This is a genomic window from Sphingobium sp. TA15 (assembly GCF_037101235.1).
Lineage (GTDB): Bacteria > Pseudomonadota > Alphaproteobacteria > Sphingomonadales > Sphingomonadaceae > Sphingobium > Sphingobium indicum.
Map to the genome: position 1 here is coordinate 1 of NZ_AP025357.1, position 56,394 is coordinate 56,394.

Annotated in this window: 54 protein-coding genes (1 of these 54 only partly in view); 39 read left to right on the plus strand and 15 right to left on the minus strand. The window is 65.5% G+C overall.

Annotated elements, in window-relative coordinates:
• The 3 genes from Sj15T_RS20255 to Sj15T_RS20265 all read left to right on the plus strand — a co-directional run bounded on the left by Sj15T_RS20255 (position 1) and on the right by Sj15T_RS20265 (position 2,679).
• Entirely contained in the window at positions 1 to 1,203 is a 1,203-nt protein-coding gene (locus Sj15T_RS20255; RefSeq protein ID WP_007688084.1) for an AAA family ATPase, read from the plus strand.
• A gap of 47 nt (positions 1,204 to 1,250) precedes the next feature.
• Positions 1,251 to 2,264, plus strand: coding sequence for a ParB/RepB/Spo0J family partition protein (locus Sj15T_RS20260; RefSeq protein ID WP_013849890.1), 1,014 nt, complete (start codon positions 1,251 to 1,253; stop codon positions 2,262 to 2,264).
• A 64-nt stretch (positions 2,265 to 2,328) separates the two neighbouring features.
• Positions 2,329 to 2,679: a hypothetical protein gene (locus Sj15T_RS20265; RefSeq protein WP_007688086.1), complete on the plus strand. Its 351-nt coding sequence runs from the start codon at positions 2,329 to 2,331 to the stop codon at positions 2,677 to 2,679.
• A gap of 44 nt (positions 2,680 to 2,723) precedes the next feature.
• On the opposite strand, the gene Sj15T_RS20270 is transcribed toward Sj15T_RS20265, so the two are convergent.
• From Sj15T_RS20270 to Sj15T_RS20280, 3 genes are all read right to left on the minus strand, one after another.
• A complete protein-coding gene (locus Sj15T_RS20270) occupies positions 2,724 to 3,407 on the minus strand; it encodes an RES family NAD+ phosphorylase (protein WP_013041559.1) in 684 nt (227 codons plus the stop codon).
• Complete coding sequence (locus Sj15T_RS20275; protein WP_007686501.1) at positions 3,407 to 3,805, minus strand: antitoxin Xre-like helix-turn-helix domain-containing protein; 399 nt, start codon at positions 3,803 to 3,805, stop codon at positions 3,407 to 3,409. Before Sj15T_RS20275 ends, Sj15T_RS20270 begins: the two co-directional genes overlap by 1 nt.
• 96 nt (positions 3,806 to 3,901) lie before the next feature.
• A complete protein-coding gene (locus Sj15T_RS20280) occupies positions 3,902 to 5,068 on the minus strand; it encodes a hypothetical protein (protein WP_013041560.1) in 1,167 nt (388 codons plus the stop codon).
• Between the two features lie 128 nt (positions 5,069 to 5,196).
• On the opposite strand from Sj15T_RS20280, the gene Sj15T_RS20285 reads away from it, so the two are divergent.
• Entirely contained in the window at positions 5,197 to 5,385 is a 189-nt protein-coding gene (locus Sj15T_RS20285) for a hypothetical protein (RefSeq protein WP_148225625.1), read from the plus strand.
• On the opposite strand, the gene Sj15T_RS20290 is transcribed toward Sj15T_RS20285, so the two are convergent.
• Positions 5,363 to 8,320 (minus strand): Tn3 family transposase, encoded by a 2,958-nt coding sequence (locus tag Sj15T_RS20290; RefSeq protein ID WP_011627729.1) that lies wholly within the window; start codon positions 8,318 to 8,320, stop codon positions 5,363 to 5,365. The two genes, Sj15T_RS20285 and Sj15T_RS20290, sit on opposite strands and share 23 nt — an antisense overlap.
• A gap of 139 nt (positions 8,321 to 8,459) precedes the next feature.
• Here Sj15T_RS20290 and Sj15T_RS20295 point away from each other — a divergent pair, with 139 nt between their 5' ends.
• Complete coding sequence (locus tag Sj15T_RS20295; protein ID WP_013039114.1) at positions 8,460 to 9,053, plus strand: recombinase family protein; 594 nt, start codon at positions 8,460 to 8,462, stop codon at positions 9,051 to 9,053.
• Positions 9,054 to 9,129: 76 nt separating this feature from the next.
• Positions 9,130 to 10,368, plus strand: coding sequence for a site-specific integrase (locus tag Sj15T_RS20300; protein ID WP_013039113.1), 1,239 nt, complete (start codon positions 9,130 to 9,132; stop codon positions 10,366 to 10,368).
• Positions 10,369 to 10,682: 314 nt separating this feature from the next.
• Here the strand turns inward: Sj15T_RS20300 and Sj15T_RS20305 are convergent, their stop codons facing one another.
• Both Sj15T_RS20305 and Sj15T_RS20310 read right to left on the minus strand, forming a co-directional pair.
• Positions 10,683 to 11,561 (minus strand): AAA family ATPase, encoded by an 879-nt coding sequence (locus Sj15T_RS20305; protein ID WP_009824028.1) that lies wholly within the window; start codon positions 11,559 to 11,561, stop codon positions 10,683 to 10,685.
• A complete protein-coding gene (locus Sj15T_RS20310; RefSeq protein ID WP_004212864.1) occupies positions 11,488 to 12,888 on the minus strand; it encodes a Mu transposase C-terminal domain-containing protein in 1,401 nt (466 codons plus the stop codon). The genes Sj15T_RS20305 and Sj15T_RS20310 overlap by 74 nt, the downstream gene beginning before the upstream one ends.
• Positions 12,889 to 13,079: 191 nt before the next feature.
• On the opposite strand from Sj15T_RS20310, the gene Sj15T_RS20315 reads away from it, so the two are divergent.
• Together Sj15T_RS20315 and Sj15T_RS20320 are read left to right on the plus strand one after the other, a co-directional pair.
• On the plus strand, positions 13,080 to 13,652 hold the full coding sequence (locus Sj15T_RS20315; RefSeq protein ID WP_009824027.1) for a recombinase family protein: 573 nt from the start codon (positions 13,080 to 13,082) through the stop codon (positions 13,650 to 13,652).
• Between the two features lie 289 nt (positions 13,653 to 13,941).
• A complete protein-coding gene (locus tag Sj15T_RS20320; RefSeq protein WP_013039112.1) occupies positions 13,942 to 15,144 on the plus strand; it encodes an aspartyl protease family protein in 1,203 nt (400 codons plus the stop codon).
• Here Sj15T_RS20320 and Sj15T_RS20325 read toward each other — a convergent pair.
• Entirely contained in the window at positions 15,138 to 15,557 is a 420-nt protein-coding gene (locus Sj15T_RS20325; RefSeq protein WP_007406847.1) for a helix-turn-helix domain-containing protein, read from the minus strand. The two genes, Sj15T_RS20320 and Sj15T_RS20325, sit on opposite strands and share 7 nt — an antisense overlap.
• A 75-nt stretch (positions 15,558 to 15,632) precedes the next feature.
• Here Sj15T_RS20325 and Sj15T_RS20330 point away from each other — a divergent pair, with 75 nt between their 5' ends.
• From Sj15T_RS20330 to Sj15T_RS20390, 13 genes are all read left to right on the plus strand, one after another.
• The gene (locus tag Sj15T_RS20330) at positions 15,633 to 16,259 is read left to right on the plus strand and encodes a cation transporter (protein WP_004212870.1); all 627 of its coding nucleotides are present in this window, start codon (positions 15,633 to 15,635) and stop codon (positions 16,257 to 16,259) included.
• A complete protein-coding gene (locus Sj15T_RS20335; RefSeq protein WP_004212871.1) occupies positions 16,259 to 18,226 on the plus strand; it encodes a cytochrome c/FTR1 family iron permease in 1,968 nt (655 codons plus the stop codon). The genes Sj15T_RS20330 and Sj15T_RS20335 overlap by 1 nt, the downstream gene beginning before the upstream one ends.
• Before the next feature lie 73 nt (positions 18,227 to 18,299).
• Positions 18,300 to 18,596, plus strand: a complete 297-nt coding sequence (locus Sj15T_RS20340; protein WP_007406840.1) for a hypothetical protein — start codon at positions 18,300 to 18,302, stop codon at positions 18,594 to 18,596.
• Positions 18,597 to 18,656: 60 nt separating this feature from the next.
• Positions 18,657 to 19,934, plus strand: a complete 1,278-nt coding sequence (locus tag Sj15T_RS20345; protein ID WP_013039111.1) for a TolC family protein — start codon at positions 18,657 to 18,659, stop codon at positions 19,932 to 19,934.
• On the plus strand, positions 19,934 to 21,112 hold the full coding sequence (locus Sj15T_RS20350) for an efflux RND transporter periplasmic adaptor subunit (RefSeq protein WP_004212877.1): 1,179 nt from the start codon (positions 19,934 to 19,936) through the stop codon (positions 21,110 to 21,112). Before Sj15T_RS20345 ends, Sj15T_RS20350 begins: the two co-directional genes overlap by 1 nt.
• A gap of 3 nt (positions 21,113 to 21,115) precedes the next feature.
• A complete protein-coding gene (locus Sj15T_RS20355; protein WP_004212878.1) occupies positions 21,116 to 24,361 on the plus strand; it encodes a CusA/CzcA family heavy metal efflux RND transporter in 3,246 nt (1,081 codons plus the stop codon).
• A gap of 53 nt (positions 24,362 to 24,414) precedes the next feature.
• Positions 24,415 to 24,903 carry an SRPBCC domain-containing protein gene (locus Sj15T_RS20360; RefSeq protein ID WP_013849881.1) on the plus strand — a complete coding sequence of 163 codons (489 nt, stop codon included), beginning with the start codon at positions 24,415 to 24,417 and terminating at the stop codon, positions 24,901 to 24,903.
• On the plus strand, positions 24,900 to 25,277 hold the full coding sequence (locus Sj15T_RS20365) for a hypothetical protein (RefSeq protein ID WP_009824022.1): 378 nt from the start codon (positions 24,900 to 24,902) through the stop codon (positions 25,275 to 25,277). Before Sj15T_RS20360 ends, Sj15T_RS20365 begins: the two co-directional genes overlap by 4 nt.
• A gap of 47 nt (positions 25,278 to 25,324) precedes the next feature.
• Complete coding sequence (locus Sj15T_RS20370; RefSeq protein ID WP_004212881.1) at positions 25,325 to 25,738, plus strand: hypothetical protein; 414 nt, start codon at positions 25,325 to 25,327, stop codon at positions 25,736 to 25,738.
• 3 nt (positions 25,739 to 25,741) lie between these two features.
• A complete protein-coding gene (locus Sj15T_RS20375) occupies positions 25,742 to 26,428 on the plus strand; it encodes a hypothetical protein (protein ID WP_004212882.1) in 687 nt (228 codons plus the stop codon).
• Positions 26,425 to 27,033 (plus strand): cation transporter, encoded by a 609-nt coding sequence (locus tag Sj15T_RS20380; RefSeq protein ID WP_004212885.1) that lies wholly within the window; start codon positions 26,425 to 26,427, stop codon positions 27,031 to 27,033. Before Sj15T_RS20375 ends, Sj15T_RS20380 begins: the two co-directional genes overlap by 4 nt.
• Entirely contained in the window at positions 27,030 to 29,531 is a 2,502-nt protein-coding gene (locus Sj15T_RS20385; protein WP_004212886.1) for a heavy metal translocating P-type ATPase, read from the plus strand. Before Sj15T_RS20380 ends, Sj15T_RS20385 begins: the two co-directional genes overlap by 4 nt.
• A complete protein-coding gene (locus tag Sj15T_RS20390) occupies positions 29,528 to 30,277 on the plus strand; it encodes an HAD-IIB family hydrolase (protein ID WP_004212890.1) in 750 nt (249 codons plus the stop codon). The genes Sj15T_RS20385 and Sj15T_RS20390 overlap by 4 nt, the downstream gene beginning before the upstream one ends.
• A 196-nt stretch (positions 30,278 to 30,473) precedes the next feature.
• Here the strand turns inward: Sj15T_RS20390 and Sj15T_RS20395 are convergent, their stop codons facing one another.
• Entirely contained in the window at positions 30,474 to 33,365 is a 2,892-nt protein-coding gene (locus Sj15T_RS20395; protein WP_013039109.1) for a Tn3 family transposase, read from the minus strand.
• A 125-nt stretch (positions 33,366 to 33,490) separates the two neighbouring features.
• On the opposite strand from Sj15T_RS20395, the gene Sj15T_RS20400 reads away from it, so the two are divergent.
• Both Sj15T_RS20400 and Sj15T_RS20405 read left to right on the plus strand, forming a co-directional pair.
• Complete coding sequence (locus Sj15T_RS20400; protein ID WP_008832583.1) at positions 33,491 to 34,111, plus strand: recombinase family protein; 621 nt, start codon at positions 33,491 to 33,493, stop codon at positions 34,109 to 34,111.
• Complete coding sequence (locus tag Sj15T_RS20405; RefSeq protein ID WP_007686150.1) at positions 34,108 to 34,638, plus strand: GNAT family N-acetyltransferase; 531 nt, start codon at positions 34,108 to 34,110, stop codon at positions 34,636 to 34,638. The genes Sj15T_RS20400 and Sj15T_RS20405 overlap by 4 nt, the downstream gene beginning before the upstream one ends.
• Positions 34,639 to 34,704: 66 nt before the next feature.
• On the opposite strand, the gene Sj15T_RS20410 is transcribed toward Sj15T_RS20405, so the two are convergent.
• From Sj15T_RS20410 to Sj15T_RS20440, 7 genes are all read right to left on the minus strand, one after another.
• Positions 34,705 to 36,000: a hypothetical protein gene (locus Sj15T_RS20410; RefSeq protein WP_013039108.1), complete on the minus strand. Its 1,296-nt coding sequence runs from the start codon at positions 35,998 to 36,000 to the stop codon at positions 34,705 to 34,707.
• 248 nt (positions 36,001 to 36,248) lie between these two features.
• Positions 36,249 to 36,653, minus strand: a complete 405-nt coding sequence (locus Sj15T_RS20415) for a copper-binding protein (RefSeq protein WP_007406376.1) — start codon at positions 36,651 to 36,653, stop codon at positions 36,249 to 36,251.
• Positions 36,650 to 39,793, minus strand: coding sequence for an efflux RND transporter permease subunit (locus Sj15T_RS20420; RefSeq protein WP_007406408.1), 3,144 nt, complete (start codon positions 39,791 to 39,793; stop codon positions 36,650 to 36,652). Before Sj15T_RS20420 ends, Sj15T_RS20415 begins: the two co-directional genes overlap by 4 nt.
• Positions 39,790 to 41,280 (minus strand): efflux RND transporter periplasmic adaptor subunit, encoded by a 1,491-nt coding sequence (locus tag Sj15T_RS20425; RefSeq protein WP_007406384.1) that lies wholly within the window; start codon positions 41,278 to 41,280, stop codon positions 39,790 to 39,792. The genes Sj15T_RS20420 and Sj15T_RS20425 overlap by 4 nt, the downstream gene beginning before the upstream one ends.
• Entirely contained in the window at positions 41,277 to 42,539 is a 1,263-nt protein-coding gene (locus tag Sj15T_RS20430; RefSeq protein ID WP_013039107.1) for a TolC family protein, read from the minus strand. The genes Sj15T_RS20425 and Sj15T_RS20430 overlap by 4 nt, the downstream gene beginning before the upstream one ends.
• Positions 42,540 to 42,602: 63 nt before the next feature.
• Complete coding sequence (locus tag Sj15T_RS20435; protein ID WP_007683334.1) at positions 42,603 to 42,860, minus strand: hypothetical protein; 258 nt, start codon at positions 42,858 to 42,860, stop codon at positions 42,603 to 42,605.
• A gap of 77 nt (positions 42,861 to 42,937) precedes the next feature.
• Positions 42,938 to 43,300 (minus strand): hypothetical protein, encoded by a 363-nt coding sequence (locus tag Sj15T_RS20440; RefSeq protein ID WP_007406428.1) that lies wholly within the window; start codon positions 43,298 to 43,300, stop codon positions 42,938 to 42,940.
• 243 nt (positions 43,301 to 43,543) lie between these two features.
• Here Sj15T_RS20440 and Sj15T_RS20445 point away from each other — a divergent pair, with 243 nt between their 5' ends.
• The 16 genes from Sj15T_RS20445 to Sj15T_RS20520 form a co-directional block, all read left to right on the plus strand.
• Positions 43,544 to 43,900, plus strand: a complete 357-nt coding sequence (locus tag Sj15T_RS20445) for a hypothetical protein (RefSeq protein WP_004212653.1) — start codon at positions 43,544 to 43,546, stop codon at positions 43,898 to 43,900.
• Positions 43,901 to 44,040: 140 nt separating this feature from the next.
• On the plus strand, positions 44,041 to 44,520 hold the full coding sequence (locus tag Sj15T_RS20450) for a heavy metal-responsive transcriptional regulator (RefSeq protein ID WP_007406417.1): 480 nt from the start codon (positions 44,041 to 44,043) through the stop codon (positions 44,518 to 44,520).
• Complete coding sequence (locus Sj15T_RS20455; RefSeq protein WP_007406426.1) at positions 44,517 to 44,738, plus strand: hypothetical protein; 222 nt, start codon at positions 44,517 to 44,519, stop codon at positions 44,736 to 44,738. The genes Sj15T_RS20450 and Sj15T_RS20455 overlap by 4 nt, the downstream gene beginning before the upstream one ends.
• Positions 44,739 to 44,797: 59 nt before the next feature.
• Positions 44,798 to 45,118 (plus strand): hypothetical protein, encoded by a 321-nt coding sequence (locus Sj15T_RS20460; RefSeq protein WP_007406382.1) that lies wholly within the window; start codon positions 44,798 to 44,800, stop codon positions 45,116 to 45,118.
• A gap of 23 nt (positions 45,119 to 45,141) precedes the next feature.
• Positions 45,142 to 47,052: a 2Fe-2S iron-sulfur cluster-binding protein gene (locus tag Sj15T_RS20465; protein ID WP_013039106.1), complete on the plus strand. Its 1,911-nt coding sequence runs from the start codon at positions 45,142 to 45,144 to the stop codon at positions 47,050 to 47,052.
• A complete protein-coding gene (locus Sj15T_RS20470; RefSeq protein WP_007406424.1) occupies positions 47,052 to 47,780 on the plus strand; it encodes a hypothetical protein in 729 nt (242 codons plus the stop codon). Before Sj15T_RS20465 ends, Sj15T_RS20470 begins: the two co-directional genes overlap by 1 nt.
• A complete protein-coding gene (locus tag Sj15T_RS20475; RefSeq protein WP_007406380.1) occupies positions 47,777 to 48,499 on the plus strand; it encodes a hypothetical protein in 723 nt (240 codons plus the stop codon). Before Sj15T_RS20470 ends, Sj15T_RS20475 begins: the two co-directional genes overlap by 4 nt.
• Complete coding sequence (locus tag Sj15T_RS20480) at positions 48,486 to 48,929, plus strand: DUF1622 domain-containing protein (RefSeq protein WP_007683337.1); 444 nt, start codon at positions 48,486 to 48,488, stop codon at positions 48,927 to 48,929. Before Sj15T_RS20475 ends, Sj15T_RS20480 begins: the two co-directional genes overlap by 14 nt.
• Positions 48,930 to 48,943: 14 nt before the next feature.
• Positions 48,944 to 49,384 (plus strand): four-helix bundle copper-binding protein, encoded by a 441-nt coding sequence (locus Sj15T_RS20485; protein ID WP_007683338.1) that lies wholly within the window; start codon positions 48,944 to 48,946, stop codon positions 49,382 to 49,384.
• Positions 49,385 to 49,515: 131 nt separating this feature from the next.
• Entirely contained in the window at positions 49,516 to 49,806 is a 291-nt protein-coding gene (locus Sj15T_RS20490) for a hypothetical protein (protein WP_013039105.1), read from the plus strand.
• A gap of 333 nt (positions 49,807 to 50,139) precedes the next feature.
• Positions 50,140 to 50,541: a hypothetical protein gene (locus Sj15T_RS20495; protein ID WP_013849877.1), complete on the plus strand. Its 402-nt coding sequence runs from the start codon at positions 50,140 to 50,142 to the stop codon at positions 50,539 to 50,541.
• A gap of 442 nt (positions 50,542 to 50,983) precedes the next feature.
• Positions 50,984 to 52,504, plus strand: coding sequence for an aldehyde dehydrogenase family protein (locus tag Sj15T_RS20500; protein WP_013039102.1), 1,521 nt, complete (start codon positions 50,984 to 50,986; stop codon positions 52,502 to 52,504).
• A 25-nt stretch (positions 52,505 to 52,529) separates the two neighbouring features.
• Positions 52,530 to 53,555: an alcohol dehydrogenase AdhP gene (gene adhP / locus Sj15T_RS20505; protein WP_004212676.1), complete on the plus strand. Its 1,026-nt coding sequence runs from the start codon at positions 52,530 to 52,532 to the stop codon at positions 53,553 to 53,555.
• 25 nt (positions 53,556 to 53,580) lie between these two features.
• Complete coding sequence (locus Sj15T_RS20510; RefSeq protein ID WP_013039101.1) at positions 53,581 to 55,287, plus strand: copper resistance system multicopper oxidase; 1,707 nt, start codon at positions 53,581 to 53,583, stop codon at positions 55,285 to 55,287.
• Positions 55,284 to 56,270: a copper resistance protein B gene (locus Sj15T_RS20515; RefSeq protein ID WP_013039100.1), complete on the plus strand. Its 987-nt coding sequence runs from the start codon at positions 55,284 to 55,286 to the stop codon at positions 56,268 to 56,270. The genes Sj15T_RS20510 and Sj15T_RS20515 overlap by 4 nt, the downstream gene beginning before the upstream one ends.
• Positions 56,264 to 56,394 carry the beginning of an MFS transporter gene (locus Sj15T_RS20520; protein ID WP_007683345.1) on the plus strand. Its footprint extends 1,111 nt past the window's final position, so the window shows 131 of its 1,242 coding nt (coding positions 1-131); its start codon is at positions 56,264 to 56,266; its stop codon lies off the right edge, out of view. The genes Sj15T_RS20515 and Sj15T_RS20520 overlap by 7 nt, the downstream gene beginning before the upstream one ends.

The following is a 56,394-nucleotide window of genomic DNA, read 5'->3' on the forward strand; positions in this document are numbered from 1 at the left end:
TTGGCTGCATCACTCGACATTGAGGGCACGCAGGACCTGCTGTCCGTCTCGACGCTCGCACAACGGACCAGCTCTGTCCTCGAGCGGCTCCGCGACTCCGCGCGGAGTGCCCGGGCGGACGAGCGGCGCGAGCCGACGTTCCCGATTGGCAAGGCCGCGGAACTGGTCGGCCGAACCGCGGCGGCCATTCGCGAGGCCGAGAAGGACGGCCGCTTGCCGCCGCCTCCGCGAACCGAGAATAATCGGCGTGTCGGCTATACCCTGGCGCAGCTCAACGACATGCGCGGACTGTTCGGCACCCGGCCCTGGCGGGCCGCAACCGATCCCTGCTGCGTTATCGCGGTGCAGAACTTCAAGGGCGGGGTGGGGAAATCGACTCTTTCGGTGCACCTGGCCCAATATCTCGCGATCAAGGGCTACCGGGTGGCTCTCATCGATTGCGACAGCCAAGCGTCGGCAACCACGCTATTCGGCTATGTGCCCGACCTCGACCTGACCGAGGAGGACACGCTCTATCCATTCCTGCGGCACGACGACATGGAGTCGCTCGACTATGCCCTGCGCAAGACCCACTTCGACGGCCTCGAGCTTGTTCCGGCCAATCTGCGGCTGTTCCAGTCGGAATATGAAATCGCAGCGCGCATGGCGCGGGGGCAGGGGAACCTGATCGACCGCATGGCGCAAGGCATCGCGAGCATTGCCGATCGGTTCGATGTGGTGGTTCTCGATCCGCCTCCGGCGCTCGGCGCGATCTCGCTTTCGGTGCTGCGCGCGGCCAATGCGCTGGTGGTGCCGGTTCCGCCGACGGTGATGGACTTCTCGTCGACGGCGGCCTTCCTCGCCATGCTCGATGAGACCATAGAGACGCTGGCCGATCGCGGCTTGGCGCCGTCGCTGCAGTTCCTGCGCTTTGTGGCGTCCAAGGTCGATGAGAATAAGTCGATGCAGAAGGAACTGCTGAACCTGATGCGGACCCTTTTCGGTCACGCGATCGTCCGTACGCCGCTCAAGGATTCGGCCGAAATCGACAATGCAACGGCGCGGCTGATGACCGTCTACGAGCTGGACGGCCCGGTCACCAGTTCGACGGTGCGCAACCGCTGCCTTGCCTATCTTGATGGCGTGAACAGTGAAATTGAGGTCGACATTCGGTCGATGTGGCCGAGCCATTTGACGCGGCTTCGCAAGGAGGGACTCGCCTGATGCGAGCAAAATTGCACCGGTGCAATTCCGGGTAGAAGGGGTGGATGATGAGCAAGAAGAACGCCAACTTCGCGGCTGATCTGGTCGCCGGAATCGACCCGGGGGCGCAAGCCCCAGCGGCGCGGCGCCCTGGCATCGGTGCGAGCGTGCTGGCGGGCCGGGAAAGCCGGCTTGCCGAATTGGCGACGGGCAGCGTCGTCTCGCGCACCCATGAGCTTGTCGATCCCGCGCGCTGCCGAATGTGGGCGGGGCATAACCGCGAATATGCGCTCCTCAATGAGGAGCGGTGCGCCGACCTCATCGAGAGCATCAAGGCGCAGGGCAAGCAAGAAATGCCCGCCATCGTTCGCCGCGTGAAGGACGATCCTGCCTTCGATTTCGAGGTGATTTGCGGCGCGCGCCGGCATTGGACGATCAGTTGGCTGCGCGCCCACAACTATCCGGATTTCCGCTTTCTCGTCGATATCCGTAGCCTTACCGACGAGGAGGCCTTCCGTCTCGCTGACCTCGAGAATCGGGCGCGCGACGATCTCACCGATCTGGAGCGCGCGCGCGACTATCTGCGCGCGCTCGACGCCTATTATGAGGGGCGCCAGAAGGTGATGGCCGAGCGGATCAATGTCACGGAAAGCTGGCTCAGCCGCTATCTCGACCTTGCCCGGCTGCCGGCGGAACTGATGGCGGCCTTCGCCCTTCCGCAGGATCTCAGGATCAAGCATGTCACCGCGATCAAGCCTCTCTTGAAACCGGAGGATCGGCGGCAGCGTGTGTTCGCCGAGGCGGGACGTCTCGCTCAGGTGCAGTCCGATCGCGCAGCACCGATGCCGGTCCCCGATATCATACGCGCGCTCGCTCTGGCCGCCGATCCCCCCAAGAGGTCAGGATCCCCCAAGAAGTCAGGAAAGCCGGAAACGATCGTGTCCGAAGGGGGGAAACCATTGCTGAAAGTGGAGGCGGTGGATCGTAAGGGTCTCAAACTTACCTTGCTCCCGCATGCCGGTGGTACGCGGGCTGAAGCGGAGGCCGCGTTGAAAGCGCTGCTCGATCAGCATTGGAGCTAGGACAATCTTCAGCGGTTCTGAGACGTGAGAGTTTTGTCTTCACATGTTGAATATGGACTGCCCTATGACTGCAGCCTTCCAGGATGACATTCGCGAGAATGAGATCATCTCGCCCCGTCGTCTGGCGGAGCGCCTGCGCTTCTCCATGGCGCATTTGGCTCGCGTTGCTCGCCTGGATCCTAAGGCCATGACTCTGTATCCCTCCGCCCCGACCGTGCAGATTAAACTGGAGGAAATAGCCCGAGTTATAACGCGAGCGGCAGAACTTGCAGGCGAAGAAGGCAAGGCGGTTATCTGGTTCAAGCATCAACCCATTTCTGGAGTTGGGAAAACGGCCGCGGAATTGGTTGCGAATGGCGATATCGATATCGTCATGGAAGATCTCGATCGTATGGCTGCCGGGGTCTATTCCTGACAGGCGTCACTCAAGGCCGAAAGGTTAGCTTGTCCGCAGGACCTTTAGGCGAATGTCTTCTTCTCGTAGACGGTGACAATCGCCCGGCCATCCCAAACGTAGCACAGGTGCCGCTCCTGTCGGCTGTTGGCGAGTAGGCGAGGGCGGAACACCGCGGCGCACTCGCCGTCGGCGTCGCGCACGCTTTGGTACACGATGCCATCCGAACCTTGCTCACGCAGGTGCCGGCCAAGCGCCTGGCCGGCGGCATAGCTGTCCGGGGCGTAGAGGGCAGGGCGTTCATCGCGCAGGCCGCGAATATCGTGGAGCATGGCGTCCAGGTCGACCGCGTAGACGCGCATGTCGAGTTCCTGCGCCGGTTCGTGGGTGTACGCCATGAAGCGGGTTCGGTGATGGCGCGTCTCGGCAACCGCAGTCTCGATGGTGCTGGCAGCGTAGAACAGCCCGAAACTGCCGTCACAGAACCGGCTGCCATCGGGATTTAGGTGGGTGAACGCTGCCATGATCGCCGATGTTCCGGGTCCCGATACGCGGTCCTCCGGTGGGACGAGGGCGAGGTCCCCGACCTCGTCGCGAAGCCGGTCGTTGGTCATCGCCTCGATCGCATAGACCGCTTCCAGGTCGGCCGGATCCGCGACATCCTCAAACAGCGATATGGGCGGGAACCGGCTTGCGACGATCCGGTAGCACGGTTGCCACCGCACTTGCGTCGTCGCAATGGCATCCATCAGCCGCGCTGCGCGTCGATATATTGACGCACCACGTAGAGATCGGCGACATTGCCCGAGGCCATCCGCTCGATCGCCGGGCGTCCGGCGAACAGCGGCGCCTCATTGGGTTTGCGTACCCATTCGTTGGCGGTACGGGGCAGGAGCATCTTCAGCCCCTTGTAGATCCCCATGACATAGGAGATGCGCTCCAGCGCATCCTTGGGAATCGCCGCGACCGCGCCGCGCTTCCAGGTCTGGAAGGTCGAGCGGCTGTCGAGCCCGAGAAGCTTCATCTGCTCGGCTTCCTTGAGGTCCCAGGCGTCGGCAATGCGGAAAAAGGTGCGCAGCGCCGGACCGCTCAGATCCTTGCGGCTGGGCGCTTTGGCGGGGACGCCGGAATGGGCAGTTGTGGCCATTGGCCATCTCCTTCTTTCTCTGTCTATGTATGATATCTGTACATAACGTCAAGAAGAGATCGGTTTTCATACACGCCGAATGCGCGCGATGCCGCGTCAGGGATGGCCAGAACTGCCGGCGAGCAGCCGGTCGATCTCACCCATCGCCGCGTCGAACTCGGCAAGAGCCGCATGGGGGAGGGCGGTAGCCTGGTCCAAAGACGCCGGCTGCCCATCCCTTCCCGGTTCTTCGACGACCAGCAGGGCCTTCCCCTTGACCGTCTCCCGCCGTGCCATGCGCGCCGCCACAAGGGCGTCGCCGATCGCATAGGTGCCGCGCCGACTGATCCCGAACGCCCAGGTGATCTGATCGAGTCCTAGCGGCGCAAAACCAGCGAGCAGGATCCACACCTGCGGTGCCCGCGCGCTCGAGCGCAGGTGCCCCAGCTGCTCGCGCATCAGCGCCGTGCGCCGTCGCGCTTTCGCGACCAGCTCTGCAAGCCGGGTAGCGCTGGCGTGGAGAGTTCGCGCTGAGACAATGGCGCGTTCGCCCGGCCAGAGCTGCGGCTGAAGCGTTTCGGCGGTCACCGCGCCGGGGCAGGGGAGGGCAAGCTGCCACGCGCCGCACGCGGTCAGCAGCCGCCCCAGCGAGGCCTCGACCGCCCAGAGCGGTGTGCGCGGGGCGGCCTGCTCGATCGCCACCGCGCGGTTCCCAAGCGAACGGATGTGCACGGTGCGCTCCAGCGGCGCGAACAGCGGATCGGCGCGCAGCAGCGCGTGGAGGCGCGCTAGACCCGCGAAGGGCAGGGGGGTCTCGTCATCCGCGCCGGCCTGTTTCACCAGCGTGAGCGCTCTGCCGATCGCCTCCTCCGCCAGCGCATCTTCGGCTTGCATCGGGCGGTCGGCCCCGAAGCGAGCGGCCAGAGCGATGGTCTGCGCGGCGTCGGCGAGCGGTTCCCACGGATGATGGCTGAGTTCGCCCATCAGGGCGCGGACCACGGCATATGCGGAGCAGGCGGTGAGGGGCGTCTCTTGGGGGCCGCGATCGAGCCCGGCGAACCAGGCGTTGAACCGGTGTTCGGCGTCAGCAAATCCCGCCTGCGCCAAGGCCGAGAGCAGCACCTCGCGCAGCAGCCCTACGCAGAACAGCGCCTTCTCGTCCTCCGCGAGACCGGCGAGGAGCCCGTCGAGCCTGCCGAGCGCCAGCGCGCATTCGCCTTGCGCGAGCGCCAGCTCTTCGGGTGGGGCGTCGCTGTCGGCGGCGAGGGGATGGAAGCGCTCCATGCCGAATGTGTAGTGAATGTCAAAACACTGCACAACTACTTGGATGGTTGGTGAATGAACATGTGATAATTGCAGTTATCATATAAGCGGATTTGACGCCTCATTGTATGGTGGAGTACAGCGGCGGCATGGAAGCCAGTGCATCAGCCGGGCAAAAAAGCCTTGAAAACGGCGATTTCAACGCCGCTGCCGCGGTGACGGCGACCTTGCCACCGGCGACCATGCCCGAGCTTGCCTGGGGTGACTACACGAAAGTGACGCATCCGCACGCTAAGCGCGAACGTATGGTGAACGTTACGCGGCGAGCAACGAACTGATGGCGCGCAGTGGCCGCAGGACATCCGGATCGGGCCGATCTTCAACATTCCAGCTATAGTCGCCGGTGAGCGAGATATGTTCCCAGCCCAATGGCGCGACGTGACGTGCGATTTCGTCGGGCGTGCCGATATCAGCCAGCGCCACTTCGAGATAGCGGGTGTTCCACAGGATGATGGCGGCGACGAGCAGGTTGAGGCCGGAGGCGCGATAGGTCTGGTTCTCGAACCGCCGATCACGCAATTCGCCGAGCTGGTTGAAGAAGAGCGCGCGTGCGAGCGCGTTGCGGGCCTCGCCCTTGTTGAGGCCCGCCTGGGTACGCCGGCGCAGATCAATGTCGCGCAGCCAGTCGAGCATGAAGATCGAGCGTTCGAGGCGGCCCAGCTCGCGCATCGCGAGGGCCAGTCCGTTCTGTCGCGGATAGGCGGACAGGCGGCGAAGCATCGCCGAAGCGGTGGCGGTGCCGGTGCGTATCGATGTGGCGAACCGCAGCAGTTCATCCCAATGCGCCGCGACATGACCCAATGCGATCGGTTCGGCCGTCATGCCGGCAAGCAAGGGGCCGGCTTCCTGGCCGGGAAGGAGGTGCAAACGACGCTGCTTGATGTCGCGCAGGCGCGGCGCGAAGCGGTAGCCGAAGAAGGGCATAAGGCCGAACACATGGTCCGATGCACCGCCTGTATCGGTGTAGTGCTCCTCGATTGTCAGGCCGGTCTGCTGATACAGCAAGCCATCCAGCACATAGGGAGCTTCGCCGGCGGTCGCCGCGATTACCCGGGTCGCGAAGGGGTCATATCGATCCGAGACATGGGTGTAGAAGGCAACGCCCGGTTCGTTGCCGCTGCGCGCGTTGATGTCGCCGATTGCGGCGCCACGGCCCCCGGCATGGAATTGCTGTCCGTCGCTCGACGAGGTGGTGCCGTCTCCCCACAGCGCGGCGAGCGGCATGGCGCGATGGGCGTCGATCAGCCTTCCCAGCGCTTCACCATAGGCGGCCTCGCTGATGTGCCAGTCGTGGAGATGGGCGAGCTGGCGCAGGCTTGCGCCTCGGCAGGTTTCCGCCATGCGTGTGAGGCCGAGATTGATGCCATCGGCAAGGATGACGGTGAGCAGCGCATTGCGGTCGTCGGCCTCCCGGCCCGAACGCCGATGGATGAAGCATTCGCTGAACCCGGTCCAGGCATCGACCTCAAGCAGGAGATCGGTGATCTTCACGCGCGGCAGTCGGTCATAGGCAGCGCGACGGGCAATCTCGGTGGCGGGTGGCGTTGCCGCTTTCAGCGGCGAGATGATAAGGCCGCTTTCGTCAAGCCTGACCTGGGGCAGCTCGCCCTGTCGGGCGAGGACCGTCACCTGTTCGATCGCCGTGTCGAGCCTGGCGCGCCTTTCCTCGATATGACGATCGAAGTCCGTTTCGATGGCGAGCGGCAACGGCCCCTTCTCGCGAAGCGCGTCGAAGGTGGCCGGCGGGATGAGGTAGCTATCGAAATCGCGGAACTGGCGGCTTCCCGAGACCCATATGTCTCCCGCTCGCAACCGCTCCCGTAGCTGGGACAAGGCGCATAGTTCATAGGCGGCGCGATCGACGATGCCGTCCCGCAGGACGAACGGCCGCCATGCGGAGGGCACAAAGCGCAGCGGCACGCGATCAGGCAAGCGCCGTTTGCCGGTCCGGTATAGCTCCGCGATGATGGTAAGCGCCGACAGGAGTCCCTGCACCGCACCGGCGCCGCGAAATTCGAAGGTGTTGAGAAAGGCACCGGCAAAGAGCTTCACCGTGCGATGCCGCTCGATCAATTCAGCGGTGCGATCGACGGTTTCCGGTCGCCCGAGTACTTCGGCCCGCGCGACCGCCACGGCGAAGCGCTGCCAATCCAGCGCCTCGATCTGCGCCAGAGAGTCCACACCGTTGGTGCGCGCTTCGATGAGAATGCGGCAAGACCCTGTGAGCGTCCGGAGATGGCCTTGCAACTCGCGCACCGTCTTGAGGGCTTTGTCACGGGTCCGGTTCTCGGCGCGACGCGACATGCTGCCCAACAGCTTGTCGAACATCGTCAGGGTGGCATCGGTCAGGCTTTCCTCAAGACGGATGCCCTGCGCCGCCAGCGTCGCATGGCGGCGCAGGGCATTGAGTTCGCCAAGGTGCTGGGGTGTGATCCGGCTGCCTTCGTCCGCCAGCCTGTCAAAAGTCAAAGCCGGGATCATGTCGGCACGGGCGCGATCGAGATCCAGCGCGCGGATATGAGTGAGCCGTTCGATCAGGCGTAGGATGTTGCGCGCTGCCGGCGACTGTGGTGCATTGCGCAGCCAGGATAGCCATGTCGCGGCTTGCCCTGTTCGTCGGGCCAGCAGATCGTCCAGCCCCTGCAGCGTATCGGGCCGCAGGCCGTTCGTGAGCACTTCATAGGTAAGCTGTTCGGCCTGCTGGCGAGCACGCCGGAGTACCGCTTCGAGAACCGATGAAGAAGGCAGGAGGATCTGCCGGCGCCGAAGTTCGTCAACGATGACCCCCGCCATCTGGCCGGGGTGGACGATGGTCTGTGCGATCGGGATCGAGAATGCGACAACTTCGTGGAAAGCCTTGCGGTCGAAAATCCTGAACCCGTGCGATCGTCGGATTTCAACGAGATGTTCGCGACGGGTCTGGTCCCGATGGGCATAGTCCGCGAAGGCTTCGGGCGCGACGCCGAGTTGCTGCGCCACATAGGCGAGCACAGGAGCGGGCGGGACTTCACCCGCTTCCAGCGCACGGCCAGGCCATCTCATATAGAGTAGGAGCATCGCGTAGCCGAGCCGGGTGGCATCGCCGCGACGGCGGCCGACAATTTCCAGGTCGTCACCGGTCAGCGTATAGTGCCGCGCAATCTCGCGCTCATCGAGCGGCGCGCCATAATGCCCTGCCCAGATTTCCGCGCTCACCAGTCGCCGTCTCGCCAAGCACTATCTCCTTCCGCGTCCTTGTCCGTCAGACGGTCCTCTGGCGGCCAGCAGGAATATGTCCGTTAACTCTGGACCTATAACGGCGATTCGGACAAGATCAGATAATGATGGGAAAACGGACAGGATTGGGCTGCATGTGGCGTTGATCGGCTATGCGCGCGTCTCGACGGCAGACCAGAAGCTCTCACTCCAGCTCGACGCGCTGAACGCGGCCGGGTGCGACCGGATATTCGACGATCACGCATCTGGTGCAAAAGCCGATCGGCCCGGCCTGGCCGAGGCGCTCGCCTATCTGCGCAGCGGCGACACGCTGGTGGTTTGGAAACTCGACCGTCTTGGGCGCTCGATGAGCCATCTGATTGAGAAGGTCGGCGAGCTAGCGACGCGAGGTATCGGGTTCCGCTCGCTCACCGAGAACATCGACACCACCACTTCGGGCGGGATGCTGGTGTTCAACATCTTCGGCTCGCTTGCCCAGTTTGAGCGCGATCTGATCCGGGAGCGCACCCATGCAGGCCTCAAGGCCGCTCGCGAGCGAGGTCGCCCCGGTGGGCGGCGGCCAGTGGTCACACCTGACAAGCTCCGCAAGGCGCGCGAACATATCGCTTCCGGCCTCACAGTTCGCGAGGCCGCCGCGCGCCTCAAGATCGGCAAAACCGCCCTCTACAAAGCCCTCGAAGCCACGGAGAAGAACACAAAGTCCCAGCGTTCCCGGTCCGTTCGCTCTTAGCGTGCAGATAAGTCACTTTCGTGCAGTCACCCCTTATAAGGTGGGCTACAAGCGCGGCTGAGGAGCGAGGCGCGTCGTGAGCACCGAAACCGCCCGGGAAGGGCCAGAAATCCCCGTAGCGCCGCCTGAGGCTGTCCTGCCGGCCGTCAGGGCGCCGGCCGACCTTGCGTGGACGATCGTGCAGATGCGCGCCGGCGAGCGCATCACCGTCAACGAGGGCCTGATCGCCGCCTATCAGGCCGCTTCATCGCCCCATAGCATCCGTGCGCTCAAGTCCGACGTCGAGGCGTTCGATGCGTGGTGTAGGCGCAACAACCGGATCGCGCTGCCGGCCACGCCCGAGACCGTGGCCGATTATCTCGACGCGCGGGCCGGGAAGGGGAGCCGGCCGGCCTCGCTATCCCGCTACAAGGCGTCGATCGCCAAGATCCACCAGCTGCTCGAGCTCAAGGATCCGACGCCGGCGCCGCTGGTGAAGCTGCGGCTCCAGACGGTGCGCCGCGAGAAGGGGGCTGCGCAGAAGCAGGCGCGGCCGCTGCGGTTCAAGGGCCCGGTGCGCGACGTCGAGCGCGACAAGGCGCGGGGGCTCAACATCCGCGCGCTGCTCGAGAGTTGTGGCGAGGATCTGCCGGGGCTGCGTGATCGGGCGCTGCTATCGGCCGCTTATGACACCGGGCTGCGCGCCTCCGAACTGGTGGCGGTCGCCATTGAGCATATTGAGGAGGCGATCGATCCCGAAGCGCGGCTGCTGCAGATTCTGCGTCATAAGGGCGATCAAGACGGGGAGGGGGCGACCGCCTACCTCAGCCCGCGCACCGTCGCGGCGATCGCGGCGTGGACCGAAGCGGCGGGGATCACGACAGGGCCGCTGTTCCGGCGGGTGCAGGTGCGGCGCTACAAGGCGCGGGCAGCCGTGCGCGGTCGGCCGATCGACAGCATCTCGGGCCGGGAGACGTGGGATCTGCGCAAGACGCTGTCCAAGCCGGCGGTGAAGGCGCGCGTCGAATATGACATCGGCACCGTGGCGCTGCACCCGGGCTCGATCGGACCAATCTTTCGGTCGATCATCGGCCGCGCGTTCGACCGTGGCGCGCTGCCCGATTTGACGGCGGACGATCTGGCGCGGTTGCTGAAGGGGATCAGTGCGCACTCGACGCGGATCGGGCTCAATCAGGACCTGTTCGCCAGCGGGGAGGATTTGGCCGGCATCATGGACGCGCTGCGGTGGAAGTCGCCGCGGATGCCGCTCGCTTATAATCGCAATCTCGCGGCAGAGCAGGGGGCGGCGGGGCGCCTTATGGCGAAGATTGGCTAGTCATGACGGCCTAAATAGGTCTTTGGATGATGCCGTGCGACCACACGACGGCGGCAGGTAGATCGAGGGATTTGCGCAGCGGCAAGAACCGGAGAAGGGAGGCTGAGCCCCCGGGGTCTTGAGCTACAACGTTAAGCCTAAGAAACGGGCAGGGGCCTGGTAGCGCGTAGTGTATGAGCGAAGCCACCATCGCTCAAACTCATCAGCACAGTCCAATTTCGAAGAGGAAACAAGAAAGTGGTTCCGGAAACGGTATGGATCTTATCCTGTGTAAACGCTCGCGCTAAATGGCGGCGTTCTGATCGCGCTATTTGTCAGTTGCCGGGTCCGATGACGAGGCAATCGCGCGCGGCCTGAACGATGTCAGCGGTGACCTCCTCGACGCGGTTGAGGGTCATGATCCGCCGCATCTGCGCGAACAGGCGCTCCATGAGCCGGAAGTTGCCGCGCGTGATGCGGATCACGGCTGCCTGCGCTTCGATCGCGTCGAGTTGGGCCGGGTCGAAGCTGATCCCGAAATCGCCGGCGTGGGTCGCGAGCAGCAGCCGCATTTCGGTCTCGGTAAGCGGTTTGAACTCGTGGACGAAGCCGATCCGCGAGTAGAGCTGGGCATAGCGGGCGAGGCGCTTCTCCAAGCCCGGCATACCCATCAGGATCAGCCCGAAGCCGTGGCGATCGGCCATGTCGCGGAGATGTTCGAGCGACTTTATGGTCAGGCGGTCGGCCTCGTCGACGATGACGAGGGGGCAGGCGATGCGGGCGGCGTCATGGGTGATTTCGTCCTGCGAGCCGCCCGCGACCGTCAGCCGGGCATAGCCCAGCTTAATGAGGTTGAGGCCCAACACCGCGTCGATCGTCTTGGGCGTGTTGCTGACCGACACGGTGTAGAAGACGGCGCGGCAGCGAGCGACCTTTTCGCCAAGGAGCGCGGCAATGGGACGGAGCGCGGCATATTCCCCCAGGTCGGGGAAGCTGGAAAACTCGCGCGCCGATCGCGTCTTTCCGACGCCCGGCCGGCCATGACACACGCCGATATAGCGGTAGTGCGCGCAGGCTTCGGCAAACTCGACGAACCGGGCATGTTCGCGGGTCGCCAGGAACGGCTGCTCGACCAGGAACTCAATCGTCAGCGGCGTAGAGCCGGAGCCCTCGGTAGGTGGTGGGCCGGGAAGCCGTATCCTCTTGGTCGCCATCGAAGGTCTCCGTGGGGGCAGGCACCTGCTTGTCGCGCTCCTTCGCGCCGCGCCGGGCGCGCTGGATCGCGCGCAACGACGGGTGCCCAGCGTGCTCGGAGCTGAGCGCACGGCAGACGAACCGGCCCTGGTGGTAGACGTGGATCTCGGTCAGGTCGCGGGGGTCATAGACCGCCTCGACCTGCTCGCCGACGAAGGCCGCGAGCGTGGGTTCGACATAGCGCCTGCCCATCAGACGGATGCCGTCGCGCAGCACTTTACGGGGCTTGGGCACGTGCACGAGCAGCATGTCGAGCTGTTCAAGGCTGTCGGGCATTGCGGGCAGGAACCCGCCCTTCTGCCAGCGCGTGATCGGCGGTTCGCCGGTGCTGCCATGCGGGCGACGATGATAGACGCCGCACACGAACGCCTCGAAGCGGGCGCGCAGCTCGTCGAGCGTGAGCACTGGCGCCGACAGCGGCTTGCCCGCGATCAGGTGGCCGGGCAGGTCGGGCAGGAACATGTCGTTGATGGTGCGGAACAGCCGCTCGATCTTGCCGCGCCCGCGAGGACGCCCCGGCAGCGAATGGATGAGGCGGATTTTGAGGGCGATGCACGCCTGCTCGATATGCTCGGAGATGAAATCCGAGCCGTTGTCGACGTAAAGCTGTTCGGGAATGCCGCTGACGATCCATTCGGGATTGGGCTTGCGCCAGATCGCCTGCCGCAAGGCGAGCGCCGTGTTGAGGGCACTGGGGGCATCGAGGCTGAGGAAGTAACCGGCGATGGCTCGGCTGTGATCGTCAACGATGACGGTCAGCCAAGGACGCACCGGGGTTCCGGCATCATCGAGCACGAGAATGTCGAGAACGGTATGATCGGCCTGCCACATCTCGTTCGAGGTCGCGGCTTCGCGCCGATGCACTAGCTCGTGCTGGTCGCGGTAGACGGCCGGATCGGAGGCTGCGGCGATCTGGCTTGCCGGTATCGCCCTGACGACACGCGCGACGGCCGCATAGCTGGGGGTTCGGTGTCCATGCGCGATGGCGAGTTCCTGCACCTTTCGGTGAATGGCGGCGACCGGGGGTCGCGGGCGCTTGGTGGCGAGAGTGCGGGTCAGTTCGACCAGATGTTCCGGCAGGTGCAGCCTGCCCCGATCGTTGCGCGGCAGACGCGCGAGACCGGCAAGTCCTTCGGCACGGTAGCGCCCGAGCCAGCGCTGCAACGTCCGCTCGCTCAGCGTGCCGGTGCGGGCGAGGTCCGCGAGCGGGATGCCATCGGCGAGGTGCGGTTCAAGGACGCGGTAGCGCTCGATCGCCAGCGGCGGGACAAGCGCCGGATGCGTCACCGCCGACGGTCCGTGTCGCAGGTAAGGAAAACGGAGATTTGCCTGCCCATCGCCATGCGAGTCCGCTCGCGTTGCCAAACCGGCCTGTTCGACGTAAATCTACCCGGTAAAGAAAACTAGGGCAACATAGACCTGCCGATGACGACTTTCTTCCCAAACCGCGCCCGATCGGGGCGCCACCGGCCCTACGCATGAAAATCGGTTACGCCCGCGTATCGACCGCCGAGCAGAACCTGGACCTCCAGCGTGATGCGCTGAAGGCTGCCGGCTGCGAGAAGGTCATCACCGACAAGGCCTCCGGGGCGACTGCCGCTCGCCCTGGATTGGAAAAGGTGAAGGAGCTGCTTCGCGCCGGCGACACACTGGTGGTCTGGCGCCTCGACAGGCTCGGCCGCTCGCTCCGTGATCTGATCGGATGGATGACCTACCTCGACGAGGAAAAGGTCGGGCTGCTGAGCCTGCACGAGGCGATCGACACGACCACCACGTCGGGCAAGCTTACCTTCCACCTGTTCGGGGCATTGGCGGAGTTCGAGCGCAACCTGATCCGCGAGCGGACCCAGGCCGGTCTCACCGCAGCCCGCGCTCGCGGCAAGAAGGGTGGCCGGCCGGCCGCACTCGGCAAGGACAAGCGCGACCTGCCCGTCAGGCTCTACCACGAGAACACGATGCCGATCGCCAAGATTTGTTCGATGCTCGGCATCTCCAAGCCAAAACTCTACGCCTATGTGCGATCGGCCGAGACCAAGCCGGTAGCCGCGTAGCGACGCTCGCCGACAAATAGCGCGATCAGAATGCCGCCACTTAGCGCGAGCGTTTACACCGTTCGCGGTCCCGATCGGCCCAGCGTCCCCCGGAACCGTTCGTTATCGGGAAGGCATCTAAGCGGTCTGCACCATCCTTCATCTAAAGTTCTCCAAGCGCTTCTGAGGATTTTCGGGCGCACCAAAAGCACTTGCTCCTCCAGTGGCTGGAGCATGTAACCGCAATTTGCTCTCCTGCGGACGGGGGGCTGGAGGTGGCTTTTTGACGGCCCGTGTTGAAGCAATCGGTATGTCTCGACGCTCATTAGTGGCGCGGCTGGTGGCCTGTGGAACCGGCTTGGTGCTCGGTTCTCCAACGCTCGCGCGACAGACTTCCCGGTCTGCGGGCTCGTGGAACTTCGGTGCGGCTCACCTCGAATGGGAGCCGCTGGAAGTCGGCACGGGTGATACCCTCCTTGTTTCGGCACAAGTGCGCGGAGTGCCGGTGCGGGCGGTGCTCGACAGTGGCAGCGGCGCGTCGATCATGAGCACGGCGCTCGCGGCGAAGCTCGGCTTGAACGATGGTGAGCGGCGCATGATTAGCGGGCTGAGCGCCAAGGCCCCGGTGCTGCTGGTCCGCGACATCGACGTACAGCTCGCCCGCGAAACCCGTCGCTTACCCTTTGCCGTCGTTGGTGATCTGAGTTCAGTGTCGGCGGCCTTCGGACGACCGATCGATATCCTCCTCGGTGCCGATATGTTCACGGGTAGCTGCATCGCGCTCGATTTCGCGAAAAGGCGTATGGCGGTCGTCAAGTCAGGCACGTTTCTCGCCGGTCCCGACTGGCGCGCTGTCGCGCTCGGGCGCGGTGCCAAGCAGGAGCTGTTCATTCGAGCTTCCGTCTCGGGTTTGCCTCCCGTGCCCTTGATGATCGATCTTGGCAGCTCGGCCGCGCTGATGCTCTCGTCGGCCTATGCCCGCGATCAAGGGCTGTTGAACGGGAAGCTCGTCTCGACCGCGGCGATCGGCGGCGTCGATGGTGTGCGTATCAACGATGCTTTCACGATCCAGAACATCAACATCGAAGGGCTTGGCGTCTCGAACGTCCCCACACTCGGGATGAGAGCTTGGCTCTCCACCAGCACGGTTGGCAATGTCGGCCTACCGCTGATCGCTCAATTCGACGTGGTGTTCGACGTGACCGCCGGATTCGTGTGGCTCCGGCCACTCGGTCCTCGTCGTCGCCTGCCGATGCTGAAGGACCGTAGCGGCCTTGGCCTCGCAGCCTCACCAACGGCGCTCACCGTTGTTCATGTGGCGGCGAACAGTCCCGCGGAAAAGGCTGGCTGGGCGGTCGGCGACCGGATCGTGGCGGTGAACGGCCATTCGATCGATGCGAACTATACGCGTGGGGAGCTCTGGCAAGTGCGCTCCCGGCCTGCTGGCACCCTCGTAAAGCTGACGATGGCCTCGGGTGATGTGCGCGAGCTCAGGCTGGCCGATTATTATTGATCGGCTTGAGGGTGGCCTTTGCCGATCGCCTTCATGATCCGACAATCGGCCATGCGCGCCTTGGTGCAGCTCTGGCTGAGCATTGCCAACTCATCCCGCAACACCGCGAGTTGCGCCAGTCTCTCCTCCACATCCTTGAGGTGCTGAGCAGCGATAGCTGAGGCGGCACCACAATCCTGGTCCGGGTTCTGCGCCAGCCCCATCAACGAACGGATCTCGTCGACGGAGAAGCCAAGCCGGCGACCGTTGCGGATGAAGTGCAAACGCTCAATGTCACTGGCATCGTAGGTTCTGCGACCCGACGCCGTGCGAGGGGCGGATCGGAGCAACCCGATCGACTCATAAAAGCGGATCGTCGTCACCTTCGTCGAGGTCTCGCTGGCGAGCTGCCCAATCATCACCGGCTTCATCATGCCATCCTTGCTTATGCGAACGTGTCGCACATTTCGCTTGCTTCTACAGCGACTGGAGGTGGTAAGGAAGGCCGCATGAATGCTTCTACCGAAAGCTGCGGGTGCCACGGGGAGCCCGCGCGCGCGCAAACCGATCCGGCCTATCGCCGTGCGCTGCTGACCGTCGTGGTGCTCAACCTCGGCTTCGGAGTCGCCGAGCTGTTCGGCGGGTTCATCGCCGATAGCCAAGCGCTGAAAGCGGATTCCCTCGATTTTCTCGGGGACGGGTCGATCAGCCTTATCGGTCTTCTCGCGCTTGCCTGGTCCGCACGGGCGAGGGCAAAGGTCGCGCTGACGCAGGGGTTGTTTCTCGGTGCGCTTGGCGTGGGCGTAATCGGTTTCGCGATTTGGCGCGCCCTGAACGCAACCGCGCCCGATGCCGAACTGATGGGCACAATCGGCGTTGTCGCGCTCGCGATCAATGTCGTGTCCGCCTTGGTGCTTGCGCGTTTCCGGGAAGGGGACGCCAATGTTCGCGCGATCTGGCTGTTCAGCCGCAACGACGCGCTCGCCAACGTGGCGGTGATCGCCGCGGCCGGTCTGGTGGCGTGGACAGGAAGCGCCTGGCCGGACCTCGCCGTCGCCGGCCTCATCGCCCTCCTGTTCCTCCACTCCGCTTATGAAATCGTCACTGGCGCTCGGCGCGAATTGGGAGAGCGGTAGTGCGTCTGCTCGCGTTGATCCGGGCAATGCTCTCGTTGCGGCTGCTCTCCGCGCTCGCGGCGCTGCTGATCCCTGCTGCGGCAATCGCCGAACCCGGCGACGTGCAAACCGCATGGCGGCTGCTCGACTATATGGCCGTCGATTATGGCGGCGCGGTCGCCAACGGTCGGATCAAGAGCACGTCGGAATATGCCGAGATGACGGAGTTCGCCGCGTCGGTCTCGACACGGCTTCAGGGCCTGCCGGCGAAGCCGGAGCGTCAAGCCCTCATCCAGCGGGCTGCCAACCTCCAGGCGGTGATCGCGGAAAAGGGACCGACTGAACAGGTGGCAACATTGGCGCACGGGCTCGCGGCCGATCTGTTGCGCGCCTACCCGGTGCCGCTCGCGCCCGATAAGGCTCCGAACCTCGTCTCCAGCGATGCACTGTTCCGACAATCCTGCGCGTCCTGCCACGGGATGACGGGCAACGGCCGTGGCCCTGACGCCGCCAAGCTCGCTACGCCCCCGATTGCTTTCACCGATGCCGAGCGCGCGCGCCAGCGCAGCGTGTTCGCGCTCTATCAGGTGGTGACGCAAGGCATCGACGGGACCGCGATGCAGAGCTTCGCCGATCTGCCCAACGATCAGCGCTGGGCGTTAGCATTCCGAGCCGGGAGCTTCGCCTTCACGGATGCGCAGGCGCGCGAAGGCGAGCGGCTTTGGAAATCCGACCCGACCCTTCGCCGGCGCATTCCGGACCTGAAAACCCTGGTCGCGCTCACCCCGGCCGCGCTCGGCGCGGCGATCGGCGACGCCAAGGCTGACCCAGTGCTCGCGTTCCTGCGTCGTCATCCCGAACAGGTGATACAACAGGCTCCCGGCTCGCTCGCGGTCGCCCGCGCCAAACTCGCCGAAAGCGTGGCGGCTGCGCGGCGCGGCGATGCGCGCATGGCGAAAGAGCTGGCGCTGTCGGCCTATCTCGATGGGTTCGAGCCGATCGAGCCAACACTCACCGCGCGCGACGCGACGCTGATGGGTCGAATCGAGGGCGCGATGGGGGAGTTCCGCGCCTCGATCGACCGGGGCGCGTCGCCCGATGATCTCGCGGAGAAGGTCGCAGTACTGGGCGGCCTTTTCGACGATGCGGAAGCGGCGCTCGCGCCTGATGCCGCCACCGAAGCGTCCACGTTCCTGGGCGCGTTCACGATCCTGCTGCGTGAAGGGCTCGAAGCCCTGCTCATCGTTGTCGCCATGATCGCGTTCCTGCGTAAAGCCGAGCGCGGCGAGGCGCTGCGGTACGTGCATGGCGGCTGGGTCAGCGCGATCATCGCGGGCGGGATCACCTGGGCGGTCGCCACCTATGCGATCGGGATCAGCGGTGCGAGCCGGGAGCTGACGGAAGGGTTTGGCTCGCTGTTCGCCGCGGTCGTGCTGCTCTCGGTCGGGATTTGGATGCACGGCAAGGCGCAGGCCGATCAGTGGCAGCGCTATATTCGCGAGAAGATGTCGCGGGCGCTCTCGGGCGGGTCGGGCTGGTTCCTGTTCGGGCTGGCGTTCGTCGTAGTTTATCGCGAGGTCTTCGAGACGATCCTGTTCTATGCCGCGCTTTCGGCGCAAGGTGACAACGGGATGCTTCTCGCGGGGGCCGGGTCGGCGATTGGACTGCTCAGCCTGATCGCTTGGGCCATGCTTCGCTACAGTCGCAAGCTGCCGATCGCGCAGTTCTTCCGCTATAGCTCCTGGCTCATGGCGGTCCTGACCGTCGTGCTGGCGGGTAAAGGCGTCGCCGCGCTCCAGGAAGCCGGCCTTATCAACATCGCACCGCTCGCGGACGTGCCACGGCTGTCGATGCTCGGCGTGTTTCCCACTTGGCAATCGGTGCTGGCGCAACTCCTGATGGCGGTCGCCATTGCGGTCGGGTTCGCCTGGAACGGGCGCGACCGATCCCGCTCGGGTTCCGGCTCAGTGACCCTTGGTTCGAATTAGTGCAATGACATGAAAACCCTTCCGTGATAGAGGCAAGCTAGTGCGAGCCTTTTTGCCTTTCCTGACATGCCTGATGCTGGTCCTGACCAGCTTCTCCGGCATGGCCCATGCCGCCGATCTGGCGGGGGGAAGCATCGCGGGCGTTGAGTTCACGGTCCATACCGCCGGTGACATCGATCAGGTGCCATCGGACTCGGACAAGAATGTCCCGCATCATCACAATTATTGTCACGGACACGACGTCGGCGCGCCTGCGCGCACGACGATGGAATATACCCCCGTCCTCACAGTGCCCAAGCCGACAATCTCCGCCTCTGCGTCGCTCGACGGCCGCACCGGCATGGTCCATTTGAGGCCCCCCCAAGCCTGACGTCCGATTTGGGCGTGCGTTGGCGCGCCCCTGTCGATCATCGTCAGGAGTCCTATTTTCATGAATCGTATCCTCGCGGCCATGCTGGCCGCAGCGTCTTGCGCCACGATGGCGCAGGCGCAGGTCGGACCGTCCGCGCCTGTTGCGCAGGATGCGCCGGTCTACACGCTTGACCAAGCGGTCAGTGCAGCGGGCGGTTCGGCCCCTGCTGCGGAAGCGGCGACAGCTGGAATCGACGCGGCCCGTGCAGGTCGCACAGTCGCCGGCTTGCGGCCCAATCCGGTGGTTCAAGGCCAAGTCGAGAATGTCATCGGCTCCGGGCCGTATCGGGGGGTCCGCAGCGCGGAAACCACGGTCGGCTTTGCGATCCCGATCGAGCTAGGCGGCAAGCGCGGCGCCCGCGTCGCGGTCGCCAATGCGCAATTGTCCCGGGCCGAGATCCAGGCCGCGATCATCGCGGCGGATGTCCGGCTTCAGGTAACGCAGCTCTATGTCGAAGCGGTCGCGGCCGATCGCCGGGTAATGACAGCCCGCGATCAGGCCCGGATCGCCAGCGATGCGCTGCGGGCCGCGAGCGTTCGCGTGCAGGCAGGGCGGGCATCGCCACTCGAGCAACAGCGCGCGGATGTCGCGCGTATCAATGCCGACGCCAATGTGGAGCGGCAGCTTCGCTTGGCCGAGGCGGCCCGCGCCAATCTGGCGCGTCGGATCGGACGGCCGATCGACGGCCTGCTCGATGACACGCTGCTCGATCGCCTTCCCGATGTGAACGTCTATGGGCCGTTGGCACCGGTCAACACGACCGGCACACTCGCGCTGGCGGCAGCCAACGCGGATTTCTCCATTGCCGAAGCCGGCGTGCGGCTCGCGCGCGCCAATCGCGTGCCTGACCTGAACGTCGGGCCGTCGATCCGCCGCCTGGAAGCGACCAACGACATGGCGGCGGTGTTCAGCGTGTCGATCCCGATCCCGGTGTTCAACAATGGTCGCGCCGCGATTGCGCAGGCGACCGCGCAGCGGACCCAGGCGGATGCGCAGCGCCGCGTGACCGCGCTCGACATCGAACAGGCGATCACGGACGCGCAGGCGCAGGCGGCCAATGCCGCAACGACGGCTCGTGCGGCGTCGGGGCCGGCGCTGGCGGCTGCACAGGAGGCCGCCCGCATCGCGCGGATCGGCTATCGCGAGGGCAAGTTCGGCCAGCTCGAATTGCTCGATGCTGAACGCACGCTCGCCGAAACGCGGGTCGCCGCGATCGACGCGCTTGCCAATTACCAGAATGCCCGCGCGCAAGTGGAGCGACTGACCGCTCGTGCGCCCAATGGGGGGAATCAGTGATGAAGAGCTTTTATCTCGCGGGCGCGGCGTCGCTCGCCCTGCTCTTGGCTGCCTGCGGCGGCAAGGATGGCGGAAACGAGGCAACTGCCGAAGGCGCAGCTGCCAATGAGACGGCAGCGGGCACGGAAAAGGGCGGTGCTGAAGGCGGTCATGCCGGTGAAGGCGTCGTCACATTGGGTGCCGACCAGATCGCCACAGCGGGCGTCCAGGTCGGACGGCCGATCATCGGCGGGGCCGGGACGATCGAGCTGCCCGCGATCATCGAGGGCGACCCACAGGGAACGCAGGTCGTCTCGGCCGCAATTGCGGGACGCGTGGTCGCGCTCACCCGTAACCTCGGCCAATCGGTCGGACGCGGCCAGACCATTGCGGTCATCGAAAGCCGCGAGGCGGCGCAGATCAAGGGCGAGGTCGAGGCGGCGCGGGCGCGGCTTCAGCTCGCTAATTCGAACCTCGCGCGCGAACAGCGGCTGTTCGCGCAGAGAGTCTCCCCTGAACAGGATCTGATCGCCGCCCGCACAGCGGCGACGGAGGCGCGGATCGCCCTGACGCAGGCGCAGAGCATGGTTTCGGCGGCGGGTGTCGGCGGCGGCGGGCTCAACCGGCTCGGCATTGCCGCGCCGATCTCGGGCCAGATCATTGCGCGCCCCGTGACGCTGGGACAAACGGTCGCGGCGGATGCCGAACTCTATCGCATCGCCAACCTGAGCCAGGTGTCGATCGCGCTTAATCTCAAGCCCGAGGATGCGGGCCGGGTGCGTCCCGGCAATACGGTGCTGGTGAAGGCGGCAGGCCGTCAGGCGACCGCCCGCGTGACCTTCGTGTCGCCGGCGCTTGATCCGCAGACGCGGCTCGTGCCTGCGCTCGCCACCCTCGACAATCGCGGTGGCGAATGGCGGGTCGGCGAGCCTGTGACGGCAGCCGTGCAGCTCACGGGCAGCGGCGGGAGCGGGGCGGTCCGCGTGCCGACGACGGCGGTCCAGAGTTTCGAGGGCAAGTCGGTCGTGTTCGTGCGCACGCCCACCGGCTTCAAGGCGACCCCGGTCCAGCTCGGCGATGCGTCGGGCGACACGGTGATCGTCCGGTCGGGCCTGACCGGCAACGAACAGATCGCCACCACCGGAAGTTTCACGCTCAAGGCCGAGATCGGCAAGGGCGAAGCGAGCCACGAGGATTAAGCCATGATCGCCCGTATCGTAACCTGGGCGGTCGAGAAGCGCTGGCTAGTCCTGCTCCTCACCGTCATCGTCGCCGCCATCGGCGCCTTTTCCCTCTACCGGCTACCGATCGACGCGGTGCCGGACATCACCAACAATCAGGTCCAGATCAACGTCCGCGCGCCTGCCCTCTCGCCCGAGCTGGTCGAGAAGCAGGTGTCGTTTCCAATCGAAACCGCGCTCGCCGGCACCCCCGGCCTGGAATATACGCGCTCGTTGAGCCGCAACGGCTTCGCGCAGATCACGGCGGTCTTTTCGGACGCGACGGACATCTATTTCGCCCGCCAGCAGGTGGGCGAGCGTCTGCGGGGCGTGCAAGAGAATCTGCCCGACGGCGTGAACCCTGAAATGGGTCCGATCGCGACAGGCCTGGGCGAGGTGTACATGTACACCGTTCGTCTCGATCATCGCGAGGACGACAAGCACAAGCCCGGTGAACCGGGCCAACAGCCCGATGGCAGCTACATCACGCCAGAGGGCGAGCGACTGACGACCGAAGAGGACAAGGCGACCTACCTGCGCACCGCGCAGGACTGGATCGTGACGCCGCTTCTGAAGACCACACCGGGCCTCGCCGGTGTCGACTCGATTGGCGGTTACGCCAAGCAGTTCCTCGTCGTGCCCGACGTGCAGAAGCTGGCCTCGCTCGGCATCACGCTGACGGACCTGGGAAATGCGCTGGAGCGCAATAACACCAGCGTCGGCGGTGGCTTCGTCAATCGCAATGGCGAAGGTCTGGCTGTTCGCTCGGATGCGCTCGTTCGCAATGCCAGCGAGTTGGCCAGGACCGTGATCGCGACACGTAACGGCGTGCCGATCACGGTCGAACAAGTTGCGACTGTGAAGACGGGTCAGGCGATCCGCATGGGTTCGGCATCGGAGAACGGTACCGAAGTCGTCGTCGGCACGGCGATCATGCGGATCGGCGAGAACAGCCGCATCGTGTCGACCGCGGTCGCTGAGAAACTGAAGACGATCAACGCTTCGCTGCCTCCTGACGTCGTAATTCAGCCGGTGCTGAACCGCACCGAGCTGGTCAATTCGACGATCAAGACGGTCGCGAAAAACCTGTCCGAAGGCGCGGTGCTGGTCATCGTCGTGCTCTTCCTGCTGCTCGGCAACTTCCGTGCGGCCCTGATCGCGGCGTTGGTCATCCCGATCACCATGATGCTGACAGGCTTTGGTATGCTGCGCGCTGGGGTCTCGGCCAATCTGATGAGCCTTGGGGCTTTGGACTTCGGTCTGATCGTCGACGGCGCCGTCATCATTGTCGAAAACGCGCTGCGCCGGCTTGCCGAGCAACAGCATCATGAAGGCCGATTGCTCAGCGTCAAGGAACGGCTCGCGACCGTGGCAGCCGCTGCGCGTGAGATGATCCGTCCCTCTGTGTACGGGCAGGCAATCATCATCCTCGTCTACGTACCGCTGCTCACGCTGACCGGCGTGGAGGGTAAAACGTTCGGACCGATGGCGCTGACCGTCATCATCGCGCTCGCCTTCGCCTTCATCCTCTCTCTCACCTTCGTGCCGGCGATGATTGCGATCTGGCTGTCGAAGAAGGTCGAGGAGAAGGACGGCCGCATCATCACGTGGCTGAAGAAGCGCTACGAACCCGGTCTCGACCGGGCCATGAAGCGCCCGACGCTGACGATCGGTGCGGGTGTGGGAAGCCTTGTGGTGGCGGCGCTTGCTTTCACTACGCTCGGCTCGGTGTTCCTGCCGCAGCTCGACGAAGGCGATTTGCTGATCCAGTCGCTCCGCATTCCGGCAACGTCGGTCCAGCAGAGCCAGGCGATGCAGGTGCCGATCGAGCGGATGATGTCGAAGCAGCCGGAGGTGCAATTCGTCTATTCCAAGACGGGCACCGCCGAGCTGGCGGCCGACCCGATGCCGCCGAACGCGACCGACATGTTCGTCATCCTGAAGCCGCGCAAGGATTGGCCGGATCCTGAGCTTCCCAAGGAGGAGCTGGTCAGCCGGATCGAGGGTAATCTCGCGAAGATTCCGGGAAATGCCTACGAGATCACCCAGCCCATCCAGATGCGCTTCAACGAGCTGATCGCCGGCGTGCGCGGCGACATCGCGGTGAAGGTGTTCGGGGACGACTTCAACCAGATGAACCGGACGGCCGAGCAAATCGCGGCGGTGCTGCGCAGAACGCAAGGCGCAGCGGACGTGAAGGTGGAGCAGACGACCGGTCTTCCCATGCTCGACATTCGCGTCAACCGCGACGCGATGGCGCGGTTGGGCGTTACGGCTCAGGATGTGCAGGACACCGTGACTGCGACGATCGGCGGGCGAACATCGGGCCAGATCTTCGAGGGCGACCGTCGCTTCCCCGTGGTGATCCGCCTGTCGGAGGCGCAGCGTGCCGACATCGGCCTGCTCCAACAGGTGCAGGTGCCGGTGGCAGGCGGCGGCTATGTACCGCTGTCCAGCGTCGCCGAGATCAAGGTGGTCGATGGTCCGAACCAGATCAGCCGCGAGAACGGCAAGCGGCGCGTGGTGGTGCAAGCCAACGTGCGTGGCCGCGACGTCGGATCCGTCGTGGCGGATGCGCAGGCGGCGATCGGCAGCCAACTCCGGCTGCCTGCCGGCACCTATCTCGAATGGGGCGGCCAGTTCGAGAACCTCCAATCGGCAAGCGAACGGCTGAAGCTGGTCATTCCGGCTTGCTTCATTTTGATCCTGCTGCTCCTCTACGGGGCGTTGGGATCGGTCCGCGACGCCGCGATCGTGTTCACCGGCGTGCCTTTCGCGCTGGTGGGCGGCGTCCTGTTGCTGTTCCTGCGGGGCATGGACTTCTCGATCTCGGCGGCAGTGGGCTTCATCGCCCTCTCGGGCATCGCGGTCCTCAACGGCCTCGTCATGGTCAGCTCGATCCAAGATCTGATCCGATCAGGGATGAGCCGCGAGGAAGCCGCGCATGTTGGCGCGATGCAGCGTCTGCGACCCGTCATCATGACCGCGCTAGTCGCCAGCCTCGGCTTCGTGCCGATGGCGCTGGGCGAAGGCGCCGGCGCAGAGGTTCAAAAGCCTTTGGCGACGGTCGTCATCGGCGGTCTGATCTCGGCGACGCTTCTTACGCTGTTCGTGCTGCCGACACTCTATGCCCGGTTCGGGCAGAAAGTGATCGAGAAACCCGAGCACTACAATGAGGAGCATGAAGGGGACGACCACGGTCAGACCTTCGTGAACAACTTGGCCTGATGGATGGGCGGGGCGATCCGCGATCGCCCCGCCCATCTCTGGGAGATGGGGATATGCCTCGCACCATAACCAGCTCGATGCTTCACGGCGGGCCACTGCGCATCTGGTCGGCACTCACCGATCCGGATCATCGCCGGGCGTGGAGTCCGCTCGTATTTCTCGATGATCCGTCCCGGCTCGGCGACACAGAATGCACCTTTGCGATCCAGGGCATCACCCGGCCAATTCGGACGCCAGCACGGATTGATCGATTCGATAAACCGCACGCCTTCGCTTGGTCCTGCGGCATCCCCTATCTGTTCACGCTCGAAGAGCGGTACGAGCTGGCGGGGGACGATGGCGGCACCAGGCTAACGCATAGCTGCACGCTGCGCGGGGCGCTCTCCCTGCCGTTCGCGGCGATGATGTTGCGCCGCCTGCGATCCCTGATGGTCGAATCTGACGATCGCCTCGCAACCTATCTCCGCTGGCGGGTAGGTCAGCCTGCCCGGGCTATCAATCGTCAGCGCGTCCCCTTCCGCTGCAGGAGGAAGGCGCGATGATGATGCACTGTAAGCGGGTGCTGCCCGCCGTCATCCTCGTTGTCGGGCTCGCGGCGTGCTCGGAAAGAAAGCCGCCAGCCCCGCCAACGGAGCAGCAGATCCATTCGTCCGACAGCGCCGTGGCGACCGGGGAAATGGGGCGGCATAGATATCGCTGTTCCGACGGGGAACCGCTGTTCGTCGATTACAAGGACAACGGCCTGCAGATCGATTTGCGGCGCTCCAACGGGGGACCGCCGATGATGCTGACCGCGCCAGCGCAGGGCCTGCAATATGTCGGCGAAACAGCCACCGCGACCTTCAAGGGGTCGCAGCTCACCATCGTGGAAGGCGATGGCCGTACCCGGATCTGCGAGCAGGAAGGCACGCGATGAACTGCCCTGCCTTCGAACGCCACAGGGCGCTTCGTCGGAAGAGACCGATGTCTGACACGTCGATTTCAAATGTGACAACCTTGTGCGGCCTGAATCGGGCCGGTCTGGCGATCGCGCGCCTCGGCGTCGTTCTCGTCTCCGGGGCGGTTATAGGGGCGTGTAATCCAGCGCCGACCCAGCCTACCGAGCCGGCGCATGAAAAGCATCTGACGTCGAAACTAATCGCGCAGCGCATCATGTACTGCGACGACGGCACACGCGCCGATGTCGACTTCATCGATGACGGCTTGAAAATGGCCGTCACCTGGCTGCCGAAGGGCAGGACCGAGATCCTGCGCGCGCAGCGAACCGGTGACGAGTTTCGCGGCGACCATTCGCGGGCTGTCGTGGCGGGCGGATCGATCGCGTTCACGCGACGCGGGAAGATCCGCGTCTGCCACCGAACCCCGGAGGAGTCCTAGGAAATGCAGGCACTGCTCTATACGCTTGCGCCTGTGCTGGCGGTCGTGCTCGGCGCGATTGTCGCGAGCCGCACCAAGTTGAAACCTGGCCTCGTGGCGGGCCTACAGCATCTCGCTGCCGGCGTCGTGTTCGCGGCGGCAGCGACCGAAATCCTGCCGCAGGTCAAGCATGAGGCATCGCCCAGCGCGACGTTGATCGGCGGGGCGGCGGGCGTCGCGACCATGCTGGGGCTCAAGGCTCTTGAGGCCCGCTTCAAGGGGCCGATGGCGCTACTCGCCGCGATCGGCATCGACATTCTGGTCGACGGCCTGGTGCTCGGCCTCGCTTTCGTGGCGGGCGAGAAGGCAGGTCTCCTGCTGACGATCGCGCTCACTCTGGAAGTGTTATTTCTGGGACTGACGCTGACCGACGAGCTGGCGGAAACCTATCGCTCGCGCTTGCGCATCATCGTGATCGTCTCGGCATTGGCCCTGCTGCTGCCGATCGGCGCGCTCGCTGCCGTGCCGGTCGCCGCGCTGTCGCCGGTGATGATCGCCGGCTTCCTCAGCTTCGGGCTGATGGCGCTGCTCTACCTCGTCACGGAGGAGTTGCTGGTCGAGGCGCACGAGAAACCCGACACCCCGCTCATCAGCTCGATGTTTTTCGTCGGCTTCCTGGCCCTGCTGACACTTGAGGAGATGATGGGATGATCCCGGGCAACGACAACAATGGCGGGCAGGAGCGCCGCACACTGTGGATCGTCCTGCTGCTGAACGCGGCGATCGCTGCGGGCTTCTTCGTTTCCGGCTTCTTCGCGGACTCGAGCGCGCTGATCGCCAACGGCGTCGACAACCTGTCCGATACGGCTGTGTATGCGCTGAGCCTTGTGGCGCTCACCCGGGGCCAGACATGGAAGACACGCGCCGCGGTCGCTTCGGGCGTCATGCTGCTGATCTTCGCGGGCGGCATCTTGATCGATGTCGGACGGCGCTACGTGCAGGGCAGCGAGCCCATCGGACCTACCATGATGGTCATGTCCGCGATCGCCGGCGTCGTGAATTACCTCTGCCTGCGGCTGCTCCAGCGCCTCAAGGATCCGGACGTCAATCTCCGGGCCGCAACCACCTTCAGCTTCAACGACTTCATTTCCAACGGCGGCATCCTGATCGCCGGCGTGCTGGTGCTGTGGTTGGGTACCAATTGGCCGGACCTGCTGGTCGGCTTCGCCACCGCCATCATCGCCATCAAGGGCGGTGTCGAAATCCTGCGCGACGCGCGCGCCGAAACCAAGAAAAGCGAAAGGAGGTCGTCATGAACGACAAGCTCGAACTCGACATTCCAGTGTTGTTGCCGGACCTTCCTGACGCGGCCGATGCCTGCCTGGACCGTCTCGTATCAACCCTGTCAAAGCGCGAAGGTGTCGAGCGGGCGCATGTGATCTGTCTCGACGGCAACACGCCAGCGGCGCTGTGCATCCATTTCGATGCCGCCAAGCTGCCGCTGCCACGGTTGCGCGAAATGGTGCGCGCCGCAGGTGCCGAAATCACCGAGCGCTACGGCCATGCGATCTGGCAGGTGACGGGGATCAACCACGAACGTCGGGCGCGCACGGTCAGCGATGCGCTGTGCGCCTTGCCCGGCGTGGTCCAGGCAAGCGCCAGCACCAGCGGGTCTGTCCGGGTCGAATATGATCGCCGCGAAACCACCGAAGAGGAGGTGCGCGCTGCGCTTCGCAAGCTGAAGGTGAGGGTGGGCAAGCGGGTCGCTGCCGATGAACATGCCGGCCACGACCACGGCCCCGGGGGCCACGGCGCGGGCGAAGAGAAGCACGGCCCCGGCGATGGCCACGACCATAGCCACGCCGAATTTCTCGGCCCCAATACCGAGCTGATCTTCGCGCTCGCCTGTGGCGCGCTGCTGGGGATCGGCTACGCGATCGAGAGGCTGGTCGCTGGCGCGCCCGAATGGCTGCCGACCGCCTGCTATATCGCAGCCTATTTCTTCGGCGGATTCTTCACGCTGCGCGAGGCGATCGACAACCTCCGGATGAAGAAGTTCGAGATCGACACGCTGATGTTGGTCGCTGCGGCCGGCGCCGCTGCGCTGGGCGCATGGGCCGAAGGTGCGCTGCTGCTGTTCCTGTTCAGCCTCGGCCATGCGCTTGAGCATTATGCAATGGGCCGCGCCAAGAAGGCGATCGAGGCGCTGGCGAAGCTCGCGCCCGAAACCGCGACCGTGCGACGCGGCGGGCAGACCAGCGAAATCCCGGTCGAGCAGATGGTCGTCGGGGACATTGCCATCGTCCGCCCGAACGAGCGCCTGCCTGCCGACGGCTTCGTCATCAAGGGCACCAGCGCGATCAACCAGGCCCCGGTCACGGGTGAAAGCATCCCGGTCGACAAGGTGCCGGTCGCAGATGCCGCAGCGGCACGCGCCAAGCCCGATGCAGTCGACGCGGAAAGCCGGGTTTTTGCTGGTACGATCAACGGCGGCGGCGCGATCGAGATCGAGGTGACACGCCGTTCCAATGAAAGCGCGCTTGCCAAGGTCGTGAAGATGGTGAGCGAAGCGGAGACGCAGAAGTCGCCGACGCAGCGCTTCACCGACCGGTTCGAACGGATCTTCGTGCCCGCCGTCCTGGTCCTGTCAGTGCTCCTGCTGTTCGCATGGGTGGTCGTCGACGAGCCGTTCCGCGACAGCTTCTATCGCGCGATGGCGGTGCTGGTGGCGGCAAGCCCGTGCGCGCTCGCGATCGCAACGCCGAGCGCGGTCCTGTCGGGCGTTGCCCGTGCAGCGCGGGGCGGCGTGCTCGTGAAGGGCGGTGCACCGCTCGAAAACCTCGGGTCGCTCAAAGCGATCGCTTTCGACAAGACGGGCACGCTGACCGAAGGTCGTCCGCGCATCACTGATGTCGTGCCCGTCGATGGCGCCGATGAAGGCGAGTTGCTGGCGCTGGCTGTCGCCGTCGAAGCGTTGAGCGACCATCCCCTGGCCCAAGCGATCGTCAAGGACGGCCGCGAACGTCTGAACGATCGTGCCGTGCCGACTGCCGGCGACCTCAAGAGCCTGACCGGTCGGGGCGTCACCGCGAGCGTGGATGGCGAGACGGTGTGGATCGGCAAGGCCGAGATGTTCGGAAGTGAGGGCATTCCGGCGCTGGGGCAGGGCGCGCAGGACGCAATCGCGAAGCTGCGCGAGAACGGCCGCACGACAATGGTGGTCCGCAAGGGGGACCGCGACCTGGGCGCGATCGGCCTGATGGACACGCCTCGCGAAGCTGCCAAGACCGCGTTGCGTCGGCTGCACGAGATGGGCGTGTCGCGGATGATAATGATCTCCGGCGATCACCAGAAAGTCGCCGAAGCGATCGCCGACGAAGTCGGGATCGACGAAGCGTGGGGCGACCTCATGCCCGAAGACAAGGTTGCCGCGATCAAGAAGCTCGCCGGCGAAGACAAGGTCGCGATGGTGGGCGACGGCGTGAACGATGCGCCGGCGATGGCAAGCGCCACGGTCGGCATCGCGATGGGCGCGGCGGGGTCGGACGTTGCGCTGGAGACAGCCGACGTGGCGCTGATGGCCGACGATCTGGCGCACCTGCCATTCGCAGTCGGTCTTAGCCGCCATACCCGTGGAATCATCCGGCAGAACGTCTTCGTCAGCCTGGGTGTCGTCGCCTTCCTGGTGCCTGCTACCATCCTCGGCCTCGGCATTGGGCCAGCGGTGGCGGTTCATGAGGGATCGACGCTGCTCGTCGTCATCAATGCGCTCAGGCTGCTCGCCTACCGCGATCCGGCAGGGAAGGCGGCATGAAGTGGCTGATCGCCTTCGACCTCGACGGCACGCTTGCCGAGAGCAAGCGGCCGTTATCGGAGGATATGGCCGCAATCCTCGCCCGATTGCTCGCCATCACGGATGTGGCGGTGATCTCGGGCGGGGACTGGCCGCAGTTCGAAAAGCAGATCGCCTCGCGCCTTCCTGCCGGCGTCGCGCTCGACCGTCTCTGGTTGATGCCGACCACAGGCACGAAACTCTATCGGTTCATCAATGGCGCTTGGCGCGCGGTCTATGCCGAACTGTTCGACGACGCGGAGAAGGCGAAGATCCGCACGGCCTTCGATCAGGCGCTGACCGATGCCGGTCTCGCCGACGAACGTATCTGGGGCGAACGGATCGAGGACCGGGGCAGCCAGATCACCTTTTCGGGCCTGGGGCAGGCAGCGCCGCTGAAGGAAAAGGAAGCGTGGGATCCTGACCGAAAGAAGAGGACCGCGTTGCAGGCCACGTTGCGCGCGAAGCTGCCGGAGCTCTCGATCAATCTCGGTGGCACGACATCGATCGACGTGACCAGAGCAGGGATCGACAAGGGCTATGGCCTGAAGCGCCTGAGTGCCGAGAGCGGTGTCCCGCTCGACGGGATGCTGTTCATTGGGGATGCGATATTCCCCGGTGGGAATGACTATCCCGCTGCTGAAATCGGCCTCGACACAGTGAGGGTGCGCGACGTCGCGGAAACCACCGCCGTCGTGACCGCCATCATCGCGTGTCTGCACCGATAGGATCAAGATACATGGTCGGCTCCATCGCGGAATGCCGCATTGTCAAAGCTCTGGCTTCTGTCGCTTAGGGCAGCGCTTCCTAAAACGAAAAGAAGGCAATGTGCGCGTCTCCGCGAACAAAGCCTCCAGCGATCAATCTAAGAGATTCCGCCGCGCTTCTCAATCGTAGGGGGCGTTTGCGGGAGGGGGCGGAATCCTACGCTAAGGATTTGGGCCAGCGATATTCCCCGGTTAGATTGATGTGTTCCCATCCCAACGGCGAGACGTGGGCGAGTAGATCAGGCGCGATATGGGTACCGCTGGCGGCCCGGGTATTGACGACCTCGCCGAGCTTCATGGTGTTCCAGAATATGATGATGGCGGCGAGCAGGTTCATTCCGGCGATGCGATAGTGCTGGGCTTCGCCGGATCGATCCCGGATTTCACCTCGGCGGTGGAAGCTGATGGCGCGCTTTAGGGCGTGGTGGGCCTCACCCTTGTTGAGGCCGATCTGAGCCTGGCGCTGGAGGCCGGCATCAAGAATCCAGTCGATCATGAACAGGGTTCGCTCGATGCGGCCCACCTCTCGCAATGCGAGGGCCAGCTCATTCTGGCGCGGGTAAGAGGCGAGCTTGCGAAGAATCTGGCTGGGGGCGACGATCCCCGCTGCGATCGTCGCCATGATGCGCAGGATGTCGGGCCAGTTGCGCTCGATGAGCGGTTCATTGATCTTACCTCCGACCAGCGCTCGCACATTGGCCGGCGTCGCGTTGGGCGTGAAGGCATAGAGTCTTTTCTGAGGGAGATCGCGGATACGGGGGGCGAACCTGTAGCCGAGCAAGGCGCAGGCGGCGAACACATGATCGGTGAAGCCGCCCGTGTCGGCAAAATGCTGGCGAACGCGGCGGCCCGCGTCATTCATGAGCAGCCCGTCCAGGATATAGGGAGCCTCGCTGACCGTTGCCGGGATCACCTGGGTTGCGAACGGCGCATATTGATCGGACACATGGCTGTATCCCTTGAGGCCCGGGACGTTGCCATATTTCGCGTTGATCAGATTCATCGCCTCGCCCTGCTCGGTAGCAAGGAAGAACTGCCCGTCGCTGGATGCCGATTGCCCTTGTCCCCAGAAGGCGGCCATGGGCAGGGCGGCGTGGGCCTCCACGATCATGGCGAGCGCCCGATCATAGGCGCTGCCTTCGACATGCCAGCGCGCGATCCGCAGCAATTCCCAGAAGCTGTGCGTGTTGGTCGCCGCCGCCATCTTGCGCAAACCGAGATTGACGCCTTCCGCCAGCAACACGTTCATCAGGCCGATCCGGTCGCTGCAGGGCGCGCCGGTGCGCAGATGCGTGAACGCCTCGGAAAATCCGGTTCGCTCATCGACTTCCAGCAACAGATCGGTGATCCTCGCGGGCGGGAGCTGTTGATAGAGATCGAGCACGAGATCCTCGGCCCCTTCGGGCGTGTCGGCCCTCAGCTTGTCGATGTGCAGCTTGCCGTTCTCGATGATGCCGCCTGGGATCGTGCCGGTTCGCGCCGCGCGGCCAAACTCCTTCAGCCGTGTATCCAGTCGAGCCCTGCGCTCGGCCAGCCATTCGCCGGGTCGCAGCGGCACGGCGAGCCGCGCGGTCTGCTCTATCGCCTGTGGCGGGACCAGAAGCTGCTTGAGGTCGCCATAGCGGCGCGATCCCGCCAACCATATGTCACCGGACCGGAAGGCGTCGCGGATGTGGAACAGCACCGCGATTTCCCAAAGCCGGTGGTCGCCGCTGGGCTCAGCGCGAAGATGACGATGCCATTTCGAGTTGGGACGTAGAAAATCCACCGGCGGATCGACCTTGATCCCGTTACGCAGCATCGCAACGGCCGCCAGAAGAGGCGTGGCGATCGGCGCCGCCTGCATGTCGAGCAGGCGCAGCATCCTGGGCGCGTAGAGGCGGAAACGGTGATAGCCGTCCAGCACACGGCTGAGCGGGTCGGCCGCGAGCACGTTGGTCAGCGCGGAGGCCGTGGCGACAAGGGTTCTGAACCGTTCCCAGCCAGGCCCGGTGGCGATTATCCCGTCCAGGGCCGTGCCATCGTCCTGCGCTCCAAGCAAAGCACCACCGATTTCGGCAAAGGACTTCAGCGTGTCCCGAACGGCCGCCTTTTCGTCGGCGATCCTGGTGTTGCAAAGGCGTTCGGAGGCCCGATAGAGACGGCCTACGATGCGATCGTGGGTCTCCACGATGACATCGGCCAGCGATGACCGCCATTCCAGGGTGCAGACAGCGAGGATCGCAAGCCGCCTGTCTTCGGGCAGATCACGCATGCCGTCGGCGTAATAGCGCTCGCCCTGCCGGCGAAGCCGGGTCACACGATGCGCCGGCACGCCGTCCAGCAAATCCGCCGGAAGATCGAACCTTCGAAGATATTCCAGTCGATCCATCAGCCGGTTAGCGGCTGCTGAATTTGCGCCAACCTCGAACTGTCGCAGCCATACGAAGCGCGTGACGCGACCATCCACCGTATCCTCCAACAGGTGAGCCAAATTCTCGCTCAGGGTTGGCGTGATGCGATGGGCGATAAGATCCTCGATCCGGCGCTCGGCCTCAACCAGCGCATCGGCGCAAAGGCGCTCGATCGTCGAGGAGCCGGGAAGGATCGTGCGGGTGCGGCGACACTCCGCAACGAAGCGACGGGCAAGATCCTCATTCGATGTCGCCGCCTCGGCTTCCCGAGCGATCCATTCGCGCAAATCCCGTGCGCCCCGCCCCGAAAAGGAGCGATAGCCGTAGATTCGGCGAAGGTCCGCCAGATGCTCGTGCCGGGTCTCCTCGCGCGCGGCATAGAGGAGTAGATCGTCGCTGGTCAGGCCGAGCTGGGCCGCGATGAAATCCGATACCTGCGCCGGGATCAACTCGCCAGGAGCGAGCACCCGGCCCGGGTAGCGCAGGACGCACAGTTGCAGCGCGAAGCCAAAACGATTGTGGGCGCGCCGGCGCTGGCGGATATGCCCGAGATCCTCATCGCTGAGGGTATAGTGCCGCAGCAGCTCACCTTGATCGACCGGCAAGTGAAGCAGCGCCTCGCGCTGTCGATCGGTCAGGGTCACGCGACGCGGCATACATGCTCCTTATTCTTTCCGAGCTACGGTTTGAGATAGCTTGATTGAGATGCTGGTTAAGATACACAATAGCCCAATCTTATGTGCTCATGTTCGTCACCGCCTCAAACCTTCGTTTGTGATCCATGCTGATCGGCTACGCCCGCGTGTCCAAAGCCGACGGCTCGCAGTCGCTCGACCTGCAGCACGATGCCCTTCGCGCTGCCGGTGTCGAGCCAGGCAATATCTATGATGATCGTGCATCCGGTAGCCGTGATGATCGCCCCGGTCTTGCCGCCTGCCTGAAATCGTTGCGCGACGGCGATGTCCTCATCGTTTGGAAGCTCGACCGGCTCGGCCGAACGCTCACCCACCTGGTCAGCACGGTGCAGAATCTGTCGGATCGCGGTATCGGTCTGCGGGTGCTCACCGGCAAGGGCGCGCAGATCGACACCACGACGCCATCGGGCCGGATGGTGTTCGGCATTTTTGCCACACTGGCGGAGTTTGAGCGGGATATGATCCGCGAGCGCACCATGGCTGGCCTGGCCGCTGCCCGCGCGCGGGGACGCAAGGGTGGCCGCAAGTTCGCCCTCTCCAAGGCCCAGGTGCGGCTCGCTCAGGCTGCTATGGCCCAACGCGACACGTCCGTTTCCGACCTCTGCAAGGAACTCGGGATCGAGCGCGTCACTCTCTACCGCTATGTCGGTCCCAACGGGGAACTCCGGGATTACGGTCAGCGCGTGCTTGCTGCCAAAACGCGATGATGATGACGGGAGCCCCGATCAAACTTACCCAAGCGGACGCCGCAGACGTTGCAGACCTGTACAACCGTTGCAGCGACTATTTCCTGTTGCAGGACGGGGCCGCGCCCACGCTGGACGATGCTCGCGAGCTTTTCTCCGATGTGCCGCCCGAAAAGAGCGCCCACAATCAAGCTGTCCTGGGATGGAAGGGGCCTGGCGGCCTATATGCAATCGCGGCCATCCTCCGCGATTATCCGCGTGATGGCACATGGTATCTCGGCTTCATGATCGTAGATGCCGCACAGCGTGGTCGTGGCGTCGGACGCTCAATTTACTCGACGGTCGAAAGCTGGGCCGCTGCGAGAGGTGCCACAGAGATTCGGTTGGCCGTGCTGGAAGCGAATGAAGCGGCAGAGCGATTTTGGCGTTCTCTCGGCTTCATTGAGTATCGGCGCGTTGGGCCAGACACCTTCAAAATGCGTAGCCATCGCCGGATAGAACTGAGCCGTCGCCTTTCTGGCGCGACCGTAGAAGGCAGCAACAAGTAAGATCTCGCGCCGGCTATCTGGGCGAGCTTGGCGTAGGATTCCGCCCCCTCCCGCAAACGCCCCCTTTCAGGGAAGGGGGCTTGAGATCGCCTTGATGGCCTTCAATCCCGTTCCAAAACGAGCGATCGCGTCCCTGTTTCTCTCCAGCTCGCCATAGGGCAGATAGGCGAAGTCGAGATCGGCAATACGGCTGAAAGCCGGGCGACGGAGTTGCGCGCGAACGTCCTGCTCGCGCGCATTCGGTGCGACCAGGAATAGCCCGGCGGCAGCGTGCAGATCGCTCCCCGACAGCGCCAGATCGAGCATGCGCACGATCCCCGAGTAGATCGAGGTCGAATGTTCAACCTCGAACGCGGCGGCGACGCCGTCGCCACCCTTCGCCAGCCACAACACGTCGATGAGGCGGATCGAGTCCGCTCCGGGAGAGGTCGCAATGGCGTCTGGAAGGCGCTCGAGGCATCCCTGTCCAAGCGGGCAGCCAGCGTGAAGTCGACCGCGGTCATTGGCGGCGATCCACACATCGTAACCGAGGGCATGGCCGAGGTCGCGCAGCCAGGCCTGGATTTCGGCGTGCGTGCGATCGGTTTCGCCCTGCGCGGCGGCTGTCTTGTCGAGCCGGCTTGCCTCCGCTCTGGCATGTTCCAATCTGCCGAGCCAGTCGTCGGCCGCCGTTGCGTCATCCTCCAGCGGTGGCGCGGGATAGCGGCCCGAGCCAATGTCGAACAACAGTCCGCCGATCGCGCCGAGATCGTTGGAGAGCAACTCGCGGTAACGGTCGTTGAGGTCGAGGATGCCGGCGCGCATGGCGAGAAAATGATCCCATGACCCGAGCTTCACCTTGGCGCCGGTGACGGCATTGTAGCCCTTGACGATCGCGGTATTGAAGGGCGGCACCAGCGTCGGGTGAAGGAAATAGAGCAGGTTGGCCGCCGCCGGCCCCAGCCCCTTGATCTTGAGCGCGTCTATGCTGCGGATGTGGCTGATGATCTCCTCGGCGGTATCGCAGCACGAGCAATTGTCGAGCAGGCGACCGAACGCCCGCTGGTTGTCCGGGCTTTCGTAGATGTCTGGAATGCGCAGCTTGGGCTTCCACAGCCAGGCATGGTCGGCGCCCTTGAAGATCTGCCGCTGTTCGGCGATCGAGTGGACAACCGTTTCCAGTGACGAGCCGCGATAGGCGACGCCGAACCGCCCACTTTCGATTTCTGCGACCACCTGCTGCAGCCCGCGACGGATGGAGCGGAAGTTTTTCAGCCGTTCGTCCCACAGAAACCAGGAGCGATAGGTGGCGCCGGGATCGTCTCGCCAACGACGGACAAGCTCGCTCACGAGATCATGATGTGTCGCGGGTAACAAGGTCATACTGGCTGGGTCATCTAAACTGGGCTCCTTGCCGTTCAGGCTATCGCGAGCAAGGGCGGCTTGCACGTTCAATGTGCGATCCGCGAAGCGTGCTCAAATTGTCGGTGATCGCGCAGGGAAACGCCGCTGGCATTGGGCGTTGCCGGTCGCAACCGTCGACCGGGCGCACAGCCAGGCAGACGGCCGGCACGGGCGTCGCCGCCCGGGAGCGGCGCCGCAACCAGCTTTTTCCGGTCGAACTTAGCGGATCACTGCTTTGCGATCGCGGTGACCTCGCCATCGCTGCCCTTGAGCGAGAGGTCGAAATCGACCTTGTCGCCGACCTTGACCGCATCGGTGATCGACGGCGCGGCCTTGAACGCCATCGTCATCGCGGGCCACTTGGCCTCCGGGATCGGACCATGATCGAGCGTGATGGTGCCCGCCGCCTTGTCGATCGCGGTGACGGTGCCATGGCCCTTGGCCTTGATCGCGGCGTTCGCGTCAGGCGCCATCGACATGTTGCCCATGTCGCCGCTCATGGTCGCGGCGGGCGCCGCCTCGTTGGTCTCAGTCGCAACGGGGGCCTCCGCCTTCTTGCCGCACGCGGCAGTCAGGGCGGCGAGGCCGAGGGCAATGGTCAGTCGTGCATGGTTCATCGTCTTCTCCTTCATGATGAAACGGGTTGAGGGATGGGATCGGTCTTGGGCCGGCGCAACAGCAGGTAGGCGGCGGGCAGGACGAACATTGAGAGCAAGGGCGCGGTCAGCATGCCGCCGATCATCGGCGCGGCAATCCGGCTCATGACCTCCGAACCCGCGCCTGATCCCAGCAGGATCGGCAGCAGGCCGGCCAGGATCACCGCCACCGTCATCGCCTTGGGACGGACGCGCAGCAGCGCGCCTTCGCGCACGGCGGCCTCGACCTCGGCAGCGTCCGGATGTGCGCCGCGCTCGGCCAGCGCGTTCTTGAGATAGATCAGCATCACCACCCCGAACTCGGCGGAGACGCCGGCGAGCGCGATGAACCCGACCCCGGTGGCGATCGACTGGTTGAACCCCAGCAGATAAAGCGTCCAGATGCCGCCGGTCAGCGCAAACGGCAGCGTCCCCATGATCAGCGCCGCCTCGTCGAAGCGGCCGAAGATGAGGTAGAGCAGCACGAAGATGATCAGCAGCGTCGCGGGCACGACCAGCTTCAAGCGGTCGACCGCGCGCTCGAGATATTCGAACTGGCCAGAGTAAGCGATGCTGACCCCAGGCGAGAGCCTGACCTGTTTCGCCACCGCACGCTGCAGATCGCCGACCACCGAGGCAAGATCGCGCCCGCGCACATCGACGTAGACCCAGGTCGAAGGCCGGGCATTCTCGGTCTTGAGCATCGGCGGTCCCTCGGCGATCGAGACGTTTGCCACGGTGCCCAAGGTGATCTGCTGGCCCGCGGGCGTCAGGATCGGTAGCGCCCGCAGCCTTTCGAGGCTGTCGCGCAATTCGCGCGGATAGCGCACGCTGATCGGATAGCGGGCGAGGCCCTCGACCGTCTCGCCGATCGTCTCGCCGCCGATCGCGCCGGAGACGATGGCCTGGACGTCGGCGATGTTGAGCCCGAACCGCGCGGCGGCGGCGCGGTCTATGTCGACATCGACATAGCGTCCGCCGGTCAGCCGCTCGGCGAGCGCCGAGCTGACGCCGGGCACGCTCCTGGCCACGGTCTCGACATCATGCGCGATGCGGTCGAGCTCGGCGAGGTCACTGCCCGACACCTTGACCCCGATCGGGCTCTTGATGCCCGTCGCGAGCATGTCGATGCGGTTGCGGATCGGCGGCACCCAGATATTGGCGAGACCCGGAAGCTTCACCCGGCGATCGAGCTCGTCGACAAGGCGTTCGGGCGTCATGCCCGACCGCCACTGGTCGCGGGGCTTGAATTGGATCGTCGTCTCGAACATTTCGAGCGGCGCGGGATCGGTCGCGGTCTCGGCGCGGCCGGCCTTGCCGAACACGCTTTCGACTTCGGGCACGGTCTTGATCAGGCGGTCGGTCTGCTGGAGCAGCTCACTCGCCTTGGCGGCCGAGAGGCCCGGCAGCGCCGAGGGCATGTAGAGCAGGTCGCCCTCGTCGAGATTGGGCATGAACTCGCCGCCGAGCCGGCTGAGCGGCCAGGCCGTGGTGGCGAACACCAGAGCCGCGATCAGCAGCACTGCCTTGGGCCGCTTCATCGTCCAGTCGATCGCGGGCCGGTAGATATTGGTGAGCCAGCGATTGACCGGATTGGCCTGCTCGGCCGGAATGCGGCCCCGGATCAGCCAGCCCATCAGGATCGGCACCAGGGTCACCGACAGGATCGCGGCCGCGCCCATCGCATAGGTCTTGGTGAAGGCGAGCGGCGCGAACAGCCGGCCTTCCTGCGCCTCCAGGGTGAAGACCGGAATGAACGACAGCGTGATGATCAGCAGGCTGAAGAACAGCGCCGGCCCGACCTCGGCCGCCGCCTCGGTGACGACGATCCAGCGCATCTCGCCATCGAGATGTCTGTCCGGGTGATCCTGCTCCCAGCGTTCGATCCTCTTGTGGGCGTTCTCGATCATGACGACCGCCGCATCCACCATCGCGCCGATGGCGATGGCGATGCCGCCCAGCGACATGATGTTGGCGTTCACCCCCTGGAACCGCATTACGACGAACGCGGCCAGCACACCGAGCGGCAAGGTCAGGATCGCGACCAGCGCCGAGCGGACGTGCCAGAGGAACAGGGCGCAGACCAATGCGACGACGATGAACTCCTCGACCAGCTTGCGGGTGAGGTTCTCGACCGCGCGATCGATCAGCTGCGAGCGGTCATAGACCGTGACCACCTCGACGCCCGGCGGCAGGCTTTTCCTGAGATCGGCGAGCTTGTCCTTGACCGCCGCGATGGTCTCACGGGCGTTCTTGCCTGACCGAAGAATAACGACGCCGCCGGCGACCTCGCCTTCGCCGTTCAGTTCGGCGATGCCGCGCCGCATCTCGGGGCCGACCTGGATCGTGGCGACATCGCCGAGCCGGACGGGCACGCCGCCCGCCGCAGTCTTGAGCGGGATTGCCCGGAAATCGTCGAGCGTTTTCAGATAGCCCGAGGCGCGGACCATATATTCGGCCTCGGCCATTTCCAGCACCGAGCCGCCGGCTTCCTGATTGGCTTGGCTGATCGCCTGCACTGCCTGGGCGTGGGTTACGCCGTAGGCCGCGAGCTTCACCGGATCGAGCAGCACCTGGTACTGCTTGACCATGCCGCCGATGCTGGCGACTTCGGCCACGCCGGTCACGGTCTTCAGCTCGTAGCGCAGGAACCAGTCCTGCAACCCGCGAAGCTGCGAGAGATCGTGCCGGCCGGTGCGGTCGACCAGCGCATATTCATAGACCCAGCCGACCCCGGTCGCGTCCGGCCCGAGCGCGCTGCGGGCGCTGGCCGGCAACCGACCCTGGACCTGGTTGAGATATTCGAGCACGCGGCTGCGCGCCCAGTAGAGATCGGTGCCGTCCTCGAAGATCACATAGACGAAGCTGTCGCCGAAGAAGCTATAGCCGCGCACCGTCTTGGCGCCGGGCACCGACAGCATGGTGGTGGTGAGCGGATAGGTGATCTGGTTCTCGACGATCTGCGGCGCCTGACCCGGATAGGAAGTGCGGATCACGACCTGCACGTCGGAAAGATCGGGCAGCGCGTCGATCGGGGTCGAGCGCACCGCCCACAGGCCCGCGCCGACCAGCGCGAGCATGCCGAGCACGACGAAGAAGCGGTTCCTCACCGACCAGCGGATGAGATGGGCGATCACTGGCCCGCCACCTTCGCCATATGCCGCAGCGTCGGTCCCGCCGGGGGCCGGTCGAACCCGAACCGGACCCGGTCACCCGCCTTGAAGCCGCGCGCGATGCCCGGATTGGCGAGCGCGAAGGTCATCGTCATCGCCGGCCAGTCGAGCGCGGGAACGGGCTCGTGGCTGAGCGTCACCGAATTGGCCGTGATCCGCTCGATCTTGCCCGTCGTCTCGTACAGCGTGGCTTTCGACGCCGGCGCGGCGATGGTCGCCGATGCCGCACCGCCGCCGATCGGCCGCGCCTCGATTCCCGACAGGCTCGCCTCGGAATCGATCAGGAACTGCCCCGAGACGACGACGTTCTCGCCGGGCGACAGGCCGGCAAGGATCTCGGTCTCGCCGCCTGCCTCGCGGCCGATGCGGACCTCGGCGGGATGATAGCGCCCGTCGCCTGCGGCCAGCATGACGAGCGTGCGCCTGCCCGTGCGGATCACCGCTTCGCTCGGCACCAGCAGCGCCGGCTTGGCATCGCCGCCAAGCGCGACGCTGGCGAACATGCCCGGCCGCAACCGGCCGTCCCGGTTGGGCAGCTCGATCCGCACGGTGAGCGTGCGGCTGTCGGCCTGCGTGGTCGGCAGGATCGCGATCACCCGGCCGGCGAAGCGCTCGCCGGGGAAGCCCGCCAGCGTGGTGCTGGCATTCTGGCCGACCCGGACATCGCCCGCGCGCGCTTCGGGCACCGCGGCATTGAGCCAGACGGTGCCGAGCCCGCTTACCTGGGCGAGCGTCTGGCCCATGGCGAGCGTCACGCCGGCACGGGCGTCGAGCGTCTGGATCGTGCCCGAGATCGGCGTCGTGATCGTCACCACGCCGTTCGGGCGTCCGCTCCGCTCGACGCTGGCGATGAGGCCGTCGGACATGCCCATCAGCCGCAGTCGCTGGCGCGCGGCCGCGGTGAGGTCGGGCTTGCCGAGCCGCCTGACGCTCAGATATTCGGTCTGCGCGCCGCCCCATTCGGGCAGGAGCAGGTCCGCGATCGGCGCGCCGGCGCGGACCACGTCCCCGGGCGCTCGCGCATAGACGCGGCTCACGAACCCGCCCGAACGCGCCTGGATGACGGCGACGTCGCGCTGGTTGAAGTCGATCGTGCCGGTGACCTCGAGGGCCGAGGCAAGGCTGCCCATCTTCGCCGCGACGACCCGCAATCCCAGGCTCTGCCGCGCGGCGGGATCGACGGCGACCGTGGGGGCCGCGCCGGCGCTTCCTCCGTCCGCGTATCGCGGCACGAGCTGCATATCCATGAAGGGCGACTTGCCGGGCTTGTCGAACTTCTGGTTGGGGAACATCGGATCGTACCAGTAAAGGACTTTGCCTGCCCCGGCGGGCGTGGTCGCCTCCGATTGCGGTGCCTGGCGATGGCCAGCCCAATAGCCTGTGCCGCCGGCCAGCAGCGCGACAGCCAGGATCGATGCGCCCCAGCGCAGCGCGGATTTATCGAGCGTCATGGCCGCTCCTCCCCATAGGTGATAGTGATGCGGACCGCGTCGCGCGCGACGTCGGCTTCGCGGTTGAGCGCCTCGACCTCGGCCTCCGCGAGCCCGAGCGTCGTGAGCAGCGCGGCGCCAAGGTCGAGCTTGCCGGCGCCATAGCTGTCGCGGTCGAGCTCGGCGCGGTGCCTGGCGAGTGGCACCAGCGTCTCGCGGGCATTGCGCAACCGGGAGAGATGCATGGCATGGTCTGCGAGATCGGCGTCGAGCTGCGCCACCAGCTCGCGGCGGATCGCCTCGCGGTCGAACCGACCCCCTTGCGCAAGGCTCTCGCTTGCAGCGATCCTGGGGTTCTGGCGCTTGCCGGCGAACAGCGGCAGGTCGATCGACACGCCGACCGAGGCCATGTCGCCGTACATGGGATCGCGCCGGCCATAGGTGACGCCGACCTTCCAGTCGGGGCGCTTGTCGGCGCGCGCGAGACGCACGTCCGCTTCGGCGACTGCGATCCGCGCGTCCTGCGCGCGCAGGGCGGGAAGCGCATCGATCCCGGCCCGCAGCCGGATCGGATCGACATCGAGCATCGGCGGGTCGCCCGTCGCCTGCGGGTCGGGGTCGCCGGTATAGCGCGCGAGCCGGGCCCGCGCCTGCGCCACCACCGCAGCCATCTCGGCGCGGCGATCGGCGATGGCGGCGCGGAGCTGGTCGGGCTCGAGCGCCTGGCTCGGGCGCGCGCTGCCCGACGCCAGGCGTGCGGTCACGGTCTTCTGCAGGTCGTCGAGGCTGGCATCGAGCAGGTCGAGCTGCCGGAGCCGGCGTTCTCCATAATAGAGATCGACCCAGGCGAGGGCGGTCTCGAGCCGCACGTTGCGGCCTTCGACCAGCTCGCCCGCCTCGGCGATACCGATATCGGCCGCGGCGCGCGCGGCGCGTGCATGGCGCTTGGCGAGATTGGGGAAGGTCTGGCTGAACCCGATCGTCGCCATAGTGAAATCGTCGCGCGTGAAGCTGCCGGCATTGGGGCCGCTCACCGGGAAGTTCTGCAGGCCCAGGTCGAGCGTCGGATCGGGCAGGCGATCGGCCGCGACCGCCGAAGAGCGGGCGCCGGCTGTCGCCGCCGCGCGCGCCTTGAGGCTTGGCGCGTTGGCGGCAGCGAGCCTCACTGCCTGCTCGTAGGTGAGCGGGCCGGCCGACACCGGCACGGCCCAGGCGCTCGCAAGCGTCGCACCGATAGAGAGCAACAGGCGTCGCACAGCGCGCCTCGGCATCATGATCATGGATATCATCCCCTCATGACAGAGGCGGCGCGCCAAGATGTGACGCGCCGCTCCGGAGCGGGTTTAGCCCTTGTCCGACCTGACTGCGCCGCGCATGCAGTCGGCGGCGCTTGCCTGCATCATCGCGCAATCGCAGCTGGCCATGTCCCGGCTGTCGGGCACCCATATGCGGACACGCGCAGGGCCAGTCGCCCGCGGACCATATTGCGGCGCCGACCGCCATTCCCAATGGCCTTGCGGCGTGCGGCTCGCGTCGGTTGCAAGCGCAGGCGCGGCGAGACTGAGGGCCGCCACAAGGGCGGCCGGAAGCAGTTTGATCATCACGAAAACCTTTGACTGAAAAGAAGGAAACCGGGCGCGCACGCATCGATCGATGCGCGCAGCCCGTGCTCGTTCAATCAGGCAAGGCTGGTGGGAGGATCCGGCTCGGGCGCAACCGCCTTGCCGGTCAATATCGTGTCGGTCGTCCAGAAGCTGGGCGCGTCGTAGAGACGCGCAGGCGCAACGCCGCCTGCCAGGTCCGCTGCGACCAGCGGGATCACGCACCCCATCGCGGCGATGCAATCGAGCGTCAGGCCCTTGCAGGGCTTTTCGCTGGGCGCAGGCTGCTGCTTGGCCATCATCGCCATGCAGTCCGCATCCATGCCCTTGGCCAGCGGCGCGCCTGCCGCCTGCGGCACGCTGTGCGCGGCCGCCATCTGGGCTCCGAAGAGACCGGACAGCGCTCCGATGACGAGCAGGAGGGCGAGCAGGCGTTTCACGGGCCTCGATATCTAGCGGGTTTCGCGGGCGCAGCCAACCAAAGTCTCGCGCCGCGCGGATTTTGAAGTGCTGACGGCTGATTCCGTCAACTCCGCGTCAATAAAGATCCGGCCCGGGGAAGAAGATCGGCTGCGGCCTCTACGTATATCGAGGCTGGACCCGGGACCGTAGTCCCAAGCCTGAAGAGACGCTCTTCCCCTCGGCAAAGTCCGGGCGGTGGCTTACCATCCAAGGAGGTGAATATGGTCAGAAAAACTCTCATGGTCGCGCTTGCCGGCATTTCGATGCTTGCTGCCGTCCCCGCTATGGCCCAGGGCATCGGGCACAGCCTGTTCATGCGCGGCTCGATCGTCGACACGGGCAGCAACGGCACGGTCGTCTGCATCGGCAAGGCCGATGGCGCCGAGGTCGGCCAGAAGCTCGAGGTCTATCGCGTCGTGACCCATCCGGGTCCGTCCAAGGGCGTGGCGCCGACCTATCACCGCCAGCTCGTCGGCCATGTGACGATCGACCATATCTTTGACGATCACTTCGCGCACGTGTCCGTCGCCGACGGCACGCCTGCCAGGCACGACATCGTCGAGCTTCGCAAGAACTGACAAGCCGGTGGCCCGGCGGCACGGGCTGCCCTGCGACGCGTCGGGGCAGCGGGCCGCCGGCGACGAGGAGACCGTTCGGGGTCAAAGCGAAACCGCTTGACCCTGGACCATGGTCCAACCGGCATGATCGAGCGGATGACATGGGCAATTTCAAGATCGGCGAACTGGCCGCGGCCGCAGGCGTGGGGCGGGATACGATCCGCTATTATGAGCGGATGGGCCTGCTGCGCGAGCCCGCGCGCACGGCAGCGGGCTACAGGCTCTACGACGCGACCGACCTCGAGCGCGTCAATTTCATCCGCTCGGCGCAGGAGCTTGGTTTCACACTCGAACAGGCCCGGCAGCTGCTGGCACTCAGGGCGTCGGACACCGCGCATGCCCAGGCCGTGCTCGATATCACGCTTGCCAAGATCGCGGACGCCGAAGCCCGGCTCGAGCGCCTGTCGGATATCCGCGACATGCTGCGGATGCTCGCCGACGAATGCCCGGGCGAAGTGCCGGTCTCCGATTGCCCGATCCTCGCCTTCCTGACGGCGCGGCGGAAAGACCAGCAGCATAACAAGAAACATCAGGCAGCGCAGGACGAACGATCACCACGAGCGAAAGGGGTTTTGTCATGAAGAAAATGCGTTTGATCGCCGTCCTCACGCCGGCGCTGCTTCTAGGCGCCTGTGTGACCACGCGGCCGACCTCGGCGCAGGTCGAGAGTTGCCGGGCGATGGAGGGCAATATGGGTCTCCAGACGCCGCATGATCATGGCGAGATGAAGGGGCAGGGGCGCAACCCGATGAACCTCTCGCACGACCGGTGTCTCCGGATTCTGCGCAGCGCGCAATGAGCCGGTCCGGACGCCAGGGATGGCGCCCGGACACAGTTTTCAAGCCAAGGAGCAAAGCCATGATCGACCATGCGAAGAAAGCCCTTCCACTTGTCGGCGGAAGCCTGTTGCTGGCGCTCGCGCTTTCGGGCTGCGACCGCCAGGCCGACCAGACGGTGCCGCCCGCGGCGAACAGCGTCGCCGCCACCCCGGTCCTGACCGACAGCGGCAACGCTGCAGACGCGGCGCCGATGGACGCGATGAGCAACCAGGCCGAGATGGAGCGGCATCACCGTCAGGCGATGGACCATGACGCGATGCGCGCCGGGGCCGGCAACCAGACCGCGCCGGCACCCGATCCCGCGCCGGGCAATGCGGCGATGCCGATGAAGGATATGTAGGCTCGCACACTAAGGGGATGAGGATGTCCAGGCGGATCAGCCTTCGACGCTTGAGCCTCGGCTGCGCAATCGCTCTCAGCCTGTCCGCGAGCGCGGGCGCGCAGGAGGGCGAGGATCATGCCGCGCATCATGGCGCAGGCATGCCGGCCGGCGGGGGCATGTCCGCACCGGCAGAGCCGGGGTCGTCGGACATGGCGAAGATGATGAACCCCATGATGGATCGCATGATCAATGGGGAAGGGGAGAATGAGCACGGCCACGAATCGCGCCGGACCGGCTTCATCTCGCAGCTGCTCGCCTTTCCCGCGCTTGACGAAGCGGCAAGGCAGCGGGTCGCTGCGCAGGCCGGCGAACGGGTAAGCACGGGTCTGGCGATGATCAACGCCGCCTCGGCCGACGGCGCGCGTGCGACCACGGTCTCGGCCCGGCTCGATGCGGCGCGGCGCCTGCGCGAGGGAACCGACCTGTTCCGCTCCGGCACCGCCGCGCAGGGCGCGATCGGGGGCTTGCAGCCGCCCCGGGAGGTCGGGCTTGCCTGGCTGCGCGATCAGCTCGACATCGACCAGGCCGCGCCCGGCCATGCCGATCACTGGTTCGGCATCTCGCCCTCGCACCTCCTTCTCATGCTGTTCCTGGGGCTGGTGAGCGCCACGCTTATCGCGCTGCAGATCTTCCGCCTGCGGCGGATCGGGGCGATCGCCGGCGGTGTCGCCACCGCCAAGGTTCCAGCAAAGCCGGAGCCGAAGGCTGCCCCTCCCGCTACCAGGGTTGCGCCCGCGCCTGCACCCGTTGCCGACAGCGCCGGGCTCGCGCCGAGCAATGCGGCCGCACCCGCTGGGGCGTCGCTGCGCAAGCCCAAAAGCTGGGCGGGGCAGCTGCGCGTGGTCCAGATCGTGCGAGAGACGCCGAGCGTGCTGACCTTCCGGCTCGCGGACCCGACCGCCGACCGGCTGCCGTTCGACTTCCTGCCGGGCCAGTTCCTGCAGGTCGAGGTAGAGCCCGAAGCGGGCAAGACCGCGCGCCGTTCCTACACGATCGCCTCTTCGCCGACCCAGCGGGCCTATGTCGAACTGACGGTCAAGCGCGAGGAGCAGGGCGTGGTCTCGCGATACCTGCACGACAAGGTCGTCGCCGACGATCTGCTGAAGGTCAGCGGACCGTTCGGCGCCTTCACCTTCACGGGAACGGATGCCCAGAGCATCGTGCTGATCGCGGGCGGGGTCGGCATCACCCCGATGATGTCGGTGCTGCGCTATCTCACCGACACCGCGTGGAAGGGTGATATCTTCTTCTTCTACGGCGCACGGTCGACCGAGGAATTCGTGTTCCGCGACGAGCTCGAGCGGCTCGAACGCCGTTTTCCCAACCTCCATGTCGTCGCCGCGATGCAGCGCGCGCCCGGCACCGTCTGGATGGGCCCCGAAGGGCCGATCACGCGCGAGATGATCCTGGCCGCGGTGCCGGAGATCGCGAGCCGGCGCATCCATATGTGCGGCCCGCCGGCGATGATGGGCGCGATGCGCGGCGTGCTGGCGGAACTCGGCGTCCCCGACGCGCAGCTGCACACCGAGGCGTTCGGTCCGGCCTCGCTGCCGGCCGACCACGAGGATCTCGAGGTCAAGCCCGCGCCCCCGCCAGCGGATAAGCCGGCCCCGAGCGCCGAGGTGGCGCCGAGCACGGTGACCTTCTCCGTGTCGGGGGTGTCGGCGGCCTTGCCCGCGGACGAGACCGTGCTGGAGGCGGCCGAGGGCGCGGGCGTCGAGATCCCCTATGCATGCCGTGCGGGCACATGCGGCGCCTGCGTGGTCAAGCTGCTGCAGGGCGAAGTGACGATGGAGGTCGAATCCGGCCTTGCGCCCGCCGACAAGGCGCAAGGCTATGTGCTCGCGTGCCAGGCGAAGGGGACGGGCACGCCGCTCGTGGTCGAAGCCTGATGCGCGAACGCAGCGACATTGCCGTGGGCCTGCTGGTCGCGTTCCTGCTGCTGTTCCCGTTCGGCTATCTCGTGCATGTGTCGCCCCGCTTTCCGGGTAGCCTGGCCGGCGGGATCATCGGGATCGCAGCGCTCGTGCTGATGCTGCTGACGCTTCCTTATGTCGCGGCCAAGCACATCGCCTGGGTCGACAAGGCGCTCTCCCGGGTCGTCAGCAAGCCAACCCTGCTCGCCATCCACATCTATGCCGGCGTGCTGGCGCCGATCCTGGGTCTGGTCCACGCCGCGCACAAGCTCGAAAGCCCGGTCGGCCTGCTTCTGACCGTCCTCCTGCTGATGACGGTCATCACCGGCTTCATCGGCCGCTACCTGCTTGCCCAGCTTGGTCGGGCGCTGCGCGGACGCAGGTCAGAACTGGCCTCGCTTCGCGCCGCCTTCCTCGAGGAGCCGGCGGCGCCGACGCAGGCCGATACCGCAGCCCCGCCGCTGTCGGGCTGGAAGCGCTATCTGTTCGTCGCCGGGGATGCGTCCGCGGGCCAGCGCCCCCAGGACAAGGCGGGGATCGCCGCAGCGCTGGCCGATACCGAATTCGCGATCCGTGCCGAAGAGGCAACCAACACCCTGTTCGCGCGGTGGCGGTTCCTGCACATCCTGCTGGGCTGTCTCATCTTCGCGCTGCTCGCGCTCCACGTCGGCGCGGCGATCTATTACGGGCTGCGCTGGCTATGAGCTGGCAGCGTCTTTCCTACGCCGTCTTCATCGCAGCCCTGCTGGTGATGGTCGCCGCGGTCGCGATCCGGATGCGATCGGACGCGCCGAGGGATGCCGGCCTGGTGGCGCAGCTCGTCTCGCCCGGCCCGCTCTCGAGCGCGCACCAGTCCTTTGCCGGCCAATGCACGGCCTGCCACACGCCGGGCAAGGGCGTCGAAACCCGGACCTGTCTCACCTGCCATGCGGGCACCGATTTCGGGACGAAGCAGTCGACGCAGTTCCACGCGAAAGCGACGCAGTGCACCTCCTGCCACGTCGAACATGAGGGAGAGCGCGGCATCATCCGCATGGATCACGCCGCGTTGCTCGACATGGCGAAGTGGCGGCAGCCTTTGGCGGGCATGTCGACAAACACTCGAAGCCTGACCCCCGAGACCGCGCTCAATTGCGCGAGCTGCCATGCGTTCCGCGATCCGCACCAGGGCCTGTTCGGCACCGACTGCGCGAGCTGCCACAAGACCGACAGCTGGAAGATCGCCAATTACCGCCATCCATCGGTCAATTCGACGCAGTGCGCCGAGTGCCATAAGGCGCCGCCCAGTCACTTCATGGAGCATTTCAGCATGGTCTCGCAGCGCGCAGCCGGATCGAAGGCGCGCGTCGACCAATGCTATGCCTGTCACGCCACCGACAGCTTCAACAATATCCGCAAGCGAGGCTGGTATGATCACCATTGAGGCCGACTGGCTGAGCGCCTTCTTCCGGCTCGCCGTGATCGGCCTGGAACTGGCGGGCACGCTGACCATCCTGGTCGGCGCGGGGCTCGCAACCTTTCTGTTTGCGCGGCGGGCGAGGGCGGGCGACCGAACCGAGGCCTATAGCACGTTCCGCTCGGCGCTCGGCCGCAGCATCCTGCTCGGCCTGGAATTTCTGGTCGCCGGCGACATCGTCAAGTCGCTGGTGATCAACCCGACGCTCGACGATCTCATCGTGCTGGCCGGGCTTGTGCTGGTGCGGACCTTCCTGAGCATCTCGCTCGGGGTCGAGATCAACGGTCACTGGCCCTGGGAGGAAACCCGGATGGCGCGGGAGAAGGCGCGTGCGGCGTCGGATGGGTCGCCGGCGACGGCTGAGGCCGCCGGATGCGGCACACCGCGCAAGGGATAGCCGATGGAGGGTGCATGATGATCGAGAGACGCGAATTGCTGATGGCGGGCGCCGGCCTTGCCGCCGCCGGAACGCTGGCTGCGCCGGCGGCGGGGCAGCAGCATCGAATGGAAGGGATGGCGATGTCGATGACGGACTGCATCGACGATTGCCTGGCTTCACACCGCATGTGCCTCGAAACCGCCGCCTGGCTGACGAAGCAAAGCAGCGCGCTGGCGAGCGCGTCGTTGATCGCCATGCTGAACGACTGTGCGGAACTGTGCCAGGCGACAGCCAACTCGATGCTGCGGGAATCGGCTCTGCACCGCATCCTGTGCCGCGCCTGCGCCGATGCTTGCGAGCGCTGCGCCGAGGAATGCGGGCGTCATAGCGAGGACCAGCGGATCGCGCGTTGCTCGGCCACCTGCAAGAAATGCGCGGCGAGCTGCCGAATGATGGCGGACATGACCGGCTGACCACCCGCTTCGCATATTACGTATACTGCCGGGTCAGGACCGATACCATCTCAAGGGCAAGCTCCCGGAGGAGCGAGAAACGACCGGATCTGAAGCCGGTCGAACGGAAACCAGACTTGAAGGAATCGATAGTGCGCAAGAAAACGGTAGTTATCACTTCGCTCGCAGCCCTCGGCCTCCTTGCCCTCGGTGCCGGGCCTGTTCTCGCCGATGGCATGCCGTCGGACATGCCGGATCTCGAGGAGACGCTCAAGGCCAAGCCTGCGCCGGCTCAGTCCGGCACGGCCCATATGGAGGGCATGCGGCACGGCAAGGACCAGATGCACGGTGAGATGATGCGAGGCCACCGGATGGCCATGCGGGAATCGGGGAGCCAGGAGGGGGCTTCTGACATGTCGCATCGGTCGGGCGGGGGGTGCTGAACCAAAAGCCCATCAGAGGTCGGTTGATCAAAGCCTCACCATACAAGGCGTTGGTATCGTTTGACCGGGCCGCAACGTTGGTCCGCCGTTTCCCCGGCGGGCCAATTGCGTTTCAGAATAAAGGTCTGCACGAGCTTTAATGCGATGCAGTCATGAATCCGCTGGACCCTTGGACCATGTTTTCGCCCGCAAGATCGCGGGCCTGCCAGTCCTGATCCAGTGCGGATTCGTAACTTACGTATTCAGACCAAAGGGCCAAGCCCGCATGAGGGGTCGGTATGGTCGCGGTCGCAAACGGCGATCGGGCAAGGACTCATCATGCGGAGAACCACAATGCGAAAGACGAAACTTCTAGTCGGCGCGATCGGCTGCCTGGCGACCCTGAACTTCGCTGGCGCGGGTCTGGCGCAATCGGCACCCGCCGCGCCCCAGCACGCCCCTGCGCAGCCGAAGCCATCCACCGCCCATGCCCATCAGCAGGGGATGGATCATGGAGGGCAGCAGATGCACGACCAAATGATGCAGGATCACCAAGCCGGCATGCAGAAGCCGCAAGGCCAGCAGGGCGCTGCGGGCATGGCCGGAATGTCTGGTGGCTCGTCGCAGGGGAGCGGTTCGAGCAAGGCTGGCAAGCCCAAGAGCGGTTGCTGCAAGATGCCGATGAAAAAGGCAAAGCCGGCCGCCAAGAAGAAACCGGCCACGCCTATGGCCGACAAGCCGATGAGCGACATGTGAGGTTTCCAGCCCCGAGAACAGACCCCTGGGGCTGAGGGCCCGCCGCTGCCCCCGCGGCGGGCCTGTTCTTCAAGAGGTGTTCCAAGTTTCTAGGATTTCATAACGAGAAGCAGGCGTCCACCGCGAGAGAGAGGAGCCCGCGATGCGTAAAGCTCCAGGAGTTGGCACCGAGCTGCGGGTCCGCGCTTACGATTAAGAGGTCCGACCAAGCATGGCCGGATCGACTTCAGTGACCTCTGCGCCGCGATTGAATGGCGAGAGCCATTGCCTGCTTAGGCGGCGAGATAATCTATGAGCTGATGAGAAAATCATCGGCTTCTTTTGCGTGTCCAGCCTGGCGCTTCGTAAAAACTCTGCCTGATTTTTGTCTGCGGAACTTACTTATAGGCCGTCTCATCAGAAGGCCTACTTCATCAGGCATCGGTAAAGATGGAGACAGGCGATGTTCGAGAAGGCGATCGGGACCATCAATGCTGCGGCGTCCTTCCGACACCGCTATGATAATTTCATCGGTGGTCGATGGAGCGCTCCAGCGAGCGGCGAGTATTTCGCGGACACGAGCCCGATCAATGGCGCCCAGATCGCCGAGTTTGCGCTGTCGACGCCGGAAGATGTCGAGCGCGCGCTCGATGCGGCGCACGCCGCCAAGGATCAATGGGCAAGGATCTCGCCCGCCGACCGCGCCAGGATTCTCAATCGCGTCGCCGACCGGCTCGAGGATAATATGGAGTTGCTGGCGCTTGCCGAGACGATCGACAACGGCAAGCCGATCCGCGAGACGCGCGCTGCCGACGTTCCGCTCGCGATCGACCATTTCCGCTATTTCGCCGGCTGCATCAGGGCCGAGGAAGGCGGGATCTCGACGATCGATGCCGACACCATCGCCTATCATTTTCGCGAGCCGCTCGGCGTCGTCGGCCAGATCATCCCGTGGAACTTCCCGCTGCTGATGGCGGCGTGGAAGATCGCCCCGGCGCTGGCGGCGGGCAACTGCACCGTCATCAAGCCCGCATCCCAGACGCCGCTCACCTTGCTGATGTTCGCCGAGCTCACCGCCGACATCCTGCCGCCCGGCGTGCTCAATGTCGTCACCGGCCCGGGACGGACCGTCGGCCAGGCGATCGCCGCCAATCCGCGCATCGCCAAGGTCTCGTTCACCGGCGAGACCGTCACCGGCAAGCAGATCATGCATGCGGCCGCCGACCATCTGATCCCCCAGACGATGGAGCTTGGCGGCAAGTCGCCCAACATCTTCATGGCGGACGTGCTCGACGAGGACGATGCCTTCTTCGACAAGGCGCTCGAAGGCTTTACTTTGTTCGCCTTCAACAAGGGCGAGGTCTGTACCTGCCCGTCGCGCGCCCTGATCCATGAGTCGATCTTCGACCGCTTCATCGAGCGCGCCGTGGCGCGCGTCGCCGCGATCCGCCAGGGCGATCCGCTCGACCCGTCGGTCCAGGTCGGCGCGCAGGCGTCGGAGGACCAGCTCCACAAGATCCTGGGCTATATCGATATCGGCAAGGCCGAGGGCGCGCAGTGTCTGGTCGGTGGCGCCAGGGCGCTGCCGGGCGGTGCGCTCGACCAGGGCTATTTCGTGCAGCCGACCGTGTTCGTGGGTCAGAACCACATGCGCATCTTCCAGGAGGAGATCTTCGGTCCCGTCCTGTCGGTCACCACGTTCAAGACGGTCGAGGAGGCGATCGCACTTGCCAACGACACCGCCTACGGTCTTGGCGCGGGCGTCTGGACCCGGAGCGGCAACACCGCCTACCGGCTCGGCCGCGCGATCGAGGCCGGGCGGGTCTGGACCAACTGCTATCATCAGTACCCCGCCCATGCCGCCTTCGGCGGATACAAGGCATCGGGCTTCGGGCGTGAAAACCACCGGATGATGCTCGATCATTATCAGCAGACCAAGAATCTGCTCGTCTCCTATGACGAGCACGCGCTCGGCCTATTCTGACCCCTCGCTCAAAGGAGAAACGGACATGGCGAAAACCATGAAAGCGGCGGTCGTCCGCGAATTCGGCAAGCCCCTGGTCATCGAGGACGCGCCGATCCCGACGGTCGGCCCCGGGCAGGTCCTGGTCAAGATTGCGGCAACCGGCGTGTGCCATACCGACCTGCACGCGGCAGAAGGGGACTGGCCGGTCAAGCCCAACCCGCCCTTCATTCCTGGCCATGAGGGCGTCGGGCATGTCGCCGCCGTTGGTGCCGGCGTCACCCATGTGAAGGAAGGCGACCGGGTCGGTGTGCCCTGGCTCTACACCGCCTGCGGGCACTGCGTGCATTGCCTGGGTGGCTGGGAGACGCTTTGCCACGAACAGCAGAACACCGGCTATTCGGTCAATGGCAGCTTTGCCGAATATGTCCTCGCCGATCCCAACTATGTTGGTCACCTTCCCGACAATGTCGACTTCCTCGACATTGCGCCGATCCTCTGCGCGGGCGTCACCGTCTACAAGGGATTGAAGGCCACCGAGGCCCGACCCGGCGAGTGGGTGGTCGTCTCCGGCATTGGCGGGCTCGGCCACATGGCGGTGCAATATGCCCGAGCCATGGGTCTCAATGTGGCCGCGGTCGACATCGACGATAGCAAGCTCGACCTCGCTACACGCCTTGGCGCCACACTGACGGTCAACGCGCGCAACGAGGACCCTTCGGCAGCGCTCAAGAAAGCCATTGGCGGCGCGCACGGGGCGCTGGTGACCGCCGTTTCGCCCAAGGCGTTCCAGCAGGCGCTCGGCATGGTCCGGCGCGGCGGCACGGTCGCGCTCAACGGCCTGCCGCCGGGCGACTTCCCGTTGTCGATCTTCGACACCGTGCTGAACGGCATTACCGTGCGCGGCTCGATCGTCGGCACGCGGCTCGATCTGCTCGAGGCACTGGCGTTCGCCGGCGAGGGCAAGGTCAAGGCCACGGTCCATGCAGACAAGCTGGAGAACATCAACGACGTCTTCTCCCGCATGCATCATGGCGACATCGAGGGCCGGATCGTCCTCGACCTCGCCTGAAGCCGACTTCGCGAAAGTACAGTTCATGTCTCCCTTACATATCCGGCCGATCGCGCGGCGCCGTTTCGTCCAGGGGCTGGCGATCGGCGGCGCGGTTGCCGGCTTCGCCCCGGCGCTTCTCGCGCGATCCGCCCCAGTCTCGCCCGCCGAGCTTAGCGGGACCGAGTTCGACCTCGAGATCGCCGAGCTGCCAGTCAACTTCACCGGCAAACGCCGTATCGCGACCGCCGTGAACGGCAGCGTGCCCGCGCCGGTCCTGCGCCTGCGCGAAGGCGACACGGTCACGCTCCGTGTGCGCAACGGCCTCAAGGAGATGTCGAGCATCCATTGGCACGGCATCATCGTGCCGGCGGAGATGGACGGCGTGCCCGGCATCAGCTTTGCCGGCATCGCGCCGGGCGAGACCTTCACCTATCGCTTCGAGGTCCGCCAGAGCGGAACCTACTGGTATCACGCTCACACGCTCGCCGAGCAGACGGGACTCTATGGAGCGATCATCGTGGAGCCAAAACAGGTGCCGACGGCGCGGGCGCCCGATCGCGACTATTGCATCGTGCTCAGCGACTGGTCGGACGAGCCGCCGCTGCAGATCTTCCTCAATCTCAAGAAGCAGAGCAGCTACTATAATTTTGCGCAGCCGACCGCCGGCGATTTCCTCAAGGATGTCGGCACCATGGGCTTGGGCAAGGCGCTCGAGCGGCGGCGGATGTGGAACAGCTCGCGGATGAACCCGACCGACTACAGCGATGTCTCTGCCGCGACCTACACCTATCTGATGAACGGCGCGCCGCCCGCCGGCAACTGGACCGGTATCGCCGCGCCCGGCGAGCGCGTGCGCCTGCGCTTCGTCGGCGCGGGGACGGCGACGTTCTTCGACGTGCGGATCCCCGGGGTCGAGCTGACGGTCGTATCGACCGACGGGCAGCCGGTCGAGCCGGTCACGGTCGAGGAATTCCGGATCGGCCCGGGCGAGACCTACGACGTCGAGTTCACCATGCCCGAGGGCGGCGCCCGCACCATCTTCGCGCAGGCGATCGATCGGAGCGGCTATGCGCGTGGCACGATCGCACCGGCCCCGGGCATGGCGGCAGCCGTGCCGCTGCTCGATGCCCGGACCTGGCTCGAGCCGGTCGACATGATGGGCGCGATGGCGACGATGGGCGCAATGGGAGGCGACGCGCATGCCGGGCACGGCATGACCGAGATGCCGGCCAGGGCACGGCACGCCCGCACCGAATATGGCGCCAATACCGACATGCGCGTCGACTATCCGCGCACCAATCTCGACGATCCCGGCGCCGGGCTGCGCGGGCGCGGCTGGCGCGTGCTGACGCTGGCCGATCTGCGCACGCCGGGCGGCGATCCCGACCCGCGCGAGCCCGAGCGCGACATCGAGCTGCATCTGACGGGCAATATGGAACGGTTCATCTGGTCGCTCGACGGCATCAAGCTCAACGATTCCAGGCCGCTTCATTTCAAGCCAAACGAGCGGCTGCGCGTCACCTTCGTCAACGACACGATGATGGCGCATCCGATGCATCTGCACGGCATGTGGAGCGATGTCGAAGGCCCGGACGGCGCCTTCCAGGTCCGCAAGCATACGGTCGTGGTCCAGCCCGCCCAGCGGGTGAGCTTCCGCGTCACCGCCGACGCCATGGGCCGATGGGCCTTCCACTGCCATCTGCTCTATCACATGGCGGCCGGCATGTTCCGGGAGGTGGTGGTCGCATGATCCGGATTTTCCCCTCGCGCGGCATCGCTCTTGGCGCTGCCCTCTTCCTGGCGCCGGCGATCACGGCTCCCGCCCTCGCGCAGGATGCCTCGCCCCCGTCGCCCGCCGCCACCCCTGCCCAAACGGCCACTCCCGCTCAGCACACCCCTTCCGCGCAAGGCTCTCAGGACCATGCGGGCATGGACATGCCGGGCATGGATATGACCGACACGAAGGCGTCCGGTAACGGCGCCACGATGGACATGGGCTCGATGCAGGGTGGCAAGGCCCCGCCGGACGCGCGCAACTCGGACGATTATGCCGACGGCTATCGCAACTCGACGCTGCCGGGCTATGAGATGGCCGACAAGCTCTCGATCCCCAAGATACTTGTGGATGAGCTCGAGTTCACCAGCGGCAACGAGGGTCAGGGCGTGGGCTGGACCGTGCTCGTCACCAAGGGTCAGGACAATGACAAGCTCTGGCTGCGCAGCCAGGGGCTCAAGAACTCCCGCGACCAACGTCTCGATCCGGAGAGCAGCGTCGAGGCGCTGTGGTGGCACAGCAAGAACCCGTTCTGGGGCACGCTGCTCGGGGTCAGGCAGGATCTCGGCAAGGGTGCGACCACCTGGCTCGCCGCCGGCGTCGAGGGACTGGCGCCCTATTGGTTCGACGTCCAGCTCACCGGCTATGTAGGAACCGATGGGCGTCTCGCGGCGCGCGCCAAGGCCTCCTATGAGGTCCTGTTCACCAATCGGTTGATCCTTACGCCGCAGGTGGAAACCAATATCTATTCGAAGCGGTCGAGCGATCGGCAGCTCGGCAGCGGCTTCAGCAATGTCGAGCTGAGCGGACGGTTGCGCTACGAGGTGTCGCGCAAGTTCGCGCCCTATATCGGCTTCGTCTGGGAGCGCGCATTTGACGGCACGGCCGATTTCCGTCGCCTGCGCAGGGAAGGGCCTTCCGAACACAGGCTGGTGATCGGCTTGCGCGCCTGGTGGTGATCCGCGGATGGCCACTCGAGGGATCGACCGCGAACGCGCCGCGTGACAAGGCTGGATCGCAAGCCAACGGTCGCTGGCCGGCCTCCTTTTTCGTCTTGTTGCTCGCGGCGGCTGCGGCGTCGGC

What these genes read in the sequence shown, in the direction of transcription:
- Sj15T_RS20260 (WP_013849890.1), top strand. Translation starts at nt 1,251, where the DNA reads ATGAGCAAGAAGAACGCCAACTTCGCGGCTGATCTGGTCGCCGGAATC.
- Sj15T_RS20265 (WP_007688086.1), top strand. Translation starts at nt 2,329, where the DNA reads ATGACTGCAGCCTTCCAGGATGACATTCGCGAGAATGAGATCATCTCG.
- Sj15T_RS20270 (WP_013041559.1), bottom strand. Translation starts at nt 3,407, where the DNA reads ATGGATGCCATTGCGACGACGCAAGTGCGGTGGCAACCGTGCTACCGG.
- Sj15T_RS20275 (WP_007686501.1), bottom strand. Translation starts at nt 3,805, where the DNA reads ATGGCCACAACTGCCCATTCCGGCGTCCCCGCCAAAGCGCCCAGCCGC.
- Sj15T_RS20280 (WP_013041560.1), bottom strand. Translation starts at nt 5,068, where the DNA reads ATGGAGCGCTTCCATCCCCTCGCCGCCGACAGCGACGCCCCACCCGAA.
- Sj15T_RS20285 (WP_148225625.1), top strand. Translation starts at nt 5,197, where the DNA reads ATGGAAGCCAGTGCATCAGCCGGGCAAAAAAGCCTTGAAAACGGCGAT.
- Sj15T_RS20305 (WP_009824028.1), bottom strand. Translation starts at nt 11,561, where the DNA reads ATGGCGACCAAGAGGATACGGCTTCCCGGCCCACCACCTACCGAGGGC.
- Sj15T_RS20315 (WP_009824027.1), top strand. Translation starts at nt 13,080, where the DNA reads ATGAAAATCGGTTACGCCCGCGTATCGACCGCCGAGCAGAACCTGGAC.
- Sj15T_RS20320 (WP_013039112.1), top strand. Translation starts at nt 13,942, where the DNA reads ATGTCTCGACGCTCATTAGTGGCGCGGCTGGTGGCCTGTGGAACCGGC.
- Sj15T_RS20325 (WP_007406847.1), bottom strand. Translation starts at nt 15,557, where the DNA reads ATGATGAAGCCGGTGATGATTGGGCAGCTCGCCAGCGAGACCTCGACG.
- Sj15T_RS20330 (WP_004212870.1), top strand. Translation starts at nt 15,633, where the DNA reads ATGAATGCTTCTACCGAAAGCTGCGGGTGCCACGGGGAGCCCGCGCGC.
- Sj15T_RS20340 (WP_007406840.1), top strand. Translation starts at nt 18,300, where the DNA reads ATGCTGGTCCTGACCAGCTTCTCCGGCATGGCCCATGCCGCCGATCTG.
- Sj15T_RS20345 (WP_013039111.1), top strand. Translation starts at nt 18,657, where the DNA reads ATGAATCGTATCCTCGCGGCCATGCTGGCCGCAGCGTCTTGCGCCACG.
- Sj15T_RS20350 (WP_004212877.1), top strand. Translation starts at nt 19,934, where the DNA reads ATGAAGAGCTTTTATCTCGCGGGCGCGGCGTCGCTCGCCCTGCTCTTG.
- Sj15T_RS20355 (WP_004212878.1), top strand. Translation starts at nt 21,116, where the DNA reads ATGATCGCCCGTATCGTAACCTGGGCGGTCGAGAAGCGCTGGCTAGTC.
- Sj15T_RS20360 (WP_013849881.1), top strand. Translation starts at nt 24,415, where the DNA reads ATGCCTCGCACCATAACCAGCTCGATGCTTCACGGCGGGCCACTGCGC.
- Sj15T_RS20365 (WP_009824022.1), top strand. Translation starts at nt 24,900, where the DNA reads ATGATGATGCACTGTAAGCGGGTGCTGCCCGCCGTCATCCTCGTTGTC.
- Sj15T_RS20370 (WP_004212881.1), top strand. Translation starts at nt 25,325, where the DNA reads ATGTCTGACACGTCGATTTCAAATGTGACAACCTTGTGCGGCCTGAAT.
- Sj15T_RS20375 (WP_004212882.1), top strand. Translation starts at nt 25,742, where the DNA reads ATGCAGGCACTGCTCTATACGCTTGCGCCTGTGCTGGCGGTCGTGCTC.
- Sj15T_RS20380 (WP_004212885.1), top strand. Translation starts at nt 26,425, where the DNA reads ATGATCCCGGGCAACGACAACAATGGCGGGCAGGAGCGCCGCACACTG.
- Sj15T_RS20385 (WP_004212886.1), top strand. Translation starts at nt 27,030, where the DNA reads ATGAACGACAAGCTCGAACTCGACATTCCAGTGTTGTTGCCGGACCTT.
- Sj15T_RS20390 (WP_004212890.1), top strand. Translation starts at nt 29,528, where the DNA reads ATGAAGTGGCTGATCGCCTTCGACCTCGACGGCACGCTTGCCGAGAGC.
- Sj15T_RS20395 (WP_013039109.1), bottom strand. Translation starts at nt 33,365, where the DNA reads ATGCCGCGTCGCGTGACCCTGACCGATCGACAGCGCGAGGCGCTGCTT.
- Sj15T_RS20400 (WP_008832583.1), top strand. Translation starts at nt 33,491, where the DNA reads ATGCTGATCGGCTACGCCCGCGTGTCCAAAGCCGACGGCTCGCAGTCG.
- Sj15T_RS20405 (WP_007686150.1), top strand. Translation starts at nt 34,108, where the DNA reads ATGATGATGACGGGAGCCCCGATCAAACTTACCCAAGCGGACGCCGCA.
- Sj15T_RS20410 (WP_013039108.1), bottom strand. Translation starts at nt 36,000, where the DNA reads ATGACCTTGTTACCCGCGACACATCATGATCTCGTGAGCGAGCTTGTC.
- Sj15T_RS20415 (WP_007406376.1), bottom strand. Translation starts at nt 36,653, where the DNA reads ATGAAGGAGAAGACGATGAACCATGCACGACTGACCATTGCCCTCGGC.
- Sj15T_RS20425 (WP_007406384.1), bottom strand. Translation starts at nt 41,280, where the DNA reads ATGACGCTCGATAAATCCGCGCTGCGCTGGGGCGCATCGATCCTGGCT.
- Sj15T_RS20430 (WP_013039107.1), bottom strand. Translation starts at nt 42,539, where the DNA reads ATGATCATGATGCCGAGGCGCGCTGTGCGACGCCTGTTGCTCTCTATC.
- Sj15T_RS20435 (WP_007683334.1), bottom strand. Translation starts at nt 42,860, where the DNA reads ATGATCAAACTGCTTCCGGCCGCCCTTGTGGCGGCCCTCAGTCTCGCC.
- Sj15T_RS20445 (WP_004212653.1), top strand. Translation starts at nt 43,544, where the DNA reads ATGGTCAGAAAAACTCTCATGGTCGCGCTTGCCGGCATTTCGATGCTT.
- Sj15T_RS20450 (WP_007406417.1), top strand. Translation starts at nt 44,041, where the DNA reads ATGGGCAATTTCAAGATCGGCGAACTGGCCGCGGCCGCAGGCGTGGGG.
- Sj15T_RS20455 (WP_007406426.1), top strand. Translation starts at nt 44,517, where the DNA reads ATGAAGAAAATGCGTTTGATCGCCGTCCTCACGCCGGCGCTGCTTCTA.
- Sj15T_RS20460 (WP_007406382.1), top strand. Translation starts at nt 44,798, where the DNA reads ATGATCGACCATGCGAAGAAAGCCCTTCCACTTGTCGGCGGAAGCCTG.
- Sj15T_RS20465 (WP_013039106.1), top strand. Translation starts at nt 45,142, where the DNA reads ATGTCCAGGCGGATCAGCCTTCGACGCTTGAGCCTCGGCTGCGCAATC.
- Sj15T_RS20470 (WP_007406424.1), top strand. Translation starts at nt 47,052, where the DNA reads ATGCGCGAACGCAGCGACATTGCCGTGGGCCTGCTGGTCGCGTTCCTG.
- Sj15T_RS20475 (WP_007406380.1), top strand. Translation starts at nt 47,777, where the DNA reads ATGAGCTGGCAGCGTCTTTCCTACGCCGTCTTCATCGCAGCCCTGCTG.
- Sj15T_RS20480 (WP_007683337.1), top strand. Translation starts at nt 48,486, where the DNA reads ATGATCACCATTGAGGCCGACTGGCTGAGCGCCTTCTTCCGGCTCGCC.
- Sj15T_RS20485 (WP_007683338.1), top strand. Translation starts at nt 48,944, where the DNA reads ATGATGATCGAGAGACGCGAATTGCTGATGGCGGGCGCCGGCCTTGCC.
- Sj15T_RS20495 (WP_013849877.1), top strand. Translation starts at nt 50,140, where the DNA reads ATGCGAAAGACGAAACTTCTAGTCGGCGCGATCGGCTGCCTGGCGACC.
- Sj15T_RS20500 (WP_013039102.1), top strand. Translation starts at nt 50,984, where the DNA reads ATGTTCGAGAAGGCGATCGGGACCATCAATGCTGCGGCGTCCTTCCGA.
- adhP (WP_004212676.1), top strand. Translation starts at nt 52,530, where the DNA reads ATGGCGAAAACCATGAAAGCGGCGGTCGTCCGCGAATTCGGCAAGCCC.
- Sj15T_RS20510 (WP_013039101.1), top strand. Translation starts at nt 53,581, where the DNA reads ATGTCTCCCTTACATATCCGGCCGATCGCGCGGCGCCGTTTCGTCCAG.
- Sj15T_RS20515 (WP_013039100.1), top strand. Translation starts at nt 55,284, where the DNA reads ATGATCCGGATTTTCCCCTCGCGCGGCATCGCTCTTGGCGCTGCCCTC.